General features: G+C 72.2%; 51 protein-coding genes (2 of these 51 cut by a window edge). 29 read left to right on the forward strand and 22 right to left on the reverse strand.

What is annotated here, in order from left to right; translation table 11 throughout:
• From CcI49_RS01500 to CcI49_RS01510, 3 genes are all read right to left on the reverse strand, one after another.
• Positions 1-634, reverse strand: the 5' portion of a protein-coding gene (locus CcI49_RS01500) for an SDR family oxidoreductase (protein ID WP_054564184.1). The gene continues 155 nt to the left of window position 1, outside the view; the window shows 634 of its 789 coding nt (coding positions 1-634); it begins with the start codon at positions 632-634; its stop codon lies off the left edge, out of view.
• Positions 635-712: 78 nt separating this feature from the next.
• Positions 713-1,750 carry a hypothetical protein gene (locus CcI49_RS01505; RefSeq protein WP_076823767.1) on the reverse strand — a complete coding sequence of 346 codons (1,038 nt, stop codon included), beginning with the start codon at positions 1,748-1,750 and terminating at the stop codon, positions 713-715.
• Positions 1,751-1,857: 107 nt separating this feature from the next.
• Positions 1,858-2,406, reverse strand: coding sequence for a hypothetical protein (locus CcI49_RS01510; RefSeq protein ID WP_054564182.1), 549 nt, complete (start codon positions 2,404-2,406; stop codon positions 1,858-1,860).
• A gap of 382 nt (positions 2,407-2,788) precedes the next feature.
• Here CcI49_RS01510 and CcI49_RS01515 point away from each other — a divergent pair, with 382 nt between their 5' ends.
• Complete coding sequence (locus tag CcI49_RS01515) at positions 2,789-3,295, forward strand: hypothetical protein (protein ID WP_054564181.1); 507 nt, start codon at positions 2,789-2,791, stop codon at positions 3,293-3,295.
• Positions 3,296-3,353: 58 nt separating this feature from the next.
• Here CcI49_RS01515 and CcI49_RS01520 read toward each other — a convergent pair whose 3' ends face one another.
• A complete protein-coding gene (locus CcI49_RS01520; protein WP_076824200.1) occupies positions 3,354-6,287 on the reverse strand; it encodes a GNAT family N-acetyltransferase in 2,934 nt (977 codons plus the stop codon).
• Between the two features lie 154 nt (positions 6,288-6,441).
• On the opposite strand from CcI49_RS01520, the gene CcI49_RS01525 reads away from it, so the two are divergent.
• A complete protein-coding gene (locus tag CcI49_RS01525) occupies positions 6,442-6,969 on the forward strand; it encodes a MarR family transcriptional regulator (protein WP_076823770.1) in 528 nt (175 codons plus the stop codon).
• A 282-nt stretch (positions 6,970-7,251) separates the two neighbouring features.
• On the opposite strand, the gene CcI49_RS01530 is transcribed toward CcI49_RS01525, so the two are convergent.
• From CcI49_RS01530 to CcI49_RS01540, 3 genes are all read right to left on the reverse strand, one after another.
• The gene (locus CcI49_RS01530) at positions 7,252-7,710 is read right to left on the reverse strand and encodes a hypothetical protein (protein WP_054565302.1); all 459 of its coding nucleotides are present in this window, start codon (positions 7,708-7,710) and stop codon (positions 7,252-7,254) included.
• 235 nt (positions 7,711-7,945) lie between these two features.
• Positions 7,946-8,749 carry an enoyl-CoA hydratase-related protein gene (locus CcI49_RS01535; RefSeq protein ID WP_083472938.1) on the reverse strand — a complete coding sequence of 268 codons (804 nt, stop codon included), beginning with the start codon at positions 8,747-8,749 and terminating at the stop codon, positions 7,946-7,948.
• A gap of 288 nt (positions 8,750-9,037) precedes the next feature.
• On the reverse strand, positions 9,038-9,814 hold the full coding sequence (locus CcI49_RS01540) for a DUF308 domain-containing protein (RefSeq protein ID WP_076823773.1): 777 nt from the start codon (positions 9,812-9,814) through the stop codon (positions 9,038-9,040).
• A 206-nt stretch (positions 9,815-10,020) separates the two neighbouring features.
• Here CcI49_RS01540 and CcI49_RS01545 point away from each other — a divergent pair, with 206 nt between their 5' ends.
• The 3 genes from CcI49_RS01545 (at position 10,021) to CcI49_RS01555 (ending at position 13,074) form a co-directional block, all read left to right on the forward strand.
• Positions 10,021-11,028, forward strand: a complete 1,008-nt coding sequence (locus CcI49_RS01545; protein ID WP_054564178.1) for an LLM class F420-dependent oxidoreductase — start codon at positions 10,021-10,023, stop codon at positions 11,026-11,028.
• Between the two features lie 72 nt (positions 11,029-11,100).
• On the forward strand, positions 11,101-12,150 hold the full coding sequence (locus CcI49_RS01550) for a DUF2889 domain-containing protein (RefSeq protein ID WP_054564177.1): 1,050 nt from the start codon (positions 11,101-11,103) through the stop codon (positions 12,148-12,150).
• Positions 12,151-12,228: 78 nt separating this feature from the next.
• Positions 12,229-13,074, forward strand: coding sequence for an enoyl-CoA hydratase-related protein (locus CcI49_RS01555; RefSeq protein WP_054564176.1), 846 nt, complete (start codon positions 12,229-12,231; stop codon positions 13,072-13,074).
• Between the two features lie 45 nt (positions 13,075-13,119).
• Here CcI49_RS01555 and CcI49_RS01560 read toward each other — a convergent pair whose 3' ends face one another.
• Both CcI49_RS01560 and CcI49_RS01565 read right to left on the reverse strand, forming a co-directional pair.
• Positions 13,120-14,433 (reverse strand): DUF427 domain-containing protein, encoded by a 1,314-nt coding sequence (locus CcI49_RS01560; protein WP_054564175.1) that lies wholly within the window; start codon positions 14,431-14,433, stop codon positions 13,120-13,122.
• Between the two features lie 20 nt (positions 14,434-14,453).
• Complete coding sequence (locus CcI49_RS01565) at positions 14,454-15,329, reverse strand: alpha/beta hydrolase (protein ID WP_076823775.1); 876 nt, start codon at positions 15,327-15,329, stop codon at positions 14,454-14,456.
• Between the two features lie 513 nt (positions 15,330-15,842).
• Here CcI49_RS01565 and CcI49_RS01570 point away from each other — a divergent pair.
• A complete protein-coding gene (locus tag CcI49_RS01570; RefSeq protein ID WP_054564173.1) occupies positions 15,843-16,031 on the forward strand; it encodes a hypothetical protein in 189 nt (62 codons plus the stop codon).
• A 175-nt stretch (positions 16,032-16,206) separates the two neighbouring features.
• On the opposite strand, the gene CcI49_RS01575 is transcribed toward CcI49_RS01570, so the two are convergent.
• The 5 genes from CcI49_RS01575 to CcI49_RS01595 form a co-directional block, all read right to left on the reverse strand.
• Positions 16,207-16,506: a hypothetical protein gene (locus CcI49_RS01575; RefSeq protein ID WP_054564172.1), complete on the reverse strand. Its 300-nt coding sequence runs from the start codon at positions 16,504-16,506 to the stop codon at positions 16,207-16,209.
• 186 nt (positions 16,507-16,692) lie between these two features.
• On the reverse strand, positions 16,693-17,136 hold the full coding sequence (locus CcI49_RS01580) for a nitroreductase family deazaflavin-dependent oxidoreductase (protein ID WP_054564171.1): 444 nt from the start codon (positions 17,134-17,136) through the stop codon (positions 16,693-16,695).
• Between the two features lie 143 nt (positions 17,137-17,279).
• Positions 17,280-17,738 carry an NUDIX hydrolase gene (locus tag CcI49_RS01585; RefSeq protein ID WP_235497470.1) on the reverse strand — a complete coding sequence of 153 codons (459 nt, stop codon included), beginning with the start codon at positions 17,736-17,738 and terminating at the stop codon, positions 17,280-17,282.
• Between the two features lie 47 nt (positions 17,739-17,785).
• Positions 17,786-20,311: an alpha-amylase family glycosyl hydrolase gene (locus tag CcI49_RS01590; RefSeq protein ID WP_076823776.1), complete on the reverse strand. Its 2,526-nt coding sequence runs from the start codon at positions 20,309-20,311 to the stop codon at positions 17,786-17,788.
• A 199-nt stretch (positions 20,312-20,510) separates the two neighbouring features.
• Positions 20,511-22,136: a kelch repeat-containing protein gene (locus CcI49_RS01595; protein ID WP_076823779.1), complete on the reverse strand. Its 1,626-nt coding sequence runs from the start codon at positions 22,134-22,136 to the stop codon at positions 20,511-20,513.
• 319 nt (positions 22,137-22,455) lie between these two features.
• Between CcI49_RS01595 and CcI49_RS01600 the strand changes: the two genes are divergently transcribed.
• The 3 genes from CcI49_RS01600 (at position 22,456) to CcI49_RS01610 (ending at position 25,288) form a co-directional block, all read left to right on the forward strand.
• Entirely contained in the window at positions 22,456-22,884 is a 429-nt protein-coding gene (locus CcI49_RS01600) for a nitroreductase/quinone reductase family protein (protein ID WP_076823782.1), read from the forward strand.
• A 112-nt stretch (positions 22,885-22,996) separates the two neighbouring features.
• On the forward strand, positions 22,997-24,142 hold the full coding sequence (locus CcI49_RS01605; protein WP_076823785.1) for a GTP-binding protein: 1,146 nt from the start codon (positions 22,997-22,999) through the stop codon (positions 24,140-24,142).
• 324 nt (positions 24,143-24,466) lie between these two features.
• Positions 24,467-25,288, forward strand: a complete 822-nt coding sequence (locus CcI49_RS01610; protein ID WP_083472937.1) for a tyrosine-protein phosphatase — start codon at positions 24,467-24,469, stop codon at positions 25,286-25,288.
• A 72-nt stretch (positions 25,289-25,360) separates the two neighbouring features.
• Here CcI49_RS01610 and CcI49_RS01615 read toward each other — a convergent pair whose 3' ends face one another.
• Positions 25,361-26,341 (reverse strand): alpha/beta hydrolase, encoded by a 981-nt coding sequence (locus CcI49_RS01615; protein ID WP_076823790.1) that lies wholly within the window; start codon positions 26,339-26,341, stop codon positions 25,361-25,363.
• 88 nt (positions 26,342-26,429) lie between these two features.
• Between CcI49_RS01615 and CcI49_RS01620 the strand changes: the two genes are divergently transcribed.
• Genes CcI49_RS01620 through CcI49_RS01630 form a run of 3 tightly spaced genes read left to right on the forward strand, consistent with a single transcriptional unit; the run spans position 26,430 to position 29,884 of the window.
• The gene (locus CcI49_RS01620) at positions 26,430-27,152 is read left to right on the forward strand and encodes a TetR family transcriptional regulator (protein WP_054564164.1); all 723 of its coding nucleotides are present in this window, start codon (positions 26,430-26,432) and stop codon (positions 27,150-27,152) included.
• A 41-nt stretch (positions 27,153-27,193) separates the two neighbouring features.
• The gene (locus CcI49_RS01625; RefSeq protein WP_076823793.1) at positions 27,194-29,152 is read left to right on the forward strand and encodes an NAD(P)/FAD-dependent oxidoreductase; all 1,959 of its coding nucleotides are present in this window, start codon (positions 27,194-27,196) and stop codon (positions 29,150-29,152) included.
• A 24-nt stretch (positions 29,153-29,176) separates the two neighbouring features.
• On the forward strand, positions 29,177-29,884 hold the full coding sequence (locus CcI49_RS01630) for an SDR family oxidoreductase (RefSeq protein WP_076823796.1): 708 nt from the start codon (positions 29,177-29,179) through the stop codon (positions 29,882-29,884).
• Here the strand turns inward: CcI49_RS01630 and CcI49_RS01635 are convergent.
• Positions 29,822-32,206 carry a type I restriction-modification system subunit M/S gene (locus tag CcI49_RS01635; RefSeq protein ID WP_241839856.1) on the reverse strand — a complete coding sequence of 795 codons (2,385 nt, stop codon included), beginning with the start codon at positions 32,204-32,206 and terminating at the stop codon, positions 29,822-29,824. The genes CcI49_RS01630 and CcI49_RS01635 overlap by 63 nt on opposite strands.
• 83 nt (positions 32,207-32,289) lie before the next feature.
• Positions 32,290-32,952: a hypothetical protein gene (locus tag CcI49_RS01640; RefSeq protein ID WP_054564161.1), complete on the reverse strand. Its 663-nt coding sequence runs from the start codon at positions 32,950-32,952 to the stop codon at positions 32,290-32,292.
• Positions 32,953-33,306: 354 nt separating this feature from the next.
• On the opposite strand from CcI49_RS01640, the gene CcI49_RS44045 reads away from it, so the two are divergent.
• Positions 33,307-33,435 carry a hypothetical protein gene (locus CcI49_RS44045; RefSeq protein ID WP_255354669.1) on the forward strand — a complete coding sequence of 43 codons (129 nt, stop codon included), beginning with the start codon at positions 33,307-33,309 and terminating at the stop codon, positions 33,433-33,435.
• A gap of 53 nt (positions 33,436-33,488) precedes the next feature.
• On the opposite strand, the gene CcI49_RS01645 is transcribed toward CcI49_RS44045, so the two are convergent.
• Complete coding sequence (locus tag CcI49_RS01645; protein WP_076823798.1) at positions 33,489-35,192, reverse strand: serine/threonine-protein kinase; 1,704 nt, start codon at positions 35,190-35,192, stop codon at positions 33,489-33,491.
• 256 nt (positions 35,193-35,448) lie between these two features.
• Between CcI49_RS01645 and CcI49_RS01650 the strand changes: the two genes are divergently transcribed.
• Complete coding sequence (locus tag CcI49_RS01650; RefSeq protein WP_076824202.1) at positions 35,449-36,486, forward strand: cold-shock protein; 1,038 nt, start codon at positions 35,449-35,451, stop codon at positions 36,484-36,486.
• Between the two features lie 56 nt (positions 36,487-36,542).
• Here the strand turns inward: CcI49_RS01650 and CcI49_RS01655 are convergent, their stop codons facing one another.
• The 4 genes from CcI49_RS01655 to CcI49_RS01670 form a co-directional block, all read right to left on the reverse strand.
• The gene (locus CcI49_RS01655; protein WP_054564159.1) at positions 36,543-37,061 is read right to left on the reverse strand and encodes an SRPBCC family protein; all 519 of its coding nucleotides are present in this window, start codon (positions 37,059-37,061) and stop codon (positions 36,543-36,545) included.
• Between the two features lie 148 nt (positions 37,062-37,209).
• Entirely contained in the window at positions 37,210-38,370 is a 1,161-nt protein-coding gene (locus CcI49_RS01660) for an aromatic ring-hydroxylating dioxygenase subunit alpha (RefSeq protein ID WP_158230689.1), read from the reverse strand.
• Complete coding sequence (gene tenA, locus CcI49_RS01665) at positions 38,367-39,131, reverse strand: thiaminase II (protein WP_076823801.1); 765 nt, start codon at positions 39,129-39,131, stop codon at positions 38,367-38,369. Before tenA ends, CcI49_RS01660 begins: the two co-directional genes overlap by 4 nt.
• Entirely contained in the window at positions 39,128-40,621 is a 1,494-nt protein-coding gene (locus tag CcI49_RS01670; RefSeq protein ID WP_076823803.1) for an aldehyde dehydrogenase family protein, read from the reverse strand. The genes tenA and CcI49_RS01670 overlap by 4 nt, the downstream gene beginning before the upstream one ends.
• Before the next feature lie 201 nt (positions 40,622-40,822).
• On the opposite strand from CcI49_RS01670, the gene CcI49_RS01675 reads away from it, so the two are divergent.
• The 15 genes from CcI49_RS01675 to CcI49_RS01745 form a co-directional block, all read left to right on the forward strand.
• The gene (locus tag CcI49_RS01675; RefSeq protein ID WP_076823805.1) at positions 40,823-41,608 is read left to right on the forward strand and encodes an ABC transporter ATP-binding protein; all 786 of its coding nucleotides are present in this window, start codon (positions 40,823-40,825) and stop codon (positions 41,606-41,608) included.
• 1 nt (position 41,609) lies between these two features.
• A complete protein-coding gene (locus CcI49_RS01680) occupies positions 41,610-42,386 on the forward strand; it encodes an ABC transporter permease (protein WP_054564154.1) in 777 nt (258 codons plus the stop codon).
• Positions 42,383-43,402: an ABC transporter substrate-binding protein gene (locus CcI49_RS01685; RefSeq protein WP_054564153.1), complete on the forward strand. Its 1,020-nt coding sequence runs from the start codon at positions 42,383-42,385 to the stop codon at positions 43,400-43,402. Before CcI49_RS01680 ends, CcI49_RS01685 begins: the two co-directional genes overlap by 4 nt.
• A 189-nt stretch (positions 43,403-43,591) precedes the next feature.
• Positions 43,592-44,809 (forward strand): M20/M25/M40 family metallo-hydrolase, encoded by a 1,218-nt coding sequence (locus CcI49_RS01690; RefSeq protein WP_076823808.1) that lies wholly within the window; start codon positions 43,592-43,594, stop codon positions 44,807-44,809.
• A gap of 11 nt (positions 44,810-44,820) precedes the next feature.
• On the forward strand, positions 44,821-45,315 hold the full coding sequence (locus tag CcI49_RS01695; protein ID WP_241839857.1) for a cobalamin-dependent protein: 495 nt from the start codon (positions 44,821-44,823) through the stop codon (positions 45,313-45,315).
• A complete protein-coding gene (locus CcI49_RS01700; protein ID WP_076823811.1) occupies positions 45,312-46,934 on the forward strand; it encodes a methylmalonyl-CoA mutase family protein in 1,623 nt (540 codons plus the stop codon). The genes CcI49_RS01695 and CcI49_RS01700 overlap by 4 nt, the downstream gene beginning before the upstream one ends.
• A complete protein-coding gene (locus tag CcI49_RS01705; protein WP_083749252.1) occupies positions 46,928-48,253 on the forward strand; it encodes a CoA transferase in 1,326 nt (441 codons plus the stop codon). The genes CcI49_RS01700 and CcI49_RS01705 overlap by 7 nt, the downstream gene beginning before the upstream one ends.
• The gene (locus tag CcI49_RS01710; RefSeq protein ID WP_076823815.1) at positions 48,250-49,665 is read left to right on the forward strand and encodes a M20/M25/M40 family metallo-hydrolase; all 1,416 of its coding nucleotides are present in this window, start codon (positions 48,250-48,252) and stop codon (positions 49,663-49,665) included. Before CcI49_RS01705 ends, CcI49_RS01710 begins: the two co-directional genes overlap by 4 nt.
• Entirely contained in the window at positions 49,658-50,671 is a 1,014-nt protein-coding gene (locus tag CcI49_RS01715) for an LLM class flavin-dependent oxidoreductase (protein ID WP_083472936.1), read from the forward strand. The genes CcI49_RS01710 and CcI49_RS01715 overlap by 8 nt, the downstream gene beginning before the upstream one ends.
• Before the next feature lie 169 nt (positions 50,672-50,840).
• Positions 50,841-51,563, forward strand: a complete 723-nt coding sequence (locus CcI49_RS01720; RefSeq protein WP_054564147.1) for a GntR family transcriptional regulator — start codon at positions 50,841-50,843, stop codon at positions 51,561-51,563.
• A gap of 43 nt (positions 51,564-51,606) precedes the next feature.
• A complete protein-coding gene (locus tag CcI49_RS01725) occupies positions 51,607-52,992 on the forward strand; it encodes an amidohydrolase (RefSeq protein WP_076824208.1) in 1,386 nt (461 codons plus the stop codon).
• On the forward strand, positions 52,989-54,035 hold the full coding sequence (locus tag CcI49_RS01730) for a hypothetical protein (protein WP_054564145.1): 1,047 nt from the start codon (positions 52,989-52,991) through the stop codon (positions 54,033-54,035). Before CcI49_RS01725 ends, CcI49_RS01730 begins: the two co-directional genes overlap by 4 nt.
• Positions 54,016-55,575: an amidohydrolase family protein gene (locus tag CcI49_RS01735; RefSeq protein WP_054564144.1), complete on the forward strand. Its 1,560-nt coding sequence runs from the start codon at positions 54,016-54,018 to the stop codon at positions 55,573-55,575. Before CcI49_RS01730 ends, CcI49_RS01735 begins: the two co-directional genes overlap by 20 nt.
• 83 nt (positions 55,576-55,658) lie before the next feature.
• Positions 55,659-56,669 (forward strand): amidohydrolase family protein, encoded by a 1,011-nt coding sequence (locus tag CcI49_RS01740; RefSeq protein ID WP_076823816.1) that lies wholly within the window; start codon positions 55,659-55,661, stop codon positions 56,667-56,669.
• 164 nt (positions 56,670-56,833) lie between these two features.
• Positions 56,834-57,067: the beginning of a GMC oxidoreductase gene (locus tag CcI49_RS01745; protein WP_076823818.1), read on the forward strand. Its footprint extends 1,164 nt past the window's final position; only the first 234 of its 1,398 coding nucleotides appear in the window; its start codon is at positions 56,834-56,836; its stop codon lies beyond the right edge, outside the window.

Here is a 57,067-nt window from a genome sequence, read left to right on the forward strand (position 1 = left end):
AGAGGTCACTCGTGCTGACACCGAGCTCGGTCGCCCGCCGTTCCCACTGCCTGCTCTCCAACAGCCCGATGAGCACCGCGTTGACCCGGATCCCGTCCCGGCCCAGCTCCTTCGACAGAGCCTTGGTCAGGGCGAGGCCGGCGGCCCGGGACACCGAGGTGGGTGTCGATCCGGCCCCCGGTGCCTTCGCCGCCACGGCGAGGGTGTTGACGATGCTGCCGCCACCGGCGGCGCGCAGATGCGGAAGCGCCAGCCGGATGAGCCGGATCGCGCTGTAGACCTTGAGCTCGAGGTCCTCGCTCCACATCTCGTCGGTCTGGGTGTCGAACATCTCGGCGGCGCTGCGCCCGGCGTTGTTCACCAGCCCGTCGATCCGGCCCCAGCGGCCGACGGCGAGCTCGGTGAACCGCTCCAGGTCGGCGGGGCTGGTGACGTCGGCGGCCACCGGCAGCACATCCGCCTGGTCCGCACCGGCCTTGATGATCTCTTCGGCGAGCTGGTCGAGGGCCTCGGCGCGGCGGGCGCAGAAGGCCACCCGCGCGCCCTCCGCGGCCAGGGTGCGGACGAGCGCCGCGCCGAGACCTTCGGAGCCACCGGTGACCAGGATGACCCTGCCAGCCAGTTCAAGATCCATGGAGCATCCTCCGTCGTCCACGGTCCGGTCCCCATCGGCCCGTCCGATCCCTGAAGACCCTAGGGACACCGGGGCGGTCTACTCCTCCTCGGCCCCCTTGCCGACCCGGCGGGCGTGGCGGCCGCGGCCGGTACCGCGGCGGTGGACAGCGCGACCCGTGAGCAGGGCGACCGCCGCGGTGAGCATGCCGGTGCCCGCGACGGCCGCGACAGCGGCCGGCCCGTCCAGTGGAAGGAACGGAAGGAGGCGCTCACGTACCGGGCCGGCCTGGGTGCCGGGCCGGTCGGGGAAGCGGATGCGCGCGGAGATGGTGTTCTCCACCAGGCCGCTGCGCAGGGTGATCGTCGCCTTCCACGGGCCGGCCGGTACCAGCGGATCCAGGAAGACCGTGACCGGGTCGCTTTCGCCCGGGGCGATGGTCGTCCCGAGCTTCGCGTCGAACGGGCCGGCCCGCAGGCCGCCGGGTCCGTCGGTCAGCAGCAGCTCGCCGGTGATGTCCAGGGCCCGCCCACCCGTGTTGTGGACGGTTGTGATCATGGCGGGTCGTCCGTCCTCCAGCCGCCGGGCCACGATGTCCGACATGGTGAAGGCGGACGGCGCGGGTCCGCCCGGCCCGATGTCGAGATAGATGCGGATGCCCACCCTGTTGACCATCTCGACGCCGCCGTCGTCGTTCGTGGTGCTGGCGGTCTCGGCCCAGAGGACGCCGTAGTGCTCGCCGGGCGAGGCGTCGGTCGGCACGGCGACGCGGACCGTGACAGTGTCGACGCTGTGCGGCGCGACTTCGAGGACCTCCTTGTCGACGCGGGTCCACGTGGTCAGCTCGTTGGCGGCGTGGCCGTCACCGAAGGAGAAGCGGCCCTTCCCGACTGTCGCGGCACCCGGATAGATGGTGATCCGGCGCGGCTCGGCGCTGTTGTTGGCGACCTCGACGTGCCGGTCGATGACCGTGCCCGGCTCCAGATGATCGATCAGGTACTGCCGGGCGCGCGGGTCGAGGCGCAGGCTGTCGGTGACCTCCATGAGACGGACACCGATCGAACCGTCATCGCTCGCCCGCGCTGCGGGCGAGGCACCCGCGGTGATCGTGGCCAGCAGCAGACTGGCCACGATCACCGAAATGGTCCGCGCGATGTAATGGCCGGGCAGTGCCCGGCCAGATCGCTGTTCCGTCGTTACCCCCTGGCGTGCGTGGCCGTCCGTGGTCGCGGACGGCCAGACCGCTAGGCGACCGAGTGCGTCACCGTCGCGGTGAAGGTGCCTGCCACCCTCGACGCCGCCGGAATCGTGACGGTGACGGTCGGGTTCCAGGACGCGGTGTTCACGCCGGTGCCAGCCGTGGCCGTCACCGCGGTCTGCGCGGTGGCAGAGAGCGCGGCCACGTTTGATCCCGTAGTCGAGACATTACTAGCTGTGATTGTTCCGGGTGCGTAGGCGGCGGCGGACGCCGGAATCGTGACGCCCGCGGCCGTGCCGCTGCCCGCGAACGCCGAGGAGGCGACACTCGCGACCCAGGTCGCGGCGGCAAGGCCGCGCGAGTCGGTGACGGCCACGGTGCCCAGCGGCCCGGACACGGTCGGCGCGGTGACGGCGAACGAGCCGAGGTTCACCGCTGCGGGCCCCGGGACGGTGATGTCGAGGGTTCCGCCGGTGAGCGTGAACGTGACGGTGGTCGTGCCGGACGTCGCGGCGGTCGCGGGTGGGGTGAGCGCCAAGCCAGCCGCCATGATCGTCGCGGCTCCGATGGTTACCGCGAGTGATGATCTGCGCATGCCGCACCTCCGTTCCCGGCGGCGTACCGCCGTGGCTCGCTGTCCCGACTGGCCGCCAGGACGGGGATGTTTATCGATCGTGAGTGTCGCCACCGTAGCCAGGTCAAGAGGTAATAGCTACTCTCCGTAACCGCGAGTGGCCTGGGGTAAAKGTCACCTCGGGAACGAGTGGTGGGGAACCGGCCAGGCCGCTCCCGGTGGCCGAGTCCCGCCCCGATCGGCCGGTCCGGCGATGTGTGACGCCCGGTCCCGCCGGGTTCGTTCAGGAATCGGATCTTCAGCTGCGGCGGGCATCCTTGCCCGCGATCAGCACCCGCGATACCAATGCGCGGTGCGCAACCGTCTGCCGGGCTGCGGCTTCCGCTTGGCCGGGTTCCGTCGAATGCACCCTTCCCGGCGGCTGACGCTCGCCGCGCTGACACTGGTGTCATCCGGTATGGGGATCGCACCTGCCAGCGCGGCGTTGAATATCACCGTGCCGACCGCGAAGGACCTCGGTTCCCGGCAGGTGGGCACCGGCACGCTCACGGCGGCGCTCGGCACTGTCACGGTCACCAGCACGAACCTGGTCGGCACCTGGACGACGTCGGTGTCGTCGACGAACTGCACCACCGGTGCCGGAGGAAGCCAGCAGACGGTGCTGAACAGCAATCTGTCCTACTGGTCCGGGCCCGTCACCGCCACCACGGGCCTGCTCTCGGTCACCACCCCGGGCCAGGCCACGGCGGCCAACGCGGTCACGCTGAGCACCACCCGCACCGCCTTCTCCGCGGTCACGCTCAACGTCCTGCAGAGCACCGTGTCGTGGAATCCCACGCTCATCGTGAACGTCCCGTCCAGCGTGGTCGCCGGCATGTACACCTGCACGGTGACCCACTCGGTGGCCTGAGCCCGCGGCGGACGGCGCCTGCGCGAGCACCGGCGTGCCGGCGGAAGAAAGCGGCGCGCTAGCGGAAGAAGTCGACGCCCGATCCGGTCATCCGCCGTGGCAGCGACTCCGGGTCGGTCCCCGGCGGCAGCAGACGGACACCGGCATGCAGCAGCACGACACCGGAGCGGCCGACGAGCACCGGGTCGAGGAGCACCTCGGCGACGGCGGGCGCACGCTCGGCGAGCCGGGCGAGCCGGTGCAGCACGTCCTCCAGGGCGGCGAGATCGGCTGGCGCCGTCCCACCCGTGGCGCCCGTGCTGCCGGAGTCGCCGGTGCCGACCAGCATGACGGCGCCCCGGATGCCGCGCACCAGCTCCGCGGCGTCCCGGTCGGTGAGGGGCAGCGCGCGGGCCAGCGGGTCGACGAGCAGGTCCGCGACCGCTCCGCCCAGCCGCAGCGACACCAGCGGCCCGACCGCCGGGTCATGGGTCATGCGGACCACGGTGGAGACACCAGCCGGGGCCATCGGCTGCACCAGCATGTCGCCCGGCCCGACCGCGGCCCGGATGGTGCGCCACGCCTCGGCCAGCGCGCCGGGGCCCTCGATGCCCAGGCGCACCGCGCCGACGTCCAGCCGGCCACGGAAGCGCTCGTCCGCGATCTTGAGGGCGACTGGCCACCCGATCCGTTCGGCCGCGGCCAGCGCGTGGCTTTCGGAGACCACCCGTTCAGCCGGCCAGACCGCGAGGCCGACTCCGGCGAGGATTCCCGTGACCCGGCCCGGTGGCAGCCATTCGCCGTCCATCGCCGCGCCGTCCATCGCGCGCATGGTCCGGCCCAGGTCGAGCCGGTCGAGGGTGGGCACCGTGCCCTGGTCGCGGTCCCGCCAGGCCGCGTGGTCGGCGGCCCGGGCGATCGCCCACGCCGCCGACTCCGGCGAGGCGAAGGACGGCACCGAGCCGCGGCCCGGCGTCGAGGCGCGGCCCGGCGTGGAGACGTGGCCCGGCGTGGAGACGTGGCCCGGCGTCGAGCCGCGGCCCGGCGTCGAGGCGGAACCCGGGGCCGAGGCGTGGCCCGATGCCGCGCCGTGGTCGGTCCGGCGGGCGGCCAGCGCGGCCGGGATCCCGTCATGGCCGAGGAAGGACGCGACGACCGGCAGGCGGCCCGCCGCGGCGACGCCGCGCACGGCCCGCGCCAGCTCGTCGCCAGCGGGATGCGGGGTGATCAGCACCAGCACGGCGTCGACGTCGCCCGAGCCGGCGACGGTGCGCAGCGCCGCCTCGAACCGGTCCGGGGCGGCCATCGCGCCCAGGTCCACCGGGTTCGTCGCGTCCTGGCCGTCAAGCAGGTCACCCAACGCGGCCGTGGTGGCCGGGCCGAACCGTGCCACGTCGAGCCCGGCCGTGTGGCAGGCGTCCACCGCCAGGGCGGCCAGCGCGCTGGACGTCCCGACGATGCCGACCCGCCGCCCGGCCGGCAGCGGCTGGGACACCAGCAGCGCGGCCATGTCGAAGAGCTGCCCCAGCGTGTCGACCCGGATGACGCCGGCGCTGGTGAACAGCGCGTCCAGCGCCGGATCGGTGGAGCTGCCGCCGCTCTTGAGCGCGATCACCGGCTTGCGCCGGCCCAGCCGCCGGGCGATCCGGGCGAACTTGCGGGGGTTGCCGAAGCTCTGCAGGTGCAGCAGGATGACCTCGGTGCGCTCGTCCGACTGCCAGAACTGCAACAGGTCGTTGCCCGAGACGTCCGAACGGTCACCGGTGGAGACGAACGTCGACAGGCCGATCGAGCGCCGCGCCGTCTCGGCGAGGAAGGTGCCGGCCAGCGCCCCGGACTGGGTGAAGGCACCGACCCGCCCGGTCGGGGGCGAGCCGGCGGCGAACGTGGCGTGCAGGCGGACCGCCGGATCAGTGTTGATCACACCCATCGCGTTCGGGCCGATCAGCCGCATGCCCGACTCGCGGGCCAGTCGGGTCACCTCGGCGAGGCGGGCCCGGCCGTCGGCCCCGGCCTCGGCGAAGCCGGCCGAGACGACGATCAGGTTCCGGACGTCCTTCTGCGCGCAGGCGCGGACGGCGTCGGCGACCTGGGCCGCCGGCAGCGCGATCACCGCCAGGTCGACCGGGTCCGGGATCTCGCGCACGTCGGGATAGGCGTAGACCGAGGCGATCTGCCGGGCCGCCGGGTTGACCGGGTAGACCGGGCCGTGGAAGTCGCTGGACAGCAGCCGCCGGAACACCTCGTGGCCCGCGTTGCCCGGTCGCCTGCCGGCGCCGATGACCGCGACCGCCCGGGGGTTCAGCAGCCGGGCGATGCTGCGTGCCTCGGCACGCTGCTCCAACGCCCGCGAGATGCCCCGCGCCCGCGGCGCCTGGGCGGTCGAGAACACCATCCGGATGATCCGCCCGCCGCCGCCGCCGCCGCTGCTGCTGCTGCTGCTGCCGTCGCCGTCGCCGTCGCCGCGGCTGCCGCTGTCGGTGCCGGAACTGTCGTTGGGAGCGTCGTCGGGGACGAACCCGGCGGCCTGGAAGACCCGCTGGGCGTGGTCGTTGCTGCTGGGCAGGTCGGCGACCAGGTGCCGAACGCCCAGATCGCCGGCGGCCGCGGTCAGGTGCTCCAGCAGCAGCGGCCCCACACCCCGGCGCCGGTACCCCGTCCGCACGACCAGGCGGACCCGGGCCGGGCCCGGGCGCGCGCCCGACCGGACGTACTCCGCCGCCCCGACCAGCCGGCCGCGCAGGATCGCGACGACCACCAGATGGTCCCGGTGGTCGTCGTCGGTGAGTCGCTTCGCGAGGGCGTCGGACGTCTGCTCGTCGTCCCACGGGGCGGGCAGGCCCGCGGCCTCGGCCTCAGTCAGGCCGGAGTACAACGCGGCGAGATCGGCCGCGTCGGTGCCGAGCGCCGGCCGCAGCTGGACGGGCGCGCCGTCGGTGAGCACGGCGTCCGCCTGCCAGCGCGCCGGACGGCCCAGATCTCGCACGGCCTCATCTCGTACGGCCTCTGCCATCGCCGAGCCTCCTACCTCCCGGATGCCCACCTCCGGTGCCGTCAGCCCTGCGATCATGCTGCCGTCACGCTGCGATCGTGCGCGGCCGGGCGGGTTCAGCCGAAAGGTCCGGGTAAAAAGTCGGAATGCCAGCGCAAATCATAGGCTGGACGGCATGGACGGCGGCAGAGAGCCGGCGGTCGGTGCGGGCGGTCGGGTGACCCCGGCCGAGCCGCGTTGGCTCCGGGACAGCGAACGGACCGCCTGGCGAGGCCTCATCAACGTCATGACGCGCCTGCCCGCGGCCCTCGACGCCCAGCTTCGCCGTGACGCGGGCCTGAGCCACTTCGAGTACTCGGTGCTCGTCGGTCTCTCCGAGGCGCCGAACCGGACCCTGGCGATGGCCCGGCTCGCCGAGTTCACCTGCGGGTCGCTGTCCAGGCTCTCGCACGCCGTCAAACGCCTGGAGGACAGGGGCTGGGTGCGGCGCTTCCCGTGCGCCGCCGACGGGCGGGTCACCAACGCGATCCTGACCGACCTCGGTTTCGAGAAGCTCGCCGCGACCGCTCCCGGCCACGTCGAGACCGTCCGTGACCTTGTGGTGGAGGCACTCTCGCGGGATCAGCTGAACCAGCTCACCGCGATCTGCGGCCAGGTCCTCGACCGGCTGGACACCCCACCCCCACCGACCCGGCCCTGCTGACCGGTTCCGGGCCGGCGGCAGGGGAGTCCCTCGGGAGCGTGGCGGATCCCGCACCGCCGCGCGGCGCCGACAATTCCTCTCAAGGGGACAAAAGGGTCGAGGTGTCGCCTGGCAACCCGCAAGGAAGAAGGATTTCGGTCGTTGGAGCGACCAAAATCGTTCACTCTTGCGACTCGCCAAACCGGGCTACCGGGCTACCCGGCGACCGGACGACTGGGCTACCGGGTGCTCGGAGGTCCGGCAGCGTTCGTGGAGTGCGAACACCTCCGCCCGCCGTTGGGGCTAGACGCCTGTCGTCGAGCCCGGCCGGGCGATCATCAGCACGGTGACCACCGTCCACAGCAGGCTGAACAGGCCGCTGGTCATGGCGACCCGGGTGGTGCTCACGGCCGAACCCGGGGACGTCCGGACCTGCTCGATCAGCTGCTGCTGGCTGGGGAGCACCGCCATCGCGAGGACGAGCGCGGCGATCCCGGTGAGCACGATCGAGGCCACCAGCCAGGGGTCGCCGACCACGCCCATGCTCATGGCCGTGGCCAGCCCGAGGATCGGCACCACGATGCCGATCGCCGCGTACACGTTGCAGATGCGGTGCAGGGTGCTGACCACTCCCACGGCCCGGGGGTCGGGCTCACGCAGCGCCGACCGCACCGCCGGGGCGAACATGCTCGCCGCGACCGTCACCGGGCCGACGGCGATGATCGCGGCGAGGACGTGAACGCTGAGGAGAAAGGTGGTCACAAACGCCGAGGTTAGGTGCCGCGCCGTGGCCTCCAGGGCGACCGGAGCCACCAGCCGCCTGCAGCCTGCGGCCCGCCGATCCGAGCCGCTCGCCCCTTGACCGACCGGGCTGCCCGGCCCTCCCCGCCAGCCCTGGCCGGTCAGGCTCGTCCAGTCCTGCTCCTGGTCGGTCCCCGGCCGGTCCTGCTCGGTCCCGGTCGGTCCTGCTCGGTCCCGGTCCGCTCGGGGCGGTGCTTCAGTCCCGCGCGGGCAGCGCGTCGAAGACCGCGGGCCGCTTCTCGGTCCGCGCGGTGAGCGCCTCGGCGAGTCCCGGGCCGTCGAAGGCGATGTCCATCTGCTGGAGCGTGTCGGTGAGGGCGTCGTCCGCGGAGCGGTCGAGGTCGGCGTAGACCTGCTTCTTGATGGTCGCGAACGAGAACGGCGAGCAGTTGGCGGCCAGGTCCGCCGCGTAGGCGAGGGCGGCGTCGAGCACGGTGCCGTCCGGGACCACCCGGTGGACGAGGCCGATGGCCGCCGCCTCCTGGGCGTCGAGGGTCCGGCCGCTGAGCAGGAGGTCCATCGCGGCCTGCACGCCGATCACCCGCGGGAGCAGCCAGGAGACGCCGTACTCGGCGGCGAGCCCCAGGCGCGAGAAGGCGGTCGCGATCTTCGCCGACTCGGCCGCGAACCGGATGTCGCTGCCCAGCATGTAGGCGAAGCCGATGCCGACGGCGGCGCCGTTGATCGCGGCGATCACGGGCTTGCGCAGCCGCACGGCCAGCGTCGGCAGGTCCTCCCGGGCCGGGATGAACTTCTTGATCATCTCGGGCCCGCCGCGCAGCACGTCCAGGTCGGCGCCGGAGCAGAAGCCGGGGCCGGCGCCGGTCACGACGATCACGCGGACGGCCGGATCGTCGTCCGCCGCGCGCAGTGCGTCCGCGTAGGCGGGGCCCATCGTCGCGGTGATCGCGTTGCGCGCCTTCGGGCGGTTGAAGGTGATGACACAGACCCCGTCGCGGATCTCGGTCAGAATCTCGCGGTCGTCGGTTTCCGTCGTCACGCTGCCCGCCTCAGTGATTTGGCCCTGGTCTGGTCTGATCCGTCGCCACCCGCACGTCGTCAAGGAGACTAGGCGACCGCCGTTGTCCGGCGCTCGTCAGATGTGACGGACGACGGATCGGTTCAGATGTGACGGACGACGGGTCGGCGACGGAGCGGACGAACCGGGCGAAGCCGGATCGACCGGGTGCGCGCGACCATCGACCGGGTGCGCGCGACCCGAGCGGCCGGCGGGCGCGTGCCTGCGCATGCGCACCACCGGCCGCCGTGGCGTCCGCAGCCTGCGATCTCAGCTTCCGCCGCCGCGGGCGGGTGCGGCCGGGTCCAGGTGCGGCTGCTGTTCGGCCCGGGCTGCGCCGGCGGCAGCCCGCCCGCTGAAGCCGCTGTGCATGAGGGTGTCCAGGCGGGGCTCCTCACCGTCCGCGGAGCGCATGGTCGCGGCGAACTTGGTCAGACCGATCACGAGCGCGGTGAGCGCGACCCACAGGACGACCAGCGAGTACGTGGGATGGTGATGTGCTGCGGCCCAGAACGCCATCGCGACCGAGAACGCGCCGATGGTCAGCGGAGCCCACCAGGTGCCCCCATGCGCTGCCTGCCGCTGCGAGAACGCCGAGACCAGGGCGTGGATGCCGAGGGCCAGCAGTGACCAGGCGGCGATCCGGGCGACCACGGCCAGTGTCGGGCTGGGCCAGACGAGCGCCACGATGCCGCCGGCGGCCAGCGCGACGGCCAGGGCCGCGTGTGTGGGCCGCCAGGAGACGCCGGAAGCCAGGCCGGTGACCAGCTCGCTGAGCGCACCCAGCAGCAGCGTGATCCCGAGCAGGACGGCGATCGACTTGCCGGTGGTCAGTCCGAACATCGGGATGGCCAGTGCGAACAGCAGCCAGCCGATGCCCAGCGGGAGCAGCGCCCCCATGGCCTTGGCGCCCAGGTCCTGGCCAGCTCCCGCACCACCGGCCGCGCCGCCGTGGCCACGGCCGCGGCCATGCTCGTGAAAGGCGTGGCCATGAAGATCGTGGCCGTGGCCGCGAAGATCGTGGCCGCGATCGCCTGATGCACTCATGAAGTCATCCCTCCAGCAGGGTGGTTGTCGTGTGCGGGTTCTCCCTCACCCGTGCCCGGAGGCTTCGGATTTCATACCGTGCGTTACGAGATCGATGCGACCTGTTATGTGACTTGTCGAGGGGGCCTGGATCGGTTGCCTGCATCGGTGCGGGGACGCCAACCTGAGGATCGGTGGTCGGCGGTGGACCGGGGCGAGGAGCAGCGATGAAGATCGATTACAACCTGTCGGACGACATCGCCGTGACCGCAGGCTCCGCGGTCGAGGTCGAGAAGGACGGCTACGCCGGGGCCTGGGTGGGGGAGACCAGCCACGACCCGTTCCTCCAGTGTCTGCAGGCATCGATCGTGACCGACTCGATCACCGTCGGGACGTCGATCGCGATCGCCTTCGCGCGAACCCCGATGACGCTGGCGAACCTGGGCTACGACCTGGCGCAGTACAGCGAGGGGCGGTTCGTCCTCGGTCTCGGCTCACAGATCAAGCCGCACATCGAAAGGCGTTTCTCCATGCCGTGGTCGCATCCCGCGGCGCGGATGCGCGAGCTCATCCTCGCCGTCCGGGCGATCTGGGACTGCTGGCAGAACGGCACCAAGCTGGACTTCCGCGGCGACTTCTACACCCACACGCTCATGACGCCGTTCTTCACCCCGAAACCCCATGCGTTCGGCCCGCCCCCCGTCTTTCTCGCCGGCGTCGGCCCGGGCATGACGGAGGTCGCCGGCGAGGTCGCCGACGGATTCTTCGTCCATCCGTTCAGCACCATGCGCTATATCGAGGAAGTGACCATTCCGGCGCTGCTGCGCGGCCGCGCCCGGGCCGGCCGCGGCGACCTGGACGGCTTCACGGTCTGCGGGCCGGCGTTCGTCACGATCGGGCGGACGGACGAGGAGATGGCCCGCGCCGTCGCGGCGACGAAGAAGCAGATCGCCTTCTACGGCTCCACCCCGGCCTACCGTTCCGTCCTCGAGCTGCACGGCTGGGGTGACGTGCAGCCGGAGCTGACGGCGCTGTCCAAGCAGGGCCGCTGGGACGACATGACGGGGCTGATCACCGACGAGATGCTGGCGGAGTTCTCGGTGATCGGCTCGCCGGAGGAGGTCGGGCGCGGTCTCGTCGCCAAGATCGGCGGCGTCTACGCCCGGACGACCCTCTACGACGCGGGCGGCTCGAACAAGGCGCACTGGCCCGCTGTCCTGGACGCCGCGCGCTAACCGTCCGGAACACCGCTGACCGGCCGGGATGCCGCTGACCCGTCCCGGCCGGCCCGGAGGGAGACCGTCGCTGTGAGCTGGCAGTTCGTGGACCCGCCTCCCGCCGAGCCGCCGTTGCATCCCCGCCGGGGCCTGCACGACCCGGTGGTGGGAAGCCCGGTCCGCCGTCCCGGCTCGGTCCGGCGAACGATCACGATCGACGCGCTGCACCCGGACGGGGCCGACGGGGACCTGCATCTCGTCGGCCGCGGCCGGGACCTGGTCACCGCGCCCGACGGCGTGGCCGCGCAGGCCGACGCGGCGCGCTTCCACCTCGAGCTCGCCTTCTCCGGCGGGCGTGAGATCCGCCGCCTCGAGGCCGACCCGGCCGTGCCGGCGCTGCGCCAGCTGGTGGCCACCGGGGGCACGTCGGGGTTCCGCCGCCGCCTCGCGGAGCTGCTGCCCGAGCTCGACCAGAGGCTGCCGCTGCTCGCGGCCATGCTGGACGACGTGTCCGTGGTCGGGCTCATCTCGGGCTACGCGGTGAGCCGGATGGGGTATGTCCTGCCCGGCGGGCGTTTCCTGCTGGCCCAGGCCGACCAGTGCGCCGGCTGGGCCCAGGGCGGGACGATCATCGAGAACATCGAGCGGGAGGGGATGCCGCCGATGGTGACCGGCCCGGCCACCCCGCCGCTCGTCCGCCCGGACGACCCGCAGGGCTGGCACGAGCTGCCGCCGCTGCCGCCGCACGGCATGCGCCGGCACCGCCGCCTGGACGTCGTGCGCTCCCCGGCGATGCCCGGCGCCGCCGACGTGGACCTGTTCTTCCGGGACAGCTACCAGTCCGACGGCGGGCCCGAGACCGTCATCCACGAGTACACGGTCACGGCCCGGCTCGATCTCGCCAGCGGTGTCCTCACGGAGATCACGGCGTATCCCCGGGTCCTGCCCTGGGTGGAATGCCCGTTCGCGGCGGCAAGCGCGTCCCGCCTGACCGGCGTCGCCGCCACCGACGTGCGTGACGTGGTGCGGGCGCAGCTGCGGGGTACAAGCACCTGCACGCACCTCAATGACACGCTTCGGTCGCTGGTCTTCGTGCCCGCTCTCGCCTCGCTCCTGCCCGGGCCGGCCGCGGCCGCGTGACCGGGAGCCCGGGGCCGCCGCCGGGTGAGTGTGAAACGTTCGCCGTCCGTGCCTTTGCGGGGAGTCAGGGAGTCAGCCGTGGGTAGCCGAAACTTCGAGATCGACATCGTCGACCAGGTCGCCTGGCTGGTGCTCTCCCGGCCGGACGAGCTCAACACGTTCCAGCCGGAGTTCTGGTACGAGTTCCCGCAGGCGCTGGCCCGGCTCGGTGCGGACGGCGCCGTCCGCGCGCTCGTCGTGGCGTCCACCGGCCGGCATTTCACCGCGGGTCTGGACCTGTCCGCCTTCGGCAGCGCCGAGCTCTTCGCCGACGGTGAGCCGGCCCGGGCCAACCTCGCCCGCCGGTCGCTGATCCTGCGGATGCAGGAAGCCCTGACGGCCCTGGAACGGCTGCGGGTCCCCGTGCTGGCCGCGGTACAGGGCGGGTGCATCGGCGGAGGCGTCGACCTGATCACCGCCTGCGACATGAGGTACGCCACCGCGGACGCCTTCTTCACGGTCCAGGAGACCAAGATCGGAATTCCGGCGGATCTCGGGACGCTGCAGCGCCTGCCGCGGGTCATCCCGGACGGCCTCGCCCGGGAGCTCGTCTACACCGGGCGCCGGCTGCCCGCCGATCAGGCCCTCGCCGCCGGTCTGGTGAACCAGGTGTTCCCGGACCGGGACGCGATGCTCCGCGGCGTCGGCGAGATCGCCGCGGAGATCGTCGCGAACAGCCCGGTCGCGGTGTGGGGGAGCAAGGAACTGCTGCTGCACGCACGGGACCACACCGTCGCGGACGGGCTGACCTACACCGCCACCTGGCAGGGCGGCGCCTTCCAGCCCGGCGAGGTGGCGGAGTCCGTCCAGGCCAGGTTTGACAAGCGGGCCGCGCGCTACCAGGACCTGCCCTCGGTCACCACGCCCGAACAGGCCGGCCGGTAGCCCGTCCCGCCCGTCCCGTCCCGTCTGCCCGTCCCGCCGGCAGGCTCACAGTGCGAGCCGGTCGTCCGCCGCGTGCGCCTTCTGGGCGAAGGGGCGCAGCATGGCGTCCACGGTGAACGACGCGACCAGCGCGCCCGCCTCGTCGTGCACCCGGCATTCCGAGTGGGTCATCCCGTCGCCGGCGAACGTGGACAGGTGGTGATAACGCATCCACTCGTCGGCGCGCACCGCGGCGTGGAAGGAGATGCCGATCGCGTTGATCCCCGTCGACAGCGTGCGGTGGGCCTGGCTCTGCCCGACCCCGGCGTGCGGGCGCAGTGCGGCCGCGATCGAGATGTGGCCGGTGAACTGGGTGAGCAGCCCGGCGTGCAGCGGCGGGTCCACCGGGACGTCCCGGAACCGGACCCAGGTGTCGATGACCGGCGGGCCGACCGGTGCGTCGGGGTCGTCGGTGTACGCCGCGTCGACCATCCGGATGTCCCGCCCGGTGACGGACATGTCGTACGGCTCGCTGTCGTGGGGGCCCGCGCACGGCTCGGTGGCGGCCTGGTGGCGGACGACGTCCGGGGCCGTGACGTCGAGCAGCAGCGTGCCGCTCGCGCGGCGGCGCCCGCCCTGCGAGACATGCACGGCCAGCGTCGAGAAGCTGCGGCCGGCGCTGAGCTCGTCGATCTCGAACTCCAGCGGCTCCCGGGCGTCCGCCGCCCGGTAGAACACCATGTGCGCCGAGACGACCCTGCGCTCGGGCGCGTGGCGGCCCGCCGCCACGATCGCCTGCCCGAGCATCTGGCTGGCCTCGACGACCGGCCGCCGCGCGCCCGCGAGCGTCATGCTGACGTACCGGCGTTCCCCGGCCGGGCGCACGTTCATGATGTCGATCAGGTCCGCGGCGTCACCCCAGGTGGGGAACCGCTTGATCGTGGTGTCGCGTTCGTCCGAACCCGGGCCGGCGTCGACCACCTCGACCCGCACCCGGTCGTGGTCGAACGCGACCAGGCCGGTCAGCCATTCCAGCCCGGGAGCGGGCTCGGAGAAGGCCCAGACGGCGTCGCGCCCGTCGACGGAGATCACGCCGCCGGGGTCATGCCAGTCCCGGGAGCCGGCCTGCACCTTGCCTTCGAGCGTCCACAGCCGTGCCTGGCCCTTGACCGGGCAGGTGGTGGTGCGGCCCTCGCTGTGCAGGGCCTCGGTGCGCACGTCGGCGGGGGGAAAGTAGAGAACGGGATCTTCGGTCGCCTCCCGCACCCGGACGGCGGCCCGGGACTCGGCCACCAGCACGTCGCCCCACCAGGCCCGAGCCAGGTAGCCGCACGGCTGGTGCGATAACGCGGGACTCTCCGCCGACACTTCGGACGTCACAGGCTCCACGCCAAGTGAAGCTAACACCGGGCCCGGGTGCGGGACGAGCGATCGGTGGCGGGCAGCCGGTCGATCCAGCCGAGGACGAGCGAGTTGAACAGGTCGGGATGCTCCTGGTGGAGCCAGTGGCCGCCGGGCAGCTGATGCACCTCGTCGCAGGGCCCGGTGGCGAGGCCGCGCTCCCAGTCCGCCCGGTCGCCCTGCCGCTCGGAGTAGACCGCCAGCACCGGGCAGGACCGCCCGCGCAGGTAGGCGGTGCTGCGCTCCCGACTGCCGAACTGGTCCTCGGCCAGCCACATCCCGGCCAGCGCCGCCTGGGCGACGTCGAGCGGCACCCCCATCGCCCGGCGCCGGTGCCAGGTCGTCAGCGGCCGGGGCGCCTCGGGGCCGGCGAGTGCGGCCAGGTAGCGCAACAACCGCTGCTGGGTGCCCGGCGCGCCCAGGTCACCCAGCGTCCGCGTGGTCCGCTCGACCTCTGCCTCGGTGAGGCCGTACGCCGGCTCGACGGCGACCACGCCGCGGACGAGCTCGGGGCTCTCGACGGCCAGCGCGCTGGCCACCATGGCACCCAGCGAGTGCCCGACCGCCACCACCCGGCCCCCAGCGCTTCCAGCGCTCCCGGTGATGCCGAGCTGGCGCAGCAGCGCGGCGACGTCCGCGGCGAGCACCCTCGGGCGCAGGCCCTTGGAGCCGGTGGAGCGGCCGTGCCCGCGCAGGTCGAAGGAGATCACCCGGTGGTGGCCGAGGAAGTCGGGGATCTGGGCGTTCCAGTCGTGCGAGTCGCAGCACCAGCCGTGGATCAGGAGCAGCGGTTCGGCCGCCGGGTCGTCAGCGTCCTGGGCGGGGTCGTCGGTGAAGAACAGCCTCGTCTCGACCCCCAGGTCGAAGTACGGCATCGGTGGACCCCGCTTCGTAGAGACGTTTCGTCGTCTGAACGACGATCTGTGCGGGACCGATGTTCCCCGGACCCTCCCGCAGCCGGGCGGACGGGTCCGGCCACCGGGCCGGGAGCTGGTTCTCGCCCGCGGGCCGGTGGCCGTCACCCCGGTCCGGCCGACGCCCGGCCGCGCCTTTCCCGCCGCGGGCCTGTGCCGGGGCCGAGGCATTTCTCGGTGTGAGCTTGATGACGTGCTGAGCGGGTAACTACACCGATACGAGCACGTGGGCTTCCGGTCGACACGTAACAGAAAGGCCACGGAAAGCGGTTGGCTCCTCGCTCGTACGACCTGGCCGTGAACGTCGCGTGCATGGTGGCCTGTTCGCGGAGATCGGGATTGGGGGATCGTCTCGCTGGCTGCCGAACGGACCTGACACCTGCGTAATGCCCGATGAGCACCCATCTGGCATCATGCCGACCAGGGTTATTCGGACGCGCGGTACGCGCTACGGATCCGGAAGATGGTGGGATCATGGCCGCGATTGTTGAGCTGGCGGCGTCGATTGACGGCGTCCCGACCGTGGAGGAGACCGACGCGATGCTCGATGAGCTGCGACGGCTCCCGCGTGACGCAGCGACACTCGAGCTGATCGACGGCCTTCTGGAGATTCGAGCACTACTTGGCGCGTGTGAACCATGTGTTGACACACACGCCAAGTAGCGGATCGATCTGTCCGGCGGACCGCCTGGCGGCGAGCCGGACCTGGAGCCGAACTGTGAACCTTCCATCTCACGGTTCGCGGCCAGTGCTGCCGTGAAGTCCGATTCGACGGTGGAAAAGGTTCAGTGAACTGCCGGCCGGCAGCCGAAATGCAGGCTGCCGGCCGGCAGCCGGACTACTGAGCGCCGAACGGCTGACCCTGCTGGCCAACCTGGCCGATGTTGGCGCCGAGGCGGTCACCACCGGAGAGGTTCTGGCCGGCGCCGACACCGGCGAGCTCCTGCAGGCGGTTCTGGACGTACCGCTCGCTGTGGTGGGTCTTGTCCGCGATCCGCGCAACGAGGTCGTTGACGCTGGTGGCGGCGTCAAGGTCGGCGGTGCTGACCTGGCCGAACTGGTCCAGGATCCGGTAGCGGATCTGGCTCCAGTTCCGACGCAGCTGCTGCTCGACCTGCTGACGCTGCTGCTGGTCCATTCTCGCTGATCCCCTCTCGTGTTTCATCAATCCTTCGCCGAATGGTTCGGCGAAGGCGACGTGAACGCTACTCCAGATCGCCTCCGCCGGCCGTCCAGCCAAGGAATTCTGTGGTAACGGAGCGGGGTGGCAAGAAATGGTGCCGGTTAGGCGTCCTGTCGCTTTCCGGCTACCCGTCCTGTTTGGTCACCCGGCCTGGGCGGGATCCAGGACGAACACCGGAATCTCGCGTTCGGTCTTCTTCTGGTAATCCGCGTAGTCCGGCCAGGCCGCGACCGCGCGTTCCCACCAGAGCGCCTTTTCCGCCCCGATGACCTCACGGGCGACCATGTCCTGGCGGATCGGCCCGTCCTGCAGCTCCACCTGCGGATGGGCGACGATGTTGTGGAACCACACCGGGTGGTTCGGCGCGCCACCGAGGGAGGCGACCACCGCGTAGTGGCCCTCGTGCTCGACCCGCATCAGCGGGCTCTTGCGTATCTTGCCCGACTTCACGCCCAGGGTCGTCAGAATGATCACCGGTGCGCCGCGCAGCTCGGTGCCGCGTGTTCCGCCGGAGCTTTCGTACTCCTCGACCTGCTTGCGTACCCATTCGGCGGGGCTTGGCTCGTATTCACCAGTCAACGGCATGCTGTGAGTCAACACCGCTGGTGAGCGGCTCCTTCCCATCCGGCGCCGCGCGGGCCCGCGGTGTGTCGGGTGCCCGGGGACGCGGCGCCGAGCCGACGCGCCGAGCCGACGCGCCGAGCCGCCAGGCCGTCGCAGGCTCGGCGTCAGACCGCGTCGGTCAGGGCTGGCCAGGCCGCGCGCAGCGCGGGCAGCAGTGGCATCGTCAGCGCGTGGCGGGCCGAGACCCAGGTCCAGTCCGCGGTTTCCCAGTTGGCGGCGGAGGGTTCGAACATCGTGCCGATTTCCAGCACCAGCGTCGTGTATGACCACTGCCCGTGGTCGTCGATGTATTCGCGGGCGGGCGGGTGTGCACGGGGGATGTGTGCCGGCAGCGGGCCGAGCTCCTCCTCGGCCTCCCGCAACGCCCCGGCCAGGGCGGACTCGCCGGGCAGGAGCGCTCCGCCGGGAAGCGCCCAGGTGCCGCCCTGATGCGACCGGGGATGGCGCAGGACGAGCAGATACCTCGGATCCGGGTCGGCGGCTGCCCGCAGCAGCACACCGGCGGCGCCGAGGGCACCCCAGTGCTGGCAGCCGCGCGAGCAGAGCACGAAACGTTCGATCACCGACGGGCCTCCTCCGCGGACGCTGGCGGCTTCGGTCGGCGGTGTGGTCACCAGCCCAGCTTGCCCGCCCACCGCCGCCAGGGACGTCCATGGTGTGAACTTGTCGTGCGCCTGCGGTAAACGCGGACGCTGACGGCCGCCACGTCGAGCCGGAGCGTCTCCCCGCGTGCGGACAGTGCCCGCTCCCGCCGGGTGCCGCGGCCGCCGAAGGCCACGGCGTCGGTGTCCAGCACCGGCTTCCACCGCCGGCCGGCCAGCGACGGGTGCGACAGCGTGCGGCCGGTCGCGGGCTCGTTGGCCAGGCTCGCCACCACGAGGAACTCCTCGCCGGCGTCCCAGCGACGGAAGGCGATCAGCCGGGCCGGGTCGTCGGCCGCCACCACCTCGACGGACCGCGACCGCAGCGCCGGGCTGCCCAGCCGCAGCGCGACGAGCGCCTGGTAGCAGGCGAACTGGCCGGCGCCGCGGTTCGCGCGCAGCCCGGCGAGATCCTCCTTGGCCTCGGTGAACGAGTCGTGGAGAAACGCCTGGTCGGCACCCACCTCGTCGCCCATCAGGAACATCGGCGTGCCGGGGGAGAGCAGCGTGAGCGCCGCGACGCACCGCAGCCGGGCGAGGGCGAACCACGCGGTCTCGCCGTCGAGCGGGGCGTGGTCGACGGCGACGAGGATGTTGCGCGCGGTCTGCTCGGCGTTGCCCGCCTCGTCGTGGCTTTCCGTGTAGACCACGGCGTGGTCTGCCGCTGCCGTCAGGGCGGCACCGAACCGGCCCATCGCCAGCGGCCCGTGCTGGTCGCGCCCGGCGGTGTGCAGCAGCTTCGCGTACTCCGGTCCCTCACCCTTGTCACCGATCAGGTGGTGGTAGAAGTCGACGTACCAGCGTGCGTCGAAGCCGAGCCCGCCCTCCTCGGCGGGCCTGGTCACCTCGGCCCAGCCCGAGTGGTCCTCCGCGATGAGCATCACCTGCGGGTCGACGACACGCAGGGTCTGGCACAGCTCGCGCAGGAACTTGCGCCCGGCGATGTTCGCCGCGCCGACGGGGCTCCCGTCCGCGTGCAGGCTGTTGTAGGCGTGGATCGAGGTGGTCTGATCGACCCGCAGCCCGTCGATGTGGAAGTCGTCGAGCAGCGCGACCGCGCTGGCGATGAACAGCGCGCGGACGTTCTCATCGTGGTAGCGCGGAGCCCAGCCGGAGGAGATGTTGTCGAGGTAGCCACCGTCCGGGTGGGGGTGGTCGGTCTCGGCGCCCTCGTACCAGTAGTAGATGTTCCGGCTCGCGGCCGTGCTGTCGACCTGCCAGGCGCAGCGCTGGGCGTTCGGGCTGTAGTGGTTGTAGACGACGTCCATGAGCACGGCGAGCCCGCGCCGGTGACAGGCGCGGACGAATCCCCGCAGCCCCTCCCGTCCGCCCGCGTTCTGCTTGACGGCGAGCAGATGCGAGCTGCCGTAGCCCCAGGATCTCGTCCCGCTGAACTCGAACATGGGCATCAGCTCGACGGCGTTGACCCCCAGGTCGACGAGGTGGTCCAGCAGGGCCGTCGCGTCGGCGAAGGTGCCGGCCGCGGTGTGGCCGAACCCCAGCGAGCCCACGTGCAGCTCGTAGATGACCAGGTCCTCGACCCGGCGCGGGACGGGCCGCGCCGGGTCGAACTCGTCCGCCCAGAACCGGGCGTCGTCGCGGGTGTCGACGATGACCGAGCAGCTCACGGCGCCGTCCAGCTCGTGGGCCGGCCCGTCGTAGGGGGCGCCGCACGGGTCGACGTCACCGGCGCCGCACTGGCGCGTCGAGTACATGTCGGACCGCCAGGCCACCGAGCCGTCGTCGCGCACGATGCGGTAGGCGTAGCGCCGGCCGACCCAGTCGGTGAAGCCGGGGGCGGCGGCCTCCCACCAGCCGCCGGCCACCGCGCGCATCGGCAGCCTGGTGAGCTGGTCGTCCTCGCCTCGGCCGTCGTTGGCGATGTAGCCGCTCGGCCCGGCGAAGGCCACCTCGACGCCACGCGCGTGCGGCGCCCAGACCCGGAACCGGATCCGCTCAGCCGTCTCGGCTCCGGCGCCGGCTCCGAAGCTGGTGCTGGCTCCCAGGCTGTTGCCGGTGCCGGCGGGCCCGGTGCCGGCGGGCCCGGTGCCGGCGTCGACCTCGCCGCCGGTGTCGCGGATCAGTCGTCGTGCGCCGTTGTGCCGGTGCGTCGCGAGCCGGAACTCGGCCTGGGCCGCCGGCCCGTCCTGCGGCTCGATCCGCAGCTGGCGGACCTGCGTCGTGACCTGCGGGTCCGCCAGCTCCGCGGGGATCCCCCACACCCGCGAGCCGTCGGGACGGACCAGCCACACACCCCAGTCGACGGTCCAGGAGGTACTCGCGTCCAGCGTGACCGAGGCGCGGAAGGCGGCGGTGCCGTCCTCGGCGACGAAGCGCTCCATCGCCGTCGTCGACCACGCGGCGGCGGGCCGCCCCTGCTCGTCCCAGCCGCCGGCGAGCAGTGCCTCGTCCGCGATCCGACGTCCGACTCCGGTGTGGTAGACGAAGTCGACGCGAACGGTTCCGGTGTCCTGCATGACCGACCAGAATGTCATGCTTGGCGCGCTTTGTGGCTTTCGGTACCCGACGGGGCCACCCATCAGCGTAGGCGCGCGTCGGGTGCCCGGGGCGGGCCGGCGGCCGTGACGGGGCCCGGCGCACGCGTCAGCGCTGTTCTCCCGGGAGGACCGCCCGGGAGAACAGCGCCGACAGATGATCTTACTTCAGAAGATCCTCACAGGATCGGCGGGCGGGTCACTCGCTCAGCGACGCGGTGGAATCCAGTGCGGAACCGGAGCTGGAGGTACCGCCGGTCACGTAGACCTGGCCGTCACCACCGGTCGCGGCACCGGCGCCGGCGCGGGTCGACAGCGCCCCGCTCGGGCCGGCCGACCACTTGTCGTCGTCCGGGGTGAACACCTGGGTGTCACCGACGACCTTCCCGCTGCTGTCCCGGCCACCGGTCACATAGACCCGGCCGTCCGGCCCGGTCGCCGCCGCCGCGTCCGAGACACCGGTCGGCAGGTCGGCTACCTGAACCCAGGAACCGCCGGGCGCGCCACCGGAGCCCGGTGTGTACGCATAGGCGTTGGACGAGGCCGTCCTGCCGTTGCCCGAGGTACGCCCACCGGCGGCGAGGATACGGCCGTCCGGCAGGCTCGCCAGGGCGGGCGAGGTCGTGGCCGACGGCGGAGCCGAGGCCGTGGACCAGCTCCTGCTGCCCGGGTCGTAGATGGCCAGCGTGGAGGAGTCGAGGACGTAGATCTTCCCGTCGGTGCCGCGGGTCGCGCTCGGGTCGCCCATCGGCTTCGGCAGCGACGGCCCGCTGCTCCAGGAGCCACTCGACGGTGAGTAGACCTCGACGGAGTTCGTCGGGGTGGCGTCGTCACCGGTACGCCCACCGATCGCGTAGACGTTTCCGTTCGTGTCGGTGGCGGCGGCCGGGCGGGTACGCGCGGTCGTCAGCGACGCCGCGTTGGACCAGGCACCGCTCTTCGGGTCGAACACCTGGACGGTGTCCACCGGCCTGCCCGCGCCGGGTGACGCGGCCGCACCGCCGGCGCCGCCGGTGCCCGGCGAGGCGCTGGCCGACGACGTCGGCGAGCCGCTGGACGTCGCCGTCGAGCCCGGCGACGTGGTGGTGGGTGTGGTGGTGGGCGTCGTTGTGTCGCTACCCGGCGAGCCGGGCATGTCGGTTGGCATGTGGGTCGGCATGTCGGTGGGCATGTCGGTGGGCATGTCGCCGTTGAACGCGGCCGGCGTCAGCCGTACGCCGGGCGTCTGCCCCATCTCGCCACCGGCCGGGGGAGTCGTGGACGTCGTCGGACCGCCGGTCTGGGGCGACCCGGTGGGGGAGGGGGAGGTCGAGGTGGGCCCCGTCGTGGTTGGCGACCCCGTCGGTGAACCGGTCGGCGAACCGGTTCCGCCCGCTCCGCCCGCTCCACCGGCACCCGCCGCGCCGCTGGTGGTCTCACCGCCGATCGCGAAGATCTTTCCGTCGCAGCCGGCGGTCGCCCCCAGGTTGGCACGCGCCGAGGGCAGGTCGGCGACGGACTGCCAGGTCCGCAGCGGGCCGGAGACCTCCGGCAGCGTCGGGCACTTCGCGCCGGCCGCGCCTGCGGCGCCGGGTGCGGCGCTCGCCGTGCCGCTGGGCGAGGGCGAGCCCGTCCCGGTCGGCGAGGTCGTCCCGGTCGGCGATCCGGTTCCGTTGGTCGGCGTGCCCGTCCCGTAGGTCGGCGCGGCCGACTGGGTGGCCGGGCTGGTTGGCTGGGCGTGGGCGTCTGGTGCGAAGAGGATCGGCGTGGCCAGGGCCGCGGTCAGTGTGGCGGTCAGGACGAACGCGCGAGACGCACAGCGCTGGGACGTTCGTGACCAGCTCATGGGTTCCCCCCTCCGAGGCCCCGAGCGGGACCGGACCATTGGGTGGACACCGTGCGCCGCCGATCACTGATCGGCGGCGCACGAGGATGGTCGGCTCTGGTTAGCCGCGGTCGTTGCCACATCGAGGGTCGCGACGGGCACGGAGTGTCTTCCCCTAGTTTCCGAGAGTAGTCATGGCTGTGCGTGACCATCGGGGGTCACCCGCCGCGAATGCCAACCAGCCCACCAGACCACCCGCTCGATGGCTCGACGGGGCACGGTGCGGAGCGGGCCTTAGGCTTGCCGGGCCGGGCGGCGAGGACGGATCGAGGGCCGGGACATGGTGAGCGAGCGTGGCTTCAAGGCCATGAACAGCGCGCACAGGCTGCTGTTGAAGGCGACCCGCGGCCGGCTCGGCTGGCGTGCGATCGGCATGCCCGTCCTGGAGCTGACGACGGTCGGCCGCCGCAGCGGCCACCAGCACACGATCATGCTCACCTCGCCGGTCCGCGACGGCACGTCGATCGTGCTGGTGGCCTCCCGAGGCGGCGACGACCGCCATCCCGACTGGTTCCTCAATCTCCGCGCCCAGCCTGACGTCGAGGTCCGCCTCCGCGGTGGCGCGTGGCGGCCCATGCGCGCCCGGGTCGCCACGGAGGCGGAACGCGACCTGCTGTGGCCGCGGGTCGTCGCGGGCAATCGGGTCTACGAGGGATACCAGCGCAAGTCGAAACGGTTGATTCCGCTGGTCCTGCTGGAGCCGCGCTGACATCACACCTGCGCGGGGCGCGGCTGGTCCGGCCCCGGGCTCCCGTACCGGCGCCGAGCAGGAGGAATCCGAGCAGGAGGAAGATGCCGGTAGACGAGGAGGCGGGTGGGGGATGGCTGTGCGGGTGCCGGTGGTCGCGCTCACCGGATATCTGGGCGCGGGCAAGACGACGGTGCTGAACCACCTGCTGCGGGCGCCCGGGGCGCGGCTCGGTGTGGTGGTCAACGATTTCGGCGCGATCAACGTCGACGCGGCCCTGGTCAGCGGCCAGGTGGACGAGCCTGCCTCCATCGCCGGTGGATGCCTGTGCTGCCTGCCGGACACCGACGGCCTCGACGTGGCGCTGGCGAAGCTGAGCCAGCCGAAGCTGCGCCTCGACGCGGTGATCGTCGAGGCCAGCGGGGTGGCCGACCCGCCGGCACTCGCCCGGCTCATCCGGTTCAGCGGGGTTCCTCGGGTGCGCCCCGGCGGCCTTGTCGACGTCGTGGACGCCGCCGCCTATTTCGACACGGTCGATCCGGGCACCGGCCTGCCTCCGGCCCGGTTCGCCTCCGCGACCCTCGTCGTGATCAACAAGACCGACCGGCTCCCGCCGGAGCACCGCGCGGACATCCTGGGACGGATCGCCGACCGGGTCCGCGAGTCCAACCCGCAGGTCCACATCGTCGAGACGACGCACGGTCGCCTCGATCCCGCCCTGGTCCTCGACACCGCGAACCCGCACGACCCGATCGACGAGCTCCCGCTCGCCGCCGCGGCCAGGGAGGCCGGCGAAACGGGGGACGGTGAGGGCCACGCCCACGACCACGACGGCGAAGCGCACCCGCGGGCCGACGCGGTGACCGTGCTCGCCACCGGCCCGGTCGACCCGGGCCGGCTGGTCGATCTGATCGAGCGGCCCCCACCGGGCGTCTACCGCCTCAAGGGCACCGTGACCGTGGACACCGGCCGCGGCCTGCGCCCCCATGTGGTCAATCTCGTCGGCGGCCAGATCCACATCGCCGCCCGGCCCAGCATCCCCAAGCCCGGCATCCCCAGGCCCACCAGTCCCGGCCCCGGCCCCGGCCCTGGCCCCGGCCCCGGCACAGCCGGGCCAGGCTCCGCGGCCGACGGCGGTGACGGCCTGGTCGCGATCGGCCTGCGCCTCGACCTGCCCGGCGTCCAGGCCCGGCTGGAGGCGGCCGTCGCACCCTGCACCGTCCGGCCCACCGCGGACGACGTCCGCCGACTGGCCCGCTACCGGCGGCTGAGCGTCTGACCCGCTCGTTCGGCCGCCGCCCGAACTCGGGCTGGAGCGAGCGACAGGCAAGGGCTCCCGCAGCGGGGCGAAAAGAGGCCGGAGTCGCTGACAATCCACAAGAAGAGAGGATTTTGGTCGTTCTGACGACCAAAATCCTTTACTCTTCGGACTCACCCGGGCGGGCCGGCGGCCCTGGGTAACGGATTCCCCGGCTCGGTGCCCCGTTGGTTCGTGCCCTGTCTGCGGCATGACGAAAACCTGGGCGGCGGTACACTCCAAGGCGGGCCTGGAAAGCATGAAGAATGCGATGGGCTGCATTCGGGTCGAGCTTTGTGTATCCGTATGGTGAAGTACCTTCATGGTGAATTGTGGTCAAATTCAGGTGGAAGGTCTGGTTTGGGGAACTTGACACCCTTTGACGGGATAACCAATGCGCGGGATCTCGGTGGTCTCGCCACGTTGGGCGGTTTGCGTACGTTGTCGAGTGTCCTGTATCGGTCCGGCGCTCTGGACCGCATGTCGGAGCGGGACCGGCACCGGCTCGTCAGCGAGATGCGTGTCGGTACGGTCGTGGACATTCGAACGCGCGAGGAATCCGACGGAGACGGGCTCCAGGACCAGCGGCTCCTGCCCGAGGTGCGGTGCGTCCACGTCTCCGTGGTTCCCGAGGGGAGAATCGGTCGCGAGCCCTTCCCCGACGGCCGCGATCCCATTGCGCTCGCCGAGGGCTACTTCGTGAACCTGGTCGAGGGCGCGGAGGCCCTCGCGGAGATCATCGGCATCATCGCGGGTGCGGTGTCGGTGGGCGAGTCGGTGCTCTTCCACTGCGCCGCGGGGCGTGATCGCACCGGGCTGGTCGCGGCTCTCCTGCTCGGTCTGGTCGAGGTCACGGACGAGCACATAATTTCGGACTACATCGCCAGCAACTCCCACGCGCTGACGATCGCGGAACGCCTGCGGGCGAATCCGCTGTACGTCGCGCAGAGTGCTGACGGAATAAAGCCGGTGATGTTGCGGAACCTGACGATGATCCATTTCCTCGGCCTGGTCGGCGACCGGTTCGGTGGCGTCGACGGGTGGGCCTCGCGGGTGGGGGTAAGCGACGAGGCGGTCTCCGGGCTGCGCAGGAGCCTCGTGCCCGGGCAGGCCACGCAGAGCCCGTGACCGTTTCCCGGCGGTTCCCACGGCGTCCCCGCGGCGGCGCTGGCTGAGGCGCATGCCGTGGGGCTGGCGCTGTCAGGTGTTGCGGATGGCGTTGGCGACGAGACCGAGCGCCTCCTCGGCGCGAGGCAGGGCGGCGGGGTCCAGGGTCAGGAAGCCGTGGATCTGCCCGGCGTAGAGGTGCAGGTCGACGCGGACGCCGGCCTGCCACAGCCGGTCGGCGTAGGTGAGGCCTTCGGCGACGAGGGGGTCGCAGCCGGCGAGGAGCAGCGTGGTGGGCGGCAGGTCCCCGACGTCGGCGTGCAGCGGTGCCACATCCGGGTCCTGGCGCAGCGCCGGGTCCGGTACGTAGTGGTCGGAGAACCAGTTGAGGTCGTCGTCGGTCAGCGGCCAGTCGGCGCCGAAGTGGCCGCCGGCGCGGACCTGCCCGCCCGCGGTCACCGGGTAGGCGAGGACCTGCCGGGCCACCGGCGGCCCGCCGTGGTGGAGCAGCCGGCGGACGGCGACGGTGGCGATGTTCCCGCCGGCCGAGTCGCCGAGCACCACCAGCCGGGCCGGGTCGCCTCCCCATTCCGGCGCGTGGGCGGCCGACCATGCGATGGCGGCGACCGCGCTGTCGACGGCGTGTGGGTAGGGATGCTCGGGCGCCAGCGGGTAGCCGACCGACACCAGCACGCAGTCGGCGGCGTGGACGAGCCGCCGGCAGAAGGAGTCCGAGGAGGCGACGCTGCCGATGACCCAGCCGCCGCCGTGGAAGTACACCACCACCGGGAGACCGGCGCCGGCCTGTGTCTGTGTCTGTGGCCGTCGCCGCGCCCGGTAGACGCGAACCGGCACCCCGGCCCGGCCCGGCACGTCCACGGTGGCGTCGTGGACGTGGTCGACGTCCGGGCCGGCGGACCCGGCCGCGGACCGTTCCTCCAGGTAGGCGCGCGCGCCGTCGACACCCCGCTCGCGCATCGACGGCTGGCCGAGCTGCCTGATGCGGGCCGCGAGCTCCGCGGCGTCCGCGTCCTGCCCCGGTGGCAGTGACAGCCTGACCTCGGCGTTGCCCATCGGCCCGCCCTCCTTGTCGCGCGACGGCTATGCTTTGGACGGATGTCCGAACTCCTCGGACGCCTGTCCGGATCGGAGTGTATGTCGCATGACAGGCCCCGCGGTCGGTGAACCGGTCAGCGAACCGGCGGCTGTCACCGCAGACCAGGCCGCACGCTGGTCGCCGAACCAGCAGGCGGCACGTGCGCGCATCGCGCAGGCCGCGGCCCGTCTGGTGGCCCGCTCGGGGATCGCCGCCTGCACGACCCGGGCCGTCGCCGAGGAGGCCGGCCTGACGAAAAGCACGGTCCACTACTACGTCGACGACGCGGGCGAGCTTGTCGACCTGGCCGTCCTGACCTTCCTGCGGCAGTTCGCCGACCACGTACGCCAGCACATGGACGCCGCGGCCGACGGCCCGGCGGCCTTCCGTGCCCTGGTCCGGACCTTCCTCCCTCCCGACCTCCCTCCCGAAGACGGCACCGCGGAACCGGGTGGCACCGCTGCGCCGGGCGGCGAGACGGCCCCGGGAGGCGGCGGCGTGGCGCTCGGTGCGGACGCGAGGCTGAACAGCCTGGTCCTGTGGACCACCTATCTGGCGCACGCCTGGCCCCGGGGCGCCCACGCCGAGGTGCTGACCTGCTTCGAGACCATCCGCGCGCTGTTCGAGGACGCCATCGGGGGATGCGGTGTCCCGGACCCGGCGGAGCGGGCCCGCGCGGTGCACCTCTACCTGCTCGGTGCCGTCCAGCACAACATCATGCGGCCGCTGCCCCCGGCCGAGATCGCCCGCGCGGTCACGGCGCTGAGCGGCGTGCCGCTCCACCAGTGACCCGCACCTGACCGGATGCCCGCTCGGGAAGGATGAAAAGAATGCCAGCCGGCGTCTCCCGGAGAACCGAAGGCTCCTCGTCCTCCTTACTTCCTCCGATCACCCAGGACGACGACCAGATCGCCGCGTTCCTGGAAGGCGTCAGCGTGCCGACGCTGGTCGCGTCGATGGCCCATCTCACCGGGGACCCCGCCTTCGTCCGCGGGCCGCTGCGGCCACGGACCTTCATTCCGAACGACTTCCAGGGCGGGCTCGAGGAGCACGAGTCACGCGCCCTGCGCGAACAGGCGCTGGCCGCGATCCGGGCCTACCGGGACGCCGGCTGCCCGCCGGTGCCTCCGCCGCCCGGCCCGCTCGCGCGGGAGATCATGGCCTGGCTGGTCTGCGAACCGGTCGCCGACGAGTACGCCGCGATGTTCCTGGAGGAGATGAACATCGGGGGCGACGACCCCCGGCGGCTGGACCTCGGTGACCTCGACGCCGCGGCGCGCCACGGCCTTTCCGTCGTCGTGATCGGCTGCGGCCAGTCCGGGCTGCTCGCCGGGGTTCGCCTCAAGCAGGCCGGGATTCCGTTCACCATCATCGAGAAGAACGCGGGCGTCGGCGGAACCTGGCTGGAGAACAGCTACCCGGGCTGCCGGGTGGACGTCGGCAACCATTTCTACTGCTATTCGTTCGAGCCCAGCGACGGCTTCGGCGGCTACTTCTCCCAGCAGCCGGAGCTGCTGAGCTACTTCCGGCAGGTGATGCGCCGCCACGACATCGCGCCGCACGTCCGCTGGAACACGGAGGTGCTTTCCGCGACGTGGGACGAGGCCGCCTCACAATGGCACCTGGTCACCCGGGGCCCGGACGGGACGCAGACCCGCCTCGACGCGAACATAGTCATCTCGGCGGTCGGGCAGCTCAACCGCCCGCTGACCCCCGAGATCCCCGGCCTGGACACCTTCTCCGGCCCGGTCTTCCACACCGCCCGCTGGGATCACTCGGTCGGGCTGGCCGGGAAGCGGGTCGCGCTGATCGGTGCCGGCGCGAGTGGTTTCCAGGTCGCCCCGGCGATCGCGGAGGACGTCGAAAGCCTGGTCGTGTTCCAGCGCAGCGCCCAGTGGATGGCACCGAACCGGAAATACCGCCAGGCCGTGCACGACGGGGCGAGATGGGCCATGCGCCATCTGCCCGGCTACGCGTCCTGGTACCGGTTCATGCTCATGTACCAGGCCAGTGACAAGGCCCTGGACCTGGTCCGGGTGGACCCGGACTGGCCGGGGCTCCCGGAGTCCGTCAACGCCGCGAACGAGGCGCGGCGCCGGGTGCTCCTGTCCTGGATCGAGCGCCAGGTCGGCGACGATCCGGAGCTGCTCGTCAAGGTGGTTCCCGACTACCCGCTGATGGGGAAGCGGCTGCTGCAGGACGACGGAAGCTGGCTGCGGTGCCTGCGCCGGGACAACGTCGACCTGGTCCGCGACGAGATCATCCGGATCGAGCCCGACGCCGTCGTCACCGGCCGGGGGCGTTTCGAGGTCGACGTGATCGTCCTGGCGACGGGTTTCCGAGCCAACGAGTTCCTCGCCCCGATGGACATCACCGGCCGCGGTGGGGTGAGCCTGCGTGAACAGTGGGCGGACGGCCCGGCGGCGCATCTGGGTATCACCGTGCCGCGTTTCCCGAACCTCTTCCTGATGTACGGCCCCGGCACGAACCTCGCGCACGCCGGGAGCATCATCTTCCACTCGGAATGCCAGCTGCGCTTCATCGGATCGTGCCTGCGGGCACTGCTGACGGGCGGGCACCGGTCGATGGAGGTGACCCCCCAGGCGTTCGACGACTATGTCGAGCGGCTGCGGGCCGAACTGGCCGGCACGGTCTGGGCGCATCCGGCGGTGCGGCATTCCTGGTACAAGGGCGACGACGGCAGGGTGCACGTTCTGAGCCCCTGGCGCCTGGTCGACTACTGGCGGATGACCCGCGACGTCGAGCCCGGGTCCTATCTCTTCACCTGACTCTCTGCACGGAGGAGAAAGAACATGACCCACCGGGTCGCCATTGTCACGGGTGGCGCGAGAGGGCAGGGAGCCGCGGTCGTCCGCCGCCTGCGCGCACAGGACTACGCCGTGGTCGCCATGGACCTGACCACCCCGGAGAGCAACGACCCGCTGGTCGTGGACTGCCAGGGGGACGTCCGCAGCGAGAACGACTGGGGGAGGGTGGTCGAGATCGCCGTCGAACGTTTCGGCGCCCTGCATGTCCTGGTCAACAACGCGGGAGTGCTCCGGAGTGGTTCGATCCCGGAGGAGACCGCCGACGGCATGCGCGCGCTGTGGGAGATCAACTGCCTTGGCGCCTTTCTCGGAGTGCAGGTCGCACTGCCGGCCCTGCGCGCCGCGGCGAAGAACCACGACGCCGCGGTCGTCAACACCCTTTCCGTCGCCGCCGTCCGCGGGTTCGCGAACCACAGCGCCTACTCGTCCTCCAAGTTCGCGCTCCGCGGGTTCACCCAGGCGGCGGCCAAGGAACTCAGCCGGGATCGAATCCGGGTGAACGCGGTGGTGCCGGGCCCGATCGCGACCCCGATGCTCGATCCGTCCACGGCCGACCGGCTGGGGAAGGAACTGCCACTCGGCCGCGCCGGAACCGCGCAGGACGTGGCCGAGGTCGTCGCCTTCCTCGCCTCACCGGCCGCGAGCTTCATCACCGGCAGCGAATACGCCGTCGACGGCGGCCAGCTGCTGTAGGTCTGCTGCCGACCGCTCCGCCGCAATCGGATCCCCTCGTCCCGGATCGCGAAAAACCAGCGGGAGAAGCGCGTCGCGGAGCCCGGTACCAGCCCGGCGGATCCGGTCGTGGAGTGCCGCAAGGTCATCCAAAGCACTCACCGCAGCGCCGATCTGCTCCTGCTGACCACGGACCGGAAGCAGGAGCGGAAGTCGGCGTATGGTCGCCGCGGTGACCAGCCTGACCGCCGAACCGGTCGAATGGGCGAGCAGCCATTCGTGGGTCTGGGGAAGGGCCAGATAATAGAGCAGGTAGCTGGGATCCACGGATTCGTCTGGGCGCAGGCGCAGGCAGGATGTGCCGATCAGCCAACCGCTCTGCTCCTCGGTCACCAGGGCCTGTCGGCCGAGCTGGCCGGTTCGCACGCACACGATGTCACCCGGCCTGAGTCGGTACCGCGTGAGTTTCTCTGCCAGGCCGGGTGCGACATGGTCGATCATCTCCGGCGAGATCCGGTTCTCCACGAGATTCCTGGGCTTGACGACCGCTGTTCCGGAAGGCCCGTTGTGGTCCGTTCTGATCGCGCCGGAGAAACCCACGAGCACGTCGCACACGTCACCCAGAGGTAGCCGTTTCCAGCTGGTGGCAGCCGCGTCCAGAAGGTCGCCTACCGAACCCAGTTGGAGTTCCGCCCGCTCCTGGGCCTCAGCCGCCTGCCGACGCAGCCCGCGCAGGTCGTGACGGAGATCCTCGATCGAGGCCCGAGCGTAGGCAGGGTCGCCAGGGGCGAGGGCGGCGGACGGGGAGGCGAAGGACAGGTAGCGGCCCGGACTGAGCGCGTAGTCGTCCTCGCTGATCCGCCGCCTGGCCACCGGATGCGAGATCACCGTCCCCGACGACAACACTGACCGATCCTGATAGGCCGCCACGATGCGGTCGATGTCCTCGTCACGTAGTTCGAGGCGATTCCGGTCGACCGGCGTCCCAGCACGGTGGGCGTCGATGAACAGCACGTCGTCACGGTCGTGGTCTGGACGGCGCAGTATCCAGAGTGTCACCGGAATCGACGTGTGGGGGAAGAGCTGGGGTGGCAGTGAGACCACCGCGTCGACGGCACCAGCGCGGACCATGGAGGCCCGGATGAAGCTTTCCCGAGGGTTGGCTGATGAACCGGCCCCCGCGGGCATCACGACCGCGGCCCGACCATCCTTGGCCAGGGAGGTCAACGCGAACTGCAGCCAGGCGTAGTTCGCGTTGTGGTTCGGAGGTTCGCCGTAGGGCCAGTGAAAATTCAGGAAGGCGGTGTCCTGCCAGTGTGAGACATTGAACGGCGGGTTGACCAGGACCAGGTCGAACATCTCATCCGGCTTTTGGTCGGGCCAACCTGCACGGCCGGCCCGCAGATTCTGCGGGGCGAGATCATGCAGGAGCAGGTTCATTCTGGCGATCCCCGCGATCGAGGAATCACCCGCATGACCACTGGCGATCAGACCCGAGGTGTTCGGGTTTCGCGATCTGACATGGTCGGCGGCGGCGGTGAGGAACTCACCCGCGCGGCAGAACGGGTCATGGATCCGCTCGCCGCCGCCGGGGTTCGTGAGGCGGACCGCCATCCGAACGACGGAGCGGGGGGTCGTGAGAAGGCCCGACCGCCGACCGCCAGCCGTCGTCGCGTGCGCCAGCAGTTCGTCGGCGATCGGCCCGGCCTGCGTCGGAATACTGCCGCGGCTGTTACCGGACACCGGTTCGAGGCGCTCCAGGATCTCGATCGCTGGTGTGAGTCGGTGGACGTCGGACGAGCTCTCGAGCAGAGGCGACAGGTCCGGTCCATCGCCCGCCGCCTGTGCATGCCAGACGAGCTCTCGCACCTCGTGCGGCAGCCCCCGCCCAGCCGCAGCCCTGAGATCCTTCCATCGCTGCTCCTCCTGGAACCGGAGGTGGAGCAGAGCGAATGCGAGGCCCGTGAGGGGCAGCTGGCCGTCGCTTACCAGGAGCCTGCCTCGGTAGGCGTCGGCGAGTGCCCACCACAGCCGGCCACCGGTTCCTGTGGGGACATCGGCGGACTTCGGCGGTCCGGGCTCTGGTTCGGGGACGTCCACGGCCAGCCGGAAGCGGTCGCCGTAGGTGGCGCCCGGCGCCTCATCGGCGCGGCGGTCCGGGGCGGCGACCGCACGGCCGTCAAGCCAGGAGGCAACCTCCGCCGCCTGGAAGACCTCGCGGCCGTCCCGCTGCTCGGCCGCGGGAAAGCCCACGTGTCGCCTTCGCCAGTTGCTGACCGCGGCCGGTTTCACTCCGGCGCCCCGAGCGATCTCGGTGGCCGACACCCAGGCAGGGCCCGTCATACGTTCCTCACCTCGCCAGCGGCAGTGCCGTGATCGACGGACCGGTCGGGCAGAACGAGACCGCAGGCTCCATCCACCGTGGTTCAGAACCTTGGCAGGTAGGCGTTGCTGTGGATCCCCTCTCGGCGGGACAGTAGCTCCGGAATGCGATCGAGAGGTTCGATCTCCCGTGCTGCCTCCGGCGACAGGTACCCCAGCAGACGATAGATCTTCGCCCGATCGGCGGCGAGATCGCGATGGTGGATCGGCTCGTAGTGCATCACTCTGTTGCGGAGCAGGAGCATGGCCTCGAGGCTGTCGTGCAGCTCGCGGCGCGACCCCCGGTAATGCGGGAACGCACGATGCAGGGTGGGGACCCAGAGCGTCCGGTCGTATCCTCGGCTGAGCAGGGCGACCCAGAAGCCGAAGGTGAGAGTGGCGACCACGTCGTCCGGGCCGAACTGACTGCCGGCCGACCCTGCGAGCTTCTCGCACGCTTCCTTCACCTTGCGGGCACCATGCGGTTTGAGCTGGGTGAGGGTCCACCAGTCGGGACGGGCGTAGCGCCGACGGAGCGTGTCGTGCAGCGCGTTGCGCAGGCCGATCTCGAGGCAGTGCAAAGGTCCGTAGAAGGCGGCCGAGACGGCCGAATTCCACCAGTAGAGACGGATTCCCGCCTCGGCCGATCCGTCGACCGCGCGCAGATAGGGCGTAAGGCGCGGTGGGGACAGAAGATCACGGATCCAGACGGGCGGTTCGGCGCTCATGGAAGTCCCCCGAGGTGGGTGCGGCGGCATCGTGGGTGGCGTACAGTTATGGGCGTACGCCCCGGGCACGCCTCTGCATGCATGCCGCCCGGGGCACGGCCATTTTTTGAGAGATTTCCCGGATCCCCCGCCAGCTGTGGGCGGGTGCGGCTCCGACCTACTTCTGGCCGCCCACGCTCGAGTACGGGAGCACGTCGCGGGTGCGCTGGCGCCCGACCGCCGCAGGGCATCCGGGCCGGGACGCGAGTAGCTGTGTCACATCACCTGTTCGTGGATACCCGTCCGGGGGGAAGCGTACGTGTGTCGCGACGCAGCGGTCAAGCGCACTGGAGTGCGCGCCTAAACTGTTAACTGATGAGGGTGATGCCGGTCCGTCAGCCGGAACCGCGCACGACGTCGCCGAGCGTCACTTTCCTCGCCGTGCCCGCCGCGAGCTTCATCACCGGCAGCGGATACGTCATCGACGGCGGCCAGCTCAGGTAGGCCTGATGCCAGGCCAACTCAGGGCGGCCGCGGCCGGAGTCCGGCGCCGTCGGTCAGCGGCGGCGGCGTAGCGTGCCGGCAGGTCGCCCGCCATCGTCATCGTCGGACTGGAAGGCCAGCTCGTCGTCGCCGGTCAGCGCCAGCCGGCTCGTTCCGCCGCTCGTGCACACCTGCAGGCCCAGCAGGGTCGGATTCCGGTCGGAGCCCGGGACATCGCGCAGCACGACTCCCGGGACGGCCGCGCCGTCGGAGAGGCCGACGAGTTCCAGGTCGCCGACGCACTTCACCGATTCCGAGCCAACGCTGACCAGGCCCCCGAGCCCGTCGAGGGTGAACTCGGAACGCCCGACGACCTCGCCGGCAGAGCCGGCCCGGAGGGTGATCACCACCTGTTGGGTGACGCCCAGATGTGAGGTGACCCGCCCCTCCCAGGTCCCGGCGTAGCCGGCGGGCAGCGGGCCGGGACGTACCGGGGACGCGGCGGGGTCCGATCCGTCCGCTACCGTCCCGCGGCCCCCGGGGCCTGCGCTCGCGGAGAGGGGTGCGGGCGACCTGGTGCCGGCCTGGTCGGCGATCTCCGCGTCGTCTCCGGAGTCACGGGAGCCGATCAGCACGACGGCTGTCACGATGATCACCAGGCACATGGTGGCCACGGCGGCGATGGCGGCCAGCAGGCGCCGCTGGCCGTCCCGACCGGCCCGCCCCGGCGGCGGTGTCAGGCCAGGGATCTCCGCTGCCGCGGTGCTGTACGGCGGGGTGTGGGTGACGGTGCCGTGCGACGGGGCATGGGTGACAGCGCTGCGCGACGGGACGTCGTGGAACACCGTCTCATCGGAGCGGACGACCTCGGGCCGGCCGCCGGAACCTTCGAGGTCGAGGACGTCGACCGCCTGCCGGATCAGACCGGTGACCAGCTCCGGCGGCAGCCAGGCGGCCCAGAGCGCGCCACCGGCACGGTCGTCAGGCAGGAGGGCCCGCCTGATCTCGGCGGGCCGCGGGCGCAGGGCCGGGGCCTTGTGCAGGCAGGCCTCGACAGTTGCGCGGAGCTCGGCCGGTACGCCGTCCAGCCGCGGCTCGCCGTTGAGAATCCCGTACAGCACGGCAGGTGTCCCGGTGCCCGCGAACGGCCCGCTGCCCGTCGCGGCGAAGACCAGCACGGCGCCGAGCGCGAACACGTCGCTGGCAGGCCCGATGTTTCCGCCGGTGATCTGCTCGGGCGAGATGAAGGCCGGCGAGCCGATCATCGAGCCGGACTGGGTGAGAATGGTCGAGTCCACCGCGCGGGCGATCCCGAAATCGATCACCGTCGGGCCGTCGACGGTGAGCAGCACGTTCGAGGGCTTGAGATCGCGGTGCACCACCCCCGCGGCATGCACGCTGATCAGCGCCTCGGCGAGGCCGACACCCAGAGCCGTCACGGTCGGGGCGGGCAGTGGGCCGTACCGGTGAACGGCATCCAGCAACGACGGGCCCGGGACGTACACCGTGACGAGGTAGGGCCGCTCGGCGTCCGCGTCCGCGTCGATCACCTGCGCGGTCCACCGGCCGCCGACCCGCCGGGCGGCCTCGACCTCACGCCGGAACCGGGCGCGGAACTCCGGATGGTCCGCGAACTCCGGGCGGATCACCTTGATGGCCACGTTGCGCCCGCCCGGGCTGCGGCCCAGGTACACCCGGCCCATCCCGCCGGCCCCGAGAACGCCGACGAGTCGGTAGGCACCCGCGGTATGCGGGTCGTCGGGGCCGAGGGGCTTCATGCGGTGTCGCCCGCCTTTCGTCCGCGGTGGCCTGCTCGGGCCCGACCGTCAGGTCGGCAGTGGCGTCGCGGCTGGAGTTGCCGCGTCTCGAGACGATTGCGCCGAAAGATACTGACAGGCAAATGGAATGCCCGCCGATCATAGGCCGGCAGGTACGGATGACGGCGGGGAGTCGGTGGCGTCAGCGAAGTGCCCCCGAACGGGCCGCGGTGACGGTGAACCAGATCGGGGACCGCGCCGTCTAAGGGCCATGGCGATGACAATGCTCCGCGGCGGACGTCTGATGGCGGCCGTCCTACCCCTGGCGCTGGCGACCGCACTGGCGAGCGCGGCCTGCACCGGAGCCACCGCCGACGGCCCGGCCCGCGACAGCCTCGGCACCGGTGCCACCACCGGCCTCGACGCGGACGCCGTGGCGGTGCGGGTGGACTGGATCGGCGGTTTCGTGACAGCGGAGATGCTGGCCACCCGGCTACCGCTGGTCGCGATCTACCACGACGGCCGGGTGCTCACCGAAGGCCCGGTGGCCGCGGTGTGGCCCGGCCCGGCGTTGCCGAACCTCCAGCTGCGGCGGATCTCGGCCGCGGATGTCCAGAAGCTCGTCGACCACGCGGTCGCGGCCGGTGTCGGCACCGAACCGGACTTCGGCCAGCCGCCGATCGCGGATGCCCCGTCGACCCGGTTCACCGTCCGGACCGCGGGTGGTGTGCGCACGATGGAGGTGGCGGCGTTGACCGAGGCGGACGGTACCGGGCTGACCGCGGCCCAGCAGTCCGCGCGCAAGGCCGCCCAGCGCCTGTACACCGAGCTCACCGACCTGCCCGCCACCCTGGGCGCGGGCGCGGTCAGCGAACCGGAGGAGTACACCCCCACCGCCATCGCCGCGTTCGCCGAGCCGTGGGCCGCGAGTTGCCCGGCGCCGTCATCGGACGGCAGCGCGCCCAGCGACGGCGCGCCCAGCGACGGCGCGCCCAGCGACGGCGCGCCCAGCGGCAGCGCGCCCGCCGGCAGCATGCCCGTCGGCGACCCGCCCGGCCTGTGCGGCGGCGGAGGTGCGCTGAGCCGGGAGGCACGTACCTGGCCCGGCCCGCCGTTGCCCGGTGAGCCGTACGGTGCAGGCCTCGTCCTGAACTGCGTGACGTCCAGCGGCGGCGACGCGACGAAGGTGCTGGCGGCGGCGCGCACGGCGGACGCCAACACGCCGTGGACGTCCGAGGGCAGGACGTGGAGCCTCACGTTCCGTCCGCTGCTGCCGGACGAGTCCTCCTGCGCGGACCTGCCCGCCGGCGGCTGACCCGGCGTTCTTCTGGCAGGCCCTCAGCTCCGGCAGGCCCTCAGCTCCGGCACTACTCAGGCCTGAGGGCTCAGCGCTGAGGCCTGCCGCTGGTAGTGGTCCCGCATCGCCGGGTAGTAGTCGCGCTCGAAGTCGACGGCGGCCGGTTCGCCGCCGGTCTCCGCGGCCACCAGCCGGTCCAGGTAGTACTCCCAGCCGGGCCCGACGTTCTCCGCGGCGGCGGGGTCGAGCCCCGGCTGGGAGAAGGTCAGCGTGGTGACGCCGTCAGCCTCGGCGAGCTCGAGGTCGAGCAGCCAGCGCTCCGATCCGGCGTGGATGCCCACGCGCAGGGCATGTGGGGGTGTGCATTCACGGATCTCGACCTGCTGGGCCGGTGCTCCGTCCTCGGCCGTCATCTGGAAGGTCACCTCGCCCGACGCCGGATCGCCGGTGAACGTGCCGATCCAGCGGGCCAGCCGCGCGTCCTCGGTGACCGCGGCCCACACCTCCCGCACCGGTGTCTGGAACGTGCGGGTGAGGACGAGGCGGCAGCGATCGCCCTCCCCGGTGACACGGCCGGTCGGGATAAGGCTCATGCGGTCTCCCCAAAGTCCCTTTTCCGCGCGGGTTCAGGTCATGGGCGTCGGACCGCCCACCGCGGAACGATAGCTTCCTGCCTTCTTCTCTCGGGTGAGTCGGCCCCGCCGTTCATCCGCGGCCCCGGTGGTGGCGGTGCGGGTGTGCTCAGCGGGTCGGCGGCAGATCGGGGTAGCCGAGCGCGGCGAGCGACTCGCGGTAGGCGACGGAGAAGCGGTCGAACCGCAGGTGCGCCTCGCCGCCGCGGGCAAGTGGCATCCGGGCCGGGCGCTGGCACTCCACGATCAGCCGGTCCTCCTCCAGGATCTCGCTCTCGGCCCGCTCCACCCGCGGCCCGTCCAGCTCCACCCCGTCCGTGCGGGCCGACAGCCAGAACACGACGCAGCTGGTGGCGTCGACCGGACACAGCGCGGTGAACACCAGGGTGCCCGGGCCGTTGATCTCCCGCAGGGTGACCGTGAACGGCAGCTGGACCTCGTAGTCCAGGGTGATCAGCATCTCGGGCCCGACCTGGCCGGCGGTGCCGGCCAGGTAGTCGCGCCCCGGGTAGTCGTAGCGCAGCAGCAGCTGGCCGGTCTCGGTGCGCCGCACGCCGTAGCGGTCCACCCCGAGCACGTCGGGGTTGCCGAACGACGACGTGTGCAGGATCGAGAAGTGCGCGATGTCGCAGAAGTTCTCGATGTGCCGGCTGGCCTGCGCCCGCCAGCGGATCGGTGCGCCGATGTGCCGGCGGAAGCCGTGGAGGTCCGCCTCCGGCAGGTTCGGCCGCGCGGTCGCCTCCTCGCCGGGCGGGGCCAGGCAGGCCCAGACCAGGCCGGCGTGCTCGTCGACCTGGGCCGCGGGCTGGCGGATCCGGGCCGGAACCGGGTCGGAGCCGAGCTGGGGGACCAGCACGCAGGAGCCGTCCGCCCGGAACTCCCAGCCGTGGTAGGGGCAGCGCAGGTCGCCGGCGGCGGTGACCGTGCCGTCGGCGAGCCGGGTTCCGCGGTGTATGCAGCTCCCCGCCAGCAGGCCGAGCTGCCCGTCCGCCCGGCGCCACAGCACCAGCTCGGAGCCGAGCAGGGTGACCGGGACCGGCCGGCCCACCGGGACGTCCTGCCCACGGGCCACCGGATGCCAGCTGCGCCGGGCCGCGGCCAGCCACGCCGCGTCGTACTCCTCGCGCTGCGCGGTGGTCAGCAGGCCCGCGTCCGGGTCGCGCCCGTCCGCCACCTCGGGGAGACCGCCGCTCAGGACGGCGCCGCCGGTTGGGGCCGCGCCGCCGGCCGGAGTGGGGGTGCCGGCCGGAGTGGGGCTGAGGATCGTCACGCCAGGTCCGCCCAGTGCTCGGCGTGGTAGGCCATGTCCCAGAAGGCGCGCTCGAACCGGGCCGCGGTCAGGAAGATCGTCGCCAGGCGCTCCCGGTCGGGCCGATCGGGCCGGTCGTCCAACGTGTTCGCGTGCGCGAGCAGTTCGGCCTCGTAGGCGGTGGCCTCGTCGGTGGACCAGAAGCGGATCCAGTCGGCGTAGACCGGATGGTCGACCGCCGACGGGCTCAGCCGGCGCCCGATCTGGCCGTAGGACCAGGCACAGGGGAGGATCGCGGCGAAGATCTCCGCCGGGCCGAAGCGGGCCGCGACCATCGCCAGGTACGCGACGTACGCCTGCGCGGCCGGCGCCAGCACGTCGTGGTGGGCTGACGGGCCGGCGCCCAGCCGGGCGATCGCGGCGCGCAGCCGCTCGTTCTGCGGGATCTCGGTGTCGGTGATGTTCACCAGCGCCGAGCTGAAACGACGCAGCTCGGCGTCGTCCCGGGCGACGGTCGCGCCCGCGGCCAGCACCCGGGCGTACTCCGGCAGGTAGAGCAGGTTCTGGTCGAGGTAGAAGCGGAACTTCGCCGGCGGGAGCGTGCCGGCGGCCATCTCGGCGGGGAACGGATGATCGAGCAGCGTCGCCCACACCGCGCCGGCCCGCCCGCGCAGGAACTCGGCGAGCGGCAGGCCCGGCTGGTCCCGCAGGCCCGGCTGGTCCCGCAGGTCCGGCTCGTTTCGCAGGTCCGGCTCGTCCCGCAGCCGTGGTGAGCCGGTCAAGACAGGCCCATCCAGACGGCCTTGGTCTGCAGGTAGGCGTCGAGTGCCTCGATCCCGTGTTCCTTGCCGTAGCCGCTGGCCCGGAACCCGCCGAACGGCACGGCGACGTCGAACCAGCCGTAGATGTTCACCCACACCACGCCGGCCCGGATGTCGTCGCTCACCCGGTGGGCGCGGCCGACGTCGCGCGTCCACACCCCGGCGGCCAGCCCGAACTCCGTGTCGTTGGCCAGCGCCACCGCCTCCTGCTCGGTGTCGAAGGGGGTGACCATGCCGACGGGCCCGAAGATCTCCCGGCGCATGATGTCGCTGTCCGGCGGCGCGTCGACGAACAGGGTCGGTTCGACGAAGTAGCCGCCCGGGCTGCCGTCGACCTCGGCCGGGTCGGTGGCCCCGCCGACGACCGGCTTCGCCCCGGCGGCGAGGCCGGCCCGGACCAGGCCGAGCACACGGTCCCGCTGCGACGCGCTGACCAGTGGGCCCATGGTCGTCGCCGGGTCGAGCCCGGAACCGAGCCGGACCTGGTGGACGCGGGCCGCGAGCGCCTCGACGAACGCGTCGTACACGGGGCGCTGGACGAAGATCCGCGCCCCGGCGACGCAGCACTGCCCCTGGTTGAAGTAGACGGCGCCGAAGGTGCCCTCGACCGCGGCGTCGAGGTCGGCGTCGGCGAAGACGAGGCTCGGTGACTTGCCGCCGAGCTCCAGCGACACCCGTTTCATCGTCCCGCCGGACGCCGCCAGGATGCTGCGGCCGGTCGCGTTCTCCCCGGTGAAGGTGATCTTGTCGACGTCCGGGTGGGCGGCCAGCGAGGCTCCGGCCTCCGGCCCGAAGCCGGTCAGCACGTTGAGGACACCGGGGGGAAAGCCGACCTCGGCGGCGAGCTGGGCCAGCCGCAGCGCGGAGAGCGGGGTCTGCTCGGCCGGCTTGAGCACGACGGTGTTGCCGGCGGCGAGTGCGGGCGCCAGCTTGTAGGCGCAGTTCAGCAGGGGGAAGTTCCACGGGATGATCGCCGCGACGACGCCGACGGGCTCCCGGCGGGTGCTGACGTGCACCGGCAGGCCGCCGTACGTCGGAATGGTGACGCCCTCGATCTTCGTCGCGAGCCCGCCGAAGTAGCGGAAGCCGTTCGCCGTCAGGGGCACGTCCACGGCCGCCGCCTCGCCGGTCGGCTTCCCGTTGTCGAGGGCCTCCAGCTGGAGGAACTCCGCGGCGAGGGCCTCGATCCGGTTGCCGAGCTCCCACAGCAGGCGGCCGCGCTCGCCGGCGGGCAGCCGCCGCCAGCCGGGCAGGGCGGCCCGGGCGGCGGCGACCGCGTCGTCGACGTCCGCGGCGCCGGCGCGCGCCGCCGTCGTCAGCACCGCACCGCTGGCCGGGTCCTGGACGTCGAACCGGGCGCCGCCGTGTGCCGGGCGTGCCTCGCCGCCGACAAAGAGCTGGTGCTCGGTGGCGACGAAGGTGCGCACGGATGCGAGCAGATCGGCCTTCACGGGCGGCTCCCGACGATGAGATATCAGATCTCAGGGAGGGTAACCAGGTGGCCGAGAAGCGGTCAATTATGCATCTGACCAGCAAAAACGTTACAGCGCCGACATCTGTGAACCTTGACCCGTAACGCGTGAAGCGGGTTCTATCTGGTCGTTCCTTTGAGGTCAGATCTCAGATCTCATCGCCACGGGAGGAGGTGCGGCATGGCCCAGGGGCACAGTGAGACGGCTGCGGCCGTCCATGGCGACGGCATCCGGCTGTCCGGCGTCACCCGTCGCTACGGCGACGTCGTCGCGGTGGCGGGGCTTGACCTGGCCGTGCCGCGGCACACCCGGCTGGGCATCGTGGGCCCCAGCGGCTGCGGCAAGTCGACCGTCCTGAGCATGGTCAGCGGGCTGGAGAACCCGGACTCCGGCGTCGTCGAGGTACTCGGTGACACCGCGCCGGCCGCCCGGCTCGCCCGGTGTGCCTGGATGCCGCAGCGGGATCTGCTCCTGCCCTGGCGCACGGTGCTCGCGAACGCCTGCGTCTCGCTGGAGAACCGGGGCGTCTCCCGGCGCGAGGCACGGGAGCGGGTTCGGCCGCTGTTCGCCCGCTTCGGGCTGGCCGGCTTCGAGGACCGCCGGCCCTACGAGCTGTCCGGCGGCATGCGCCAGCGGGTGTCCTTCCTGCGCACCCTCGTCGCGGACAAGGACGTGCTGCTGCTCGACGAGCCGTTCGGCGCGCTGGACTCGATCACCCGGGCCGGGGTGCAGGACTGGCTGCGCGACACCCTCGACGCCGAGCCGCGCACCGTCGTCCTGGTCACCCACGACGTGGAGGAGGCGCTGCTGCTCAGCCACGAGGTGGTGGTGATGTCCAGCCGCCCGGGCCGGGTCGCCGCGCGGCTGCCGGTCGAGCTGCCGCCCGCCGGTTCCCGCCGTGAGCTGCTCGCGACGCCGGAGTTCGTCCGGCTGCGGGACGCCCTGCTGGCCCACCTGGAGGGCTGACGTGACCCGCCTCAAGGAGTCGCTGCGCCAGTACGGCCCGGCTGGCTTGATCGTTCTCGCCGTGCTCGGCGGGTGGAAGCTGGCCACCTCCGTCTTCGGGGTCGAGGAGTACATCCTGCCGGCGCCGGACGAGGTGATCACGACGCTGATCGACCGCTGGGACCGCACCCTGTCCAGCGCGACCTGGGTGACGCTCAAGGAGGTCGTCGTCGGCTTCGCCATCGCGGTGGCCGCCGGGCTGCTGATCGCCTGCGCGCTGCACTTCTCGGCGATCGCCCGCCGCGCGATCTACCCGCTGCTGATCGGGTCGCAGACCATCCCGGTCGTGGTGATCGCCCCGATTCTCGCGATCATCTTCGGCTACTCGATCACTCCGAAGCTCATCCTGGTCGCGCTGCTGTGCTTCTTCCCGATCGTCGTCGGCACGCTGGACGGGCTGGCGGCCGTCGACCCGCAGCTCACCCGGATGATGCGCACCCTGTACGGCAACCGCTGGTCGATCTTCCTGCGGGTCGAGTTCCCGTCGGCGCTCCCCTCGATGTTCACCGGCCTGCGGCTGTCCGCGGCCTACGCGGCGACAGCCGCGGTGTTCGGCGAGTACTCCGGCTCCACGGACGGGCTCGGCCACGTGATGCGCCAGGCCGTCCCGCAGCTGCAGAGCGCCCTCGTCTTCGCCGCGATCGCCCTGCTCACCGCGATGTCGGTGGCCCTGTTCGTCCTCGTCTCCCTCCTGGAAAACGTCCTGGTCCCGTGGGCCAAGGAAGGCAAGAACAGATGAGAGCCAAGCGTTTGACCGGCGGTGTGGCGGCTCTGCTCGCCGTCACCCTCCCGCTCGTCGCCTGCGGGAGCGATGACAGCTCCTCCGACGGCGAGGCACTGCGCAAGACGACGGTCCTGCTCGACTGGGACCCGAACCCCGACCACGTCGCGCTGTACACGGCCAAGGAGGCGGGCTACTTCGAGGACGCGGGCCTCGACGTGACCTTCCAGCCGCCGTCCGACCCCTCGGACCCGACGAAGCTGGTCAGCACCGGGAAGATCGACATCGGCATCTCCTACGAGCCCGAGACGATCATCTCCGGCTCGCAGGGCCTGGACGTCGTGGCCGTCGGCGCGCTGATCCCGACGGCGCTGCTGTCGGTCATGGCGAACGGGGACTCGGACGTCAAGTCCGTCGCCGACCTGGCCGGGCACACCATCGGCACGCCCGGCCTGCAGACCAACGACGCGTTCCTGAAGACGATCCTCGCGAAGAACAACATCGACCCGGCGTCGGTGAAGTCCGTCAACATCGGCCAGGACCTGATGGCGGCGATGGTCGCCGGCAACGTCGACGCGACGCTCGGCGCCTACCGCAACATCGAGGGCGTCATGATGACCGACCAGGGCCTGAACCCCACGATCATCCCGGTCACCGACGCGGGCGTGCCGGACTACGACGAACTGGTCATCATCGCGCAGGCCAGCCGGCTGAAGTCGGACCCGGCCTACCAGAAGCTCATCCGCGACTTCCTGGCGGGGCTCGCCAGGGGCAACGCCGACGTGATCGCCGATCCGGCCAGCGCATCGAAGATCATCGCCGCCGAGGCCGACGGCTATGACGAGGCGCAGGTGCCGAAGATGATCGACGCCACCGTGCCGCTGCTGAAGAACGACAAGGGATTCGGCCAGCAGGACGTCTCCGACTGGCAGGCGTTCGCCGACTGGATGAAGTCCGAGGGGCTCATCGAGAAGGCCGTCACCGCGTCCGACGTCGTCACCAACGACTACCTGCCGGCCGGCTCGGGCAGCTGAGACGGCGGACGGGCCGGCCCCTCGACCGGGCCGGCCCGTCCGACCTCGACCCGCGCCAACCCAGGCCGCGCCGACCAGACCCAGGCCACGCCGGCCTAACCGCCACGCCGCCTCGGACCACCTCAGACCATCCCGCCCAGTCTCGGCCGGTGACCCTCGTCCGCCCGCGATCGAAGGAGATCCACCCCCATGAGCACGCCCGCCGGAACGTCGGCAACAGCCCTCGCGGAGAAGGTCGCCGCGCAGATCCGCACCGACGAGCTCGTCGAGCTCGTCCAGCAGGTCTGCCGCATTCCCAGCGTGCTCGGCGAGGAGGGGGAGCTGGCCCGGTTCCTCGCGCAGACCATGAAGGAGCTCGACTTCGCGGCGGTCGACCTGCAGACGGTGCTGCCGGACCGGCCGAACGCGGTCGGCGAGGTGTACTTCGGCCCGGGCCGGCGGGTGGTGCTCACCGGCCACCTGGACACCAAGCCCGTCGCCCACGGCTGGACGGTGACCAGCCCGTTCTCCGGCGAGCTCCTCGACGGCAACGTCTACGGGCACGGGATCATGGACATGAAGGCGGCGCTGGTCTGCCAGATCGTCGCGATCGCAGCGGTGCGGGCCAGCGGGCTGCCGGTCAGCGGCACGGTCGCGATGGCCGCCGTCTCCGACCACATGGGCGACCAGCTCGGCTCGATCGCCTACTTCGACGAGTACGCCGCCGACCTGTGCGTGCTCGGCGAGCTGTCCGACAACGAGATCTTCCTCGGCCACCGAGGCCGGTACTACTTCGACATCACGACCCGCGGCCGGACCGCGCACACCTGCCACAAGCCGCTCGCCGTCAACGCGAACATGCTCGCCGCGCACGCCGTGCTGGAGCTGGACGCCTCCCGGCTCATCCCGTCGATCGAGGACTGGGTCGCCAACCTGTTCGGCCCGGAGACCTACATGGCACCCGGGCGGATCTACGGCGGGCTGCCCCCCGGCGGCCCGTCGGCCATCCCGGACGAGTGCGTGATCCGGGTCGACTGCCGCCCGCAGCCGGGCGTCAGCGTCGAGGAGGTCCGTGCCGAGATCGACCGCTGCCTGGCCCGGGCCCTCGCCCGCGAGCCGCGCTTCGCCGCCGACGTGGTGCTCGCCGACGTCAAGAACGGCTACCTGGCCGGCCCGGACGACGAGGTGGTGACGCTGATGAGCAGCGCGCTCGGCGGCGTGCGCGGCGGGGTGACACCGAAGCTGTCCGCCGCCGGCTGGCTCGGTGACACCGCGAGCTTCGGCCACAAGGTCCCCACCGTCATCTTCGGGCCGGGCGGCGAGCCGGTGTACTGCCCCGACGAGCACCTGAGCGTGGACGACCTCGTCGAGGCGACCCGGACCTACGCGACCTTCGTCGCCCTCGCGCTCGCGTCGGGGTCGGCGTGAGTGCAGCCGGCGTGAGTGCGGCCGGGGCGGTGCCCGGCGGGCGGCCGGCGCGGGTGCTGCTCGCCAAGCCCGGCCTCGACGGCCACGACCGGGGCATCAAGGTGATCGGCATGGCGCTGCGCGACGCCGGCGCCGAGGTGATCTACCTGGGGCTGCGCCGCTCCGTCACCGAGATCGTCGCCGCGGCGCGGGACGAGGACGTGGACGTCATCGGCATCTCGGTGCTCTCCGGCGCGCACCTCGCGCTGACCAGGGCGCTGCTCGCCGAGCGGGACGCCGCCGGGCTCACCGACATCCCCGTGACGGTCGGCGGCACCATCGGCGCGACGGACGCGGCGACCCTGCGCGAGCTGGGCGTTGCGGCGGTGCACGGCGTGGGCACGCCGCTGCCGGACGTCGTGGCGACGATCCTCGGGCTCGCCGCCGCACCGGCAACATCCGCCATACCCGCCGCACCCGCCCTGCCCGCGGCATCGGCCGCACCGGTCGGGGCGGTGGCCGGATGACCGGGCCGAGGCCTGCTCTCGAGCACCCGGGCGTGCCACCCGCCAGCACCGACTCCGGCATTCCCGTCCACCTGGTCTACGAGGAGGACGATCTCGCCCCCGGCCTGCCCGACCGGCTCGGTCCGCCCGGCGGCGAGCCGTACACCCGCGGCCCGTACCCGACGATGTACCGGGAAAAGCTGTGGACGATGCGTCAGTACGCCGGATTCGGGTCGGCCGAGGACGCCAACGCCCGCTACCGCTACCTGCTCTCCCAGGGCCAGACCGCGCTGTCGGTCGCCTTCGACCTGCCCACCCAGCTCGGCTACGACTCGACGGACCCGATGGCCGAGGCCGAGGTGGGCCGGGTCGGGGTCGCCATCGACACCGCCGAGGACATGGTGCGGCTGTTCGACGGGCTGCCGCTGGGCGAGCTCTCGGTGAACCACACGATCAACGCGACCGCCCCGGTGATCCTCGCGTTCTTCCTGGCCGCGGCGGAACGCCAGGGCGTGCCGTTCGACCGGGTCGCCGGCACGACGCAGAACGACCTGCTCAAGGAGTTCCTCGCCCGCAAGACCTACATCTATCCGCCGGCGGCGTCGCTGCGGCTCGTCGGTGACGTCGTCGCCTTCGCCGCCGAGCACCTGCCCCGGTTCAACCCGGTCTCCATCACCGGGTACCACGTCCGGGAGGCCGGCAGCGACGCGGTGCAGGAGCTGGGCCTGGCGCTCGCCTCCGCGATCGCCTACGCCGAGGAGATCACCCGCCGCGGCCTGCCGTTCGACCGCTTCGCCGGCCGCCTGTCCTTCCACTTCTCGGCCACCCTCGACCTGTTCGAGGAGGTGGCGAAGGTCCGGGCGGCGCGGCGGATGTGGCACCGGATCGCCACCGAACGGTTCGGCGCGACCCGGCCGGAGTCGGCCCGGATGCGCTTCTTCTCCGGCTGCTCCGGCACGGTCCTCACCGCCCAGCAGCCGCTGAACAACGTGGTCCGCTCGACGATCTCCTGCCTGGCGGCGGTGCTCGGCGGTGCCCAGTCCGTGCACGTGATGGGCTGGGACGAGGCGCTGGAGATCCCCAGCGAGGAGTCGGTGCGCCTGGCCCTGCGCACCCAGCAGATCGTCGCGCACGAGTCCGGGGTGACCCGTACCGTCGACCCGCTCGCCGGCTCCTACTACGTCGAGTCGCTCACGGACGAGCTCGAACAGCGCGCCTTCGCCCTGATCGAGCGGATCGACGCCGGCGGCGGCATGGTGGCGATGCTGGCCGAGGGCATCCCGCAGCGCTGGGTCGCGAAGACCGCCTACCGCACCGAACGCGAGCTGGTGGACGGCACCCGGGTCAAGGTCGGCGTGAACCGGTACACCGACGACGCGGACACCGACGCCGATCCGCGGCTGTTCGAGCCGGACCCGTCCGCCCAGGAACGCGCCCGCCACCGGCTGCGCGAACATCTGCGGACCCGCGACGGCGCCGCCGCGGCGGCGGCCCTGGCGGACCTGGCGAAGGTGCTGAGCTCGGACGCGAACGTGATGCCCGCGCTGCTGGACTGCGCCCGGGCCGGCGCGACGATCGGCGAGATCAACGCCCTGATGCGGGCCGAGTTCGGCGAGTACCGGGAGCCGGCGCCATGGTGAACGGCGGTGTTCCGGGCGGCGCTCCGCCGGGCGGCGGTCTCCTGGACGGCGGTGTGCCGGGCGGCGGTGTGCCAGGCGGCGGTGTGCCGCCGCTCGCCGGGGTTCGGGTCGTCGACCTCACCCGGTTCGTCTCCGGCGCCTACACCACGATGATGCTCGCCGCGCTCGGCGCGGACGTCGTCAAGATCGAGCCACCGGACGGTGGCGACTCCTACCGGGCCCAGGCGACCGCCACCGTGGCCGACCGCTCCGCGCTGTTCCTATCCCTGAACAACGGCAAGCGCAGCCTCGCCCTCGACCTGCGCGCGCCGTCCGGGCAGGCGGCGCTGGAACGGCTGCTCGCCGGCGCGGACGTCGTCGTCGAGAACGCCCGGCCGGGCGCGCTCGCCCGGTACGGCCTGGACGCCGCGGCGGTGCTCGCCCGGCACCCGCGGATCGTCTACGGATCGGTGTCCGGCTACGGGCAGACCGGCCCGGACGCCGCCCGCGGTGGCTTCGACCTGATCCTGCAGGCCGAGGCCGGCCTGATGAGCGTCACCGGGACAGCCGGGTCTGGACCGGTGAAGGTCGGCGCGCCGCTGCTCGACGTCGGCGCCGGCATCTGCTGCGTCACCGGGATTCTGGCCGGCCTGCTGCGCCGGGCCGGAACCGGCCGCGGGGGGCATGTCTCCTCGTCCCTGCTGGAGTTCGCGCTCGCGGGGCTGACCACCCCGGCCTCGGCGTTCTTCGCGGCGGGCGAGATCCCCTCCCGGCTGGGCACCCACTCGCCGGCCTTCGCGCCCTACGGCGCGTTCCGCGCCCGCACCGGCGAGCTGGTCCTCGCCGGTGCGGGCAACGAGGGGCTGTGGCGGCGGCTGTGCTCGACGATCGGCATACCCGAGGCCGTCGACGATCCGGCGTTCGCCACCAACGCCGACCGGGTCCGCAACCGGGACGCCCTCACCGCCCGCATCGAGCAGGCGCTCGCCGCGGATGACGCGCCCGCCTGGGTGGCGCGGCTGGAGGCCGCCGGGGTACCGGCCGGCCTGGTCCGCGACGTCGGTGAGGCACTGACCTCGGCGCAGGCGGCGGCGATCGGCGCGGTGGCGACGGTCGGTGCCGGCGACGGCTCGCCTTACCGGGCGGTGACGGTGCCGGTGCGGGCCCCCGGGCCGTTGCCCTTCCCCTCCGGCGCGCCTGACCTCGGCCAGCACACCCGCGCGGTGCTGCGCGAGGCGGGGCTGAGCGACCCCGAGATCGACGAGCTGCACGTCGCCGGCACGATCCTCGACGCCTCGATCCCGGCCGGGACGACCAGCGTTGCCGGGGGTGGCGAGTGAGCGCCCCTGGCCGCGGAGCCGCCGCGTTCGGGCCCGGGTGCGGGGGCGGGGGCGGGGGCGACACGACGGAACAGCCGGCTGGTGTGCGCGAGGGGCTGGCCGGTGCGCCCGGGCTGCCGGCGGGTGCGCCCGGCCCGCTGGCCGGCGCGGCCGAGCGGGTGATCGTGCGGACGGAGCGGCTGTGCCTGCTGCCGGCCCCGCCGTTCGGCGAGGCCGCGCGGGCGGCGCTCGTCGCCGGCTGGTGGCGGGCGGACGGCCTCGCCGAGGTGCGCATCGACCCGACCGGCAACGTGTGGGGGCTGGCCCGCCGCGGCGTGGGCCCGGCGGTGCTGGTCGCCGCCCACCTGGACACGGTGTTCGGCCCGGACGTCGAGCACGGTGCCCGCCGCCACGACGGGCGGCTGGTCGGCCCCGGTGTCGGTGACGACACGATCGCCGTCGCCGCGCTCGCCGAGCTGCCCCGGCTGCTCGAAGCGGAGCTGGTGGGCGCCGGGCAGGCCCGCCCGGTGTGGGTGCTCGCGACCGTGGGGGAGGAGGGCGTCGGCAACCTGGCCGGCATCACCGCGGCGCTCGCGGATCCGCCGGTGCCGGTCGGAGCGGTGATCGCCGTCGAGGGCAACTATCTGGGCCGGGTGACCGTGACCGGAGTCGGCTCGGTCCGGTTCGCGGTGACGGTGACCGGACCGGGCGGACACGCGTGGGAGCGGTCCGCGACACCGAGCGCCGTACACGCGGCGGCGGGAATGGTTTCCCGGCTCGCCGCCCTGGCCGCGCCGCAGGCCGCCGAAGGCGCCGGCGTGGCTGGGCGGACCGCGGTGAACGTCGGGCGGATCTCCGGCGGGGAGGCGATCAACATCCGGGCGGCCAGCTGCCGTTTCGAGGTCGACCTGCGCGCCGACACCGCCGCCGGGCTCGCCTGGCTGGAACGGGAGGCCCGGCTGGTCATCGAGGAGCTGGTCATCGAGGAACAGGGCGCGGAGCTGGCCGCCGAGGCCAGCGAGATCGGCCGCCGGCCGGCCGGCGGGATCCCGGCCGAACACCCGCTGGCCGCGACCGCCTTCGCCGCGCTGGCCCGCCGCGGGCTGGCGGCCCGGACACATGCCGCCAGCACCGACGCGAACGCCGCCTACGCCGCCGGCATCCCGGCGATCACCATCGGGATCACCCACGGCGAGCGCGAGCACACGATCGACGAATGGATCGACCTGGCACAGGTGGCGGACGGCCTCGCCACGCTGGCTGACACCGCGGCGCAGGCCGCCGTCATGGCTGACACCGCGGCGCAGGCCGCCGTCATGACTGACACCGCGGCGCAGGCCGCCGTCATGACTGACACCGCGGCGCGAGCCGCCGCTCTGGCTGACATCGCGGCGAGGGCCGCGCGGACCGACAGGAGCAAGTGGGATGCGTAGCGGAGTGGTGCTGCAGGGAGTCGACACCCCTGCCGTCTTCGAGTCGTACGTCGCCGAGGTCGAGCGCTCCGGGTTCGATCACCTGTGGCTGACGGACTCCTCGCTGCACAGCCGCAACCCGTACGCCTACCTCACCCTGGCCGCGCGGGCGAGCAGCCGGCTGCTGCTCGGCACGGCTGTGACGAACCCGCTGACCCGGCATCCGGGGATCACCGCGGTGGCGGCGGCGACCGTCGACGAGATCGCGCAGGGGCGCTTCATCCTGGGCATCGGCGCCGGCGACCGGCCGCTGGAGGCGTTCGGTATGCGCCCCGCGAAGCTCGCCGTCCTGGAGGACTCGATCGTCGCGATCCGCGCCCTGCTGCGCGGCGGGGACGTCGACCAGACCTCGGCGGGGTTCGAGCTGCACGACGCCCATCTGCGGTTCGGGGCCCGGTCCGACATCCCGGTGTTCATCTCTGCCAGCGGGCCGAAGACCCTGGAGCTCGCCGGCCGGGTGGCCGACGGGGTGATCCTGCTCGCCGGCCTGCACACCGACGGGATCCGGTTCGCGCTGGAGCACATCGACCGCGGCGTCGAGGCGGCGGGCCGCTCGGCGCGTCCGCAGGTGGCCGTGTTCGCCTACGGCCGGATCGACGAGGACGAGCAGGCGGCGCTCGCCGCCGCCCGCAGTATCGCCGCGTGGTTCCCGCAGACGGCGCCGGTGTACTGCGAGCTCGCCGGGCTGGACCGGGCGCTGATCGACGAGGTCCGCCGGCGCTACACGGGCGGGGAGTTCCAGGAGGCCGCCGCGGCGGCCGAGCTGCTGCCGGACGAGTTCGTCCGGCGGATGGCGCTGTCCGGCAATCAGGAACGGACCGTCGCTCAGCTGCGCGAGCTGGCCGCGGCCGGCGTCGACTCGGTCAACGTCTTCCCGCTCGGCACCGACCGGATGGGCACCGTCGCCCGGTTCCGGCAGGCGTTCGACACGGCCTTCGGCGTCCGGGCGGAGGCGCTGGCGCATTGATGACGACGAGCGAAACCGGCGTACCAGGACGGTGACGGCATCATGACCGATGTCGTACGGGTCGGTCACCGCACACGTCATCGTGCGGTCGTGGAAGGAAAGTCTTTGTCCAGGTCAGAGAGGGAACGGGCGGCGTGCCCGCGGCCGCGCCGCCGGGCAGGCGAGCGTCATGGCTGAGCGTTCGGCCCAGCCGGCCGACGAGACCCCGCACCGGCAGCTCAAGGACGTCGTCTACCTGCGCCTGAAGCAGGAGATCGTCGACCTGCGGCTGCCGCCGGGCTACCCGATGCGGGAGGCGGAGCTCGCCGGCCGGCTCGGGGTGAGCAAGACCCCGCTGCGCGAGGCGCTGGTGCGGCTGCAGCGGGAGCGGCTCGTCGAGATCGTGCCCTACAAGGGCGCCGTGGTCTGCGGCTACGACCGGGACGACCTCAAGGAGATCTACGAGCTGCGGGAGCTGCTGGAGGGCGCCTGCGCGCGGGAGGCCGCGGTGCACATCAGCGCCGCCGACCTCGCCGAGCTGACCAAGGTGGTCCGCGGCAGTGAGCGGGCCTGGGCGGCGGGCGAGCTGGACGGGCTGCCCGAACTGCTCGAGGCGTTCGACCGGGTCATCTACGGGCAGACCCGCAACCGGCGGATCCGCGAGATGATCGAGAACCTTGGTGATCATCTGGTTCGGATCGGCAACCTCACCGTGGCGATCCCCGGGCGGCTGGAGGTCTCCGTCCGCCAGCACAGCGCGATCCACGAGGCGATCGTGCGCCGTGACCCGGGAGACGCCGAGCGCCTCATGCGCGAGCACGTCACCAGCGTGATGGCCGACCAGCTCGCCGCCTTCGACCCGGATGACCCGGGCGTGCGGACCGCGCGGGCGGCCCCGCGAACCGGCACGTGACAGCTGATCGATTCCACGACGCAGGGAGCAGGTGGTCAAACCGATGTCCGAGCGCATCCTGATCCGTAACGGAACGGTGCTCACCCTCGACGACGCCGACACCGTCCACTTCGGCGGTGACGTCCTCATCGAAGGTGACCGGATCGTCGCGGTCGGCCCGACCGGATCCTTCGCCGGCGCCGGCGGCGCGACCGGGGCGGGCGGGGCCGAGGCGCCCGTGACCGTGCTGGACGCGACGGACAAGCTGGTCATGCCCGGCCTCGTCGACCTGCACTACCACACGGCGATCGCGAAGGGCTACAGCGATCACCTGCCGTTGTGGGAGTACCTGGACACCTGCTGGTACCCGATCATCCGCGCGCTCGACCCGGAGGCGGCGTACTGGGCCGCGCTGGCCAGCTACGCGGAGTCGATCAAGGGCGGGGTGACCACCGTCAACGACATGTACCGCCAGCTGGAGGCGCTGTCGAAGGCCGCCTCCGAGATCGGCATCCGGGCGGTGCTGTCGAACGACGTGGCCGACGCCGAGCACAACCTCGACACCCTCGAGGACAACCACCGCGCCTACACCGCCTGCCACGGCGCCGCCGACGGCCGGGTCGAGGTGTACATCGGGATCGAGTGGCTGCCGATCGCCTCCCGGGAGCTGCTGCGCGACACCCGGGCGCTCGCCGACCAGCTGGGCACCGGCATCCACATCCACCTCAACGAGTCGCTGTCCGAGGTGGAGAACTCGAAGTCCCGGTTCGGGCTGCGGCCGACCGAGGTCGCCTACGAGACGGGGATCCTCGGCCGGAACACGATCGCCGCGCACTGTGTGTGGCTGTCGGACACCGAGATCGCGCTGATGCGGGAGACGAACACGCAGATCTCGCACAACCCGAGCTCGAACGCGAAGCTCGGCAACGGCATCGCCCGGCTGCCGGAGATGCTCGCCGCCGGGCTGAACGTCGGCCTCGGCCACGACGCGGCCGAGTGCAACAACAGCCGCGACATGTTCGAGGTGATGAAGTTCGCCTCGCTGATGCACCGGGCGAGCCGGGTCGACTCCAGCCTCGGCCAGGCACCGGACGTCGTCCGGATGGCCACCCGCAACGGCGCGGCGGCGCTCGGGCACCAGACCGGGCAGCTGGTCGCCGGGCACAAGGCCGACGTCATCCTGGTCGACCTCAACAACACGATGTTCACGCCACGCAGGGCGAACGACGTCGCCCACCTGTACTCCCACCTCGTCTACTCGGCGAACGGCTCGTGTGTCGACACGACGATCATCGACGGCCGGGTGGTGATGGCCGGCCGCGAGCTGACGCTGGTCGACGAGGACCTGATCCTGCGCGAGTCGAACAAGGCGTTCGCCCGGGTGCTGGCGCGGGTGGAGGACGCCAGCACCGAGCTCGCGATCCCGCCCACCCCGTCGGCGGCGGCGTGACCCGGGCCCCGGCCCCCGCCGCGAGCACTGCTCCCGCCGCGAGCCCGGCTGTGGCCCCGGCCGTGGTGCCCTCGGCCACCGTCGCGAACGTCCTGGACCGCTGCCTGGCGGTCGAAAGAGGCGAGGAGGTCGTGCTCCTCACCGACGCGGAGACCGACCCGGCGGTGGTCGCCGCCCTCGCCGCCGGCCTCGAGGAACGCGACGCGGTGTGCGTGATCGCGCGGGTGCCGCGCTACCAGGTGCCGGGCAGCGAGCCGCCGAGCTCGGTCGGGGCGCTGCTCGCCGAGGCCGCCGCGGCGATCGAGCTGACGTCGACCTTCGTCGGGTCGTCGACGGCGCGCCAGAAGGCCTCTCGCGCCGGCACCCGCTACCTGGCGATGCCGGCCGTGCGGGCCAGCACGTTCCGCGCCGGGGGCCCGCTGGACGTCGACTTCGACGAGCTGCGCCGCACGGTCGAGGTGCTCGCCGCCGCCTGGGCGGGCGCCGACACGTACCGGATCACCAGCCCGGCCGGGACCGACCTCGCCGGCTCCGTGCGGGGGCGCGGTGGCCGGGCGCTGCACGGCATCGCCCGCGAGCCGGGCGCCTACATGGCGCCGCCGGATGTGGAGGCCGGCACCGCGCCGGTCGAGGGCAGCACCGGCGGTGTCGTCGTCATCGACGCCGACCTGCTGTTCATGGGCGTCGGGCCGCTGCCGTCCCCGGTCGCGCTGACCTTCCGCGCGGGCGAGCTGGTCGACGTGGCGGGGCGGGAGGCGGGCCGGCTCACGGACATGATCGACCGGGTCGCCGACCCGCGGATGTCGAACCTCGCGGAGGTGTCGGTCGGGCTGAACCCGAACGGCCGGGTGTGCGGGGTCGCGATGGAGACCGAGTCGACGCTGGGTACAGCACATATAGCCCTCGGTAACTCGATCGCGTACGGCGGGACCGTCGCCGCCGCGGCCCACCTGGACTGCGTCCTGCGCGCCGCGACGCTGTACCTCGACGGACGTCCCGTCCTGGTGGAAGGGGTGCTCGCCGATGACATCGCAGCCGGCTGAGCGGATCCTGGTCGTCGGCGACCCGGTGGTCGCGCTCGACGAGCAGACGCTGATCCCCGACGGGGCCGTCATCGTCGAGGGCTCCACCATCGTCGCCGTGGGCCCGCGGGAGCAGCTGGCCGCCCGCGGCCCGTTCGACCGGGTGATCGGCTCCCGTGACCACCTCGTCATGCCCGGCTTCATCAACTGCCACTACCACTCGGAGCTCGCCGCCGGCCCCGGCCTGTACCAGCTGATCTTCGAGCGGGCCAACGTGCACATCCACTCGTCGTACGGCCCGATGGAAGAGGAGGACCTGGCCACCGTCCTGCGCTGGGGGCTGGTCCAGGCGATCAAGGGCGGGCAGACCGGCGCCGTCGACATGTTCTACGGCCGCCCCGCCATGCCCGACTTCGGGGCCGAGGTCGCGCTCTCGGTCTACGACGAGATCGGGTTCCGGGTCGCGTTCGGCCTGGTCAGCCGGGACCAGAACACCTACGTCCACGAGCCGGACGAGGCCTTCCTCGCCCGGCTGCCGGCGGACCTCGCCACCCGGGTGCGCCAGTCGCCCATGGGCTACGCCTGGCCGGTCGACGACGTGATGGCCAGCTACGACCGGCTGGTCCGCCGCTGGGACGGCCGGGGCGACCGGATCCGGGTGCTGCTCGCACCGGACTGGACGCCGGCCTGCTCGGACGAGCTGTACCGCCGCTGCCGCGCCGCCGCCGACCACTACGGCACCGGGATCACCTCACATGTGCTGGAGACCCGTTCCGAGGCGCTGTGGAACGTCCGCACGCACGGCCGCCCCGCGCTGGAGCGGCTCGCCGACCTCGGAGTGCTCGGCCCGGACCTGGTCTGCGCGCACTTCGTCTGGGTGACCGACGACGAGCTGCGGATCTTCGCCGACTCCGGCGCGGTCGCCTCGAACAACCCCGGCTCGAACCTGCGGCTGTCGTCCGGGATCTGCCGGGCCCGCGACATCCTCGCCACCGGCGGGCGGCTCGCGTTCGGCACCGACGGGATCTCGTTCACCGACCGGGAGGACTTCTTCGCCGAGCTGCGGCTCGCCACCATGCTGCAACGTGACCCACGGGTGTTCGACGAGATCCGCCTCGACTCGGCGGGCGTGCTGCGCGCGGCCGGCGAGAACGGCTCCCGGGCGCTGCGGATGGAGGGCAGGGTCGGGAGGCTGGCGCCCGGGACGTTCGCGGACCTGCTGGTCGTCGACACCCGGCGCATCCTGTTCCCGCCCGGCCGGTACGACTCCACTCCGGTGCTGGACGTCCTCGTCGACCGGGCGAGCGCCGCGGACATCGACACCGTGCTCATCCACGGCAAGGTGGTCATGGCCGGCGGCCGGGTCACCGTCGTCGACGAGGACGCGCTCGCGGACCGGCTCGCCGAGGTGGGTGAGCGGCGCCTGTACCGGCCGACCGCGGACGAGCGGCGCTGGGCGGCGCTGGGCGCCGAGGTCGAGCCGTACGTCCTGGACTTCTACCGGCCCTGGTACGAGACGCGGCACGAACCGGCATCGATCTACAACGCCCGCCGCCTCTAGGCCGCTTCTCGCCGCCAGGCCGCTTCCAGCCGCCGAACCACCCCGGACCGGGTGCCGAGCACCCAGAACGGACACCGAACGACATGATTATCGACGCGCACACGCACATCCTGAGCCTGGCCGAGGACCACGAGTTCAACACGGACTACGGCCGTGAGGGCTCGCTGTGCATCTACCGCAGCCTCGGCAAGGTCCCCTCGCACCGGATGCCGACCGAGCAGGAGTGGGAGGACAGCGGGTACTCCCGGGCCGGCTGGCCGGTGATCGGCCCGGCGGAGAGCGTCAGGGACCATCCCGGCTTCGACAAGATGATCGTTCTCGGTGTCTCGCCGCAGTTCCTCGACGGCGAGCTGATCGGGACGGTGGACACCTACGGGATCACCGACGTGCCCGGCCCGCCGAGCCCGGAGAAGTGCAACGACTACATCGCGGCGGTGGTCCGTTCCGACCCGGAGCGCTTCATCGGCTTCGCGTCGGTGAACCCGGCCTACCGGGGGCCCCGGGCGGCGGTCGCCGAGCTGCGGCGATCGGTCGAGGAGCTCGGGCTGTCCGGGGTGAAGCTCTACCCGATGTACCAGCACTGGTCACCGCAGGACCGGGAGATCGCCTTCCCGGTCTTCGCCGCCGCGGCCGACCTCGGCATTCCGGTGATGGTCCACCAGGCGGGATCCACCCGTATCGACGCGCGGATGGACTACGCCCGCCCGGCGATGCTCGACGACGTCGGCCGGGAGTTCCGCGACCTGCGGGTGATCATCGCGCACTGCGGGATTCCGTGGATCGACGAGGCGCTGTTCATGCTCACCAAGCACCCGAACTTCCACACCGATATCTCGTACCACATCGCCACCGTGACGGACGAGGAGTTCTACCGTTTCCTCATCCATTGCGAGCAGTTCTTCGTCCCGCTGGAGAAGCTGCTTTTCGGCAGTGACTACCCGGGATTTCTCTACGACCCGGTCAAACTGAAGGACAGGGTCCTCGGCGTGAACGAGCAGGCCGACCGGCTCGGGCTGCCGAGGATTCCGCAGGAGAAGCTGGACGGCATCATGGGCGACAACGCCGCCCGCCTGCTCGGCCTCGTCCAGGACTGACCGCCGTTCCCCATCCCGCCTCGCCTCACCCGCGGGCGTCCGTCGCGCGATCGAGGGTGTACTGAGCGTCGGTATATCACCGCCCGGGCCGCGATTCATCGGCCTGGCACCCGCGGGAGACATCGCTTTTACGGATCCGCCACCCCTCTGGAAGGCCGCTCGCCATGTCAGGAAAAACCCCGAAGGTCGTCATCGTCGGAGCGGGTTCCGCCGGGCTCATGCTCGCCGACGGAATAGCGGACCGCGCCGACGTGACGATCGTGGAAGGCGGGATCGACCCGGGCAGCCCGGCGCCGCGCCAGCTGCTCTACGACTACATCTTCCCGGCCAGCCTCGACTGGGGTTACCGGTCGACGAAAGGCGTTCCACTGCTGCGCGGCAAGGTCGTCGGCGGCTCC

It is taken from the genome of Frankia sp. CcI49, from assembly GCF_001983215.1.
GTDB lineage: Bacteria > Actinomycetota > Actinomycetes > Frankiales > Frankiaceae > Parafrankia > Parafrankia irregularis.

Coding starts and splice junctions, on each gene's coding strand:
- CcI49_RS01570 (WP_054564173.1), top strand. CDS start 15,843: ATGGCCGCGATTGTTGAGCTGGCGGCGTCGATTGACGGCGTCCCGACC.
- CcI49_RS01625 (WP_076823793.1), top strand. CDS start 27,194: ATGCCAGCCGGCGTCTCCCGGAGAACCGAAGGCTCCTCGTCCTCCTTA.
- CcI49_RS44045 (WP_255354669.1), top strand. CDS start 33,307: ATGAGGGTGATGCCGGTCCGTCAGCCGGAACCGCGCACGACGTCGCCG.
- CcI49_RS01645 (WP_076823798.1), bottom strand. CDS start 35,192: ATGAAGCCCCTCGGCCCCGACGACCCGCATACCGCGGGTGCCTACCGA.
- CcI49_RS01600 (WP_076823782.1), top strand. CDS start 22,456: ATGGTGAGCGAGCGTGGCTTCAAGGCCATGAACAGCGCGCACAGGCTG.
- CcI49_RS01605 (WP_076823785.1), top strand. CDS start 22,997: ATGGCTGTGCGGGTGCCGGTGGTCGCGCTCACCGGATATCTGGGCGCG.
- CcI49_RS01725 (WP_076824208.1), top strand. CDS start 51,607: ATGTCCGAGCGCATCCTGATCCGTAACGGAACGGTGCTCACCCTCGAC.
- CcI49_RS01595 (WP_076823779.1), bottom strand. CDS start 22,136: ATGAGCTGGTCACGAACGTCCCAGCGCTGTGCGTCTCGCGCGTTCGTC.
- CcI49_RS01575 (WP_054564172.1), bottom strand. CDS start 16,506: ATGGACCAGCAGCAGCGTCAGCAGGTCGAGCAGCAGCTGCGTCGGAAC.
- CcI49_RS01580 (WP_054564171.1), bottom strand. CDS start 17,136: ATGCCGTTGACTGGTGAATACGAGCCAAGCCCCGCCGAATGGGTACGC.
- CcI49_RS01590 (WP_076823776.1), bottom strand. CDS start 20,311: ATGACATTCTGGTCGGTCATGCAGGACACCGGAACCGTTCGCGTCGAC.
- CcI49_RS01735 (WP_054564144.1), top strand. CDS start 54,016: ATGACATCGCAGCCGGCTGAGCGGATCCTGGTCGTCGGCGACCCGGTG.
- CcI49_RS01655 (WP_054564159.1), bottom strand. CDS start 37,061: ATGAGCCTTATCCCGACCGGCCGTGTCACCGGGGAGGGCGATCGCTGC.
- CcI49_RS01705 (WP_083749252.1), top strand. CDS start 46,928: ATGGTGAACGGCGGTGTTCCGGGCGGCGCTCCGCCGGGCGGCGGTCTC.
- CcI49_RS01610 (WP_083472937.1), top strand. CDS start 24,467: ATGGTGAAGTACCTTCATGGTGAATTGTGGTCAAATTCAGGTGGAAGG.
- CcI49_RS01720 (WP_054564147.1), top strand. CDS start 50,841: ATGGCTGAGCGTTCGGCCCAGCCGGCCGACGAGACCCCGCACCGGCAG.
- CcI49_RS01685 (WP_054564153.1), top strand. CDS start 42,383: ATGAGAGCCAAGCGTTTGACCGGCGGTGTGGCGGCTCTGCTCGCCGTC.
- CcI49_RS01635 (WP_241839856.1), bottom strand. CDS start 32,206: ATGACGGGCCCTGCCTGGGTGTCGGCCACCGAGATCGCTCGGGGCGCC.
- CcI49_RS01565 (WP_076823775.1), bottom strand. CDS start 15,329: ATGCCGTACTTCGACCTGGGGGTCGAGACGAGGCTGTTCTTCACCGAC.
- CcI49_RS01740 (WP_076823816.1), top strand. CDS start 55,659: ATGATTATCGACGCGCACACGCACATCCTGAGCCTGGCCGAGGACCAC.
- CcI49_RS01630 (WP_076823796.1), top strand. CDS start 29,177: ATGACCCACCGGGTCGCCATTGTCACGGGTGGCGCGAGAGGGCAGGGA.
- CcI49_RS01640 (WP_054564161.1), bottom strand. CDS start 32,952: ATGAGCGCCGAACCGCCCGTCTGGATCCGTGATCTTCTGTCCCCACCG.
- CcI49_RS01615 (WP_076823790.1), bottom strand. CDS start 26,341: ATGGGCAACGCCGAGGTCAGGCTGTCACTGCCACCGGGGCAGGACGCG.
- CcI49_RS01690 (WP_076823808.1), top strand. CDS start 43,592: ATGAGCACGCCCGCCGGAACGTCGGCAACAGCCCTCGCGGAGAAGGTC.
- CcI49_RS01510 (WP_054564182.1), bottom strand. CDS start 2,406: ATGCGCAGATCATCACTCGCGGTAACCATCGGAGCCGCGACGATCATG.
- CcI49_RS01620 (WP_054564164.1), top strand. CDS start 26,430: ATGACAGGCCCCGCGGTCGGTGAACCGGTCAGCGAACCGGCGGCTGTC.
- CcI49_RS01525 (WP_076823770.1), top strand. CDS start 6,442: ATGGACGGCGGCAGAGAGCCGGCGGTCGGTGCGGGCGGTCGGGTGACC.
- CcI49_RS01675 (WP_076823805.1), top strand. CDS start 40,823: ATGGCCCAGGGGCACAGTGAGACGGCTGCGGCCGTCCATGGCGACGGC.
- CcI49_RS01650 (WP_076824202.1), top strand. CDS start 35,449: ATGACAATGCTCCGCGGCGGACGTCTGATGGCGGCCGTCCTACCCCTG.
- CcI49_RS01540 (WP_076823773.1), bottom strand. CDS start 9,814: ATGAGTGCATCAGGCGATCGCGGCCACGATCTTCGCGGCCACGGCCAC.
- CcI49_RS01715 (WP_083472936.1), top strand. CDS start 49,658: ATGCGTAGCGGAGTGGTGCTGCAGGGAGTCGACACCCCTGCCGTCTTC.
- CcI49_RS01700 (WP_076823811.1), top strand. CDS start 45,312: ATGACCGGGCCGAGGCCTGCTCTCGAGCACCCGGGCGTGCCACCCGCC.
- CcI49_RS01520 (WP_076824200.1), bottom strand. CDS start 6,287: ATGGCAGAGGCCGTACGAGATGAGGCCGTGCGAGATCTGGGCCGTCCG.
- CcI49_RS01515 (WP_054564181.1), top strand. CDS start 2,789: ATGCACCCTTCCCGGCGGCTGACGCTCGCCGCGCTGACACTGGTGTCA.
- CcI49_RS01545 (WP_054564178.1), top strand. CDS start 10,021: ATGAAGATCGATTACAACCTGTCGGACGACATCGCCGTGACCGCAGGC.